A 47924-nucleotide genomic window follows, 5' to 3' on the forward strand; every position below is an offset into this window, starting at 1 on the left:
TGACTGTTACTAATCGGTCGAGGGCTTGACCAAAGCAACTCGGAAAGCAATCTGTATGAAGTTTTGAAGGTATGTTATAAAATAGCATAGCCTATTAATAATCCTCGATAGCTCAATGGTAGAGCGCACGGCTGTTAACCGTGATGTTGTAGGTTCGAGCCCTACTCGGGGAGTTTTTTTATCAACATTGATAAATAATATATGGCTCCGTGGTCAAGCGGTTAAGACATCGCCCTTTCACGGCGGTAACACGGGTTCGATTCCCGTCGGAGTCACTTGGGTGAAAACTCATGGATTGTAAACTGCAAGATTGGCTGAAAGGCTGGGTTCATAGTCTGCAGAAGGCATACGCCGATGTGGCTCAATTGGCAGAGCAGCTGATTTGTAATCAGCAGGTTATCGGTTCGAGTCCGATCATCGGCTTTATATGGACCTTTAGCTCAGTTGGTTAGAGCAACCGGCTCATAACCGGTCGGTCCTGGGTTCGAGTCCCCGAAGGTCCACTTTTATTTTAAATTTATTTGGCCCAATGGCTCAGTTGGTTAGAGCGCCGCCCTGTCACGGCGGAGGTCGCGGGTTCGAGTCCCGCTTGGGTCGTTTTGGGATCTTAGCTCAGCTGGGAGAGCATCTGCCTTACAAGCAGAGGGTCACAGGTTCGAGCCCTGTAGGTCCCATATGCCCGCGTGGCGGAACTGGCAGACGCGCAGGACTTAAAATCCTGTTGTGGTGACACAGTACCGGTTCGATTCCGGTCGCGGGCATTCATACCGATGGTATGTAATAATTTAATATGTGCGTGTAGCTCAGCTGGATAGAGCACTTGGCTACGGACCAAGGTGTCGGGAGTTCGAATCTTCTCACGCACGTGGAAAAAGGACTTTGAATCTTTGTTTAGCAGAGATTTGGGGTCTTTTTATTATATAAAAAAGGGTGGCACAGGTATGATACAGGATATTGCACCAATGAAATTTCACAATGAATATCAACAGAGAGAATGCCGGGATAAGGATATCGTATTTTTATTTTCGGGAAATAAACTCCTGGTAAAAAAAGATTCCAAAATCAGTTTCTTCTATATGAAAGAGTTTACAAAAGAACTTACAAAAGAGACAGAACAAGAGGCTGACGGATTCGGTAACAAAAGATTGCAATATCTGTTTTCTATTGATGATGTACAGTATTATCTGCTGAAAGTATGGTCAAAGGAAGAAGCAGAAAAAGAGGTAGAAAAGCAGCTTGATGAGCAGGTCGATAGGCAGAGCAAAAAGCAGAACGATAATATTGGAAATATGGAATGGGTAACGATTCGCAGTCTGCGGGAAACAGTTTCAAAGAAAGATTGTTTTGCTGCGGCAACGGCATATCATTTGTATGTGTGGTATCGGGATAACCGTTATTGTGGCAGATGCGGAAAGGAATTGCAGCCGGATACGAAGGAGCGGATGATGCGTTGTGCATGCTGTGGAAATATGGTTTATCCGAAAATTGCTCCGGCAGTAATTGTGGGAGTAATATACGATAATAAAATATTGATGACAAAATATTCAGACAGGGAATATAAGAAATACGCATTGATTGCAGGTTTTACAGAAATTGGCGAAACTGCGGAAGAGACAGTTCGCAGGGAAGTCATGGAAGAAGTAGGATTGAAAGTAAAGGATATTGTATACTATAAGAGTCAGCCATGGGGCTTTGATTCCAATCTTCTGATGGGATTTTATGCCAGAGTGGAAGGAACAGATGCCATTACTTTAGATAAGAACGAACTTTCTCTGGCGGAATGGGTACCAAGAGAACAGGTTGCAGGCATGGATGATAAAATCAGCCTTACCAGGGAAATGATGGAGAATTTCTATAAAAATGGCGAAAAATGTTTGCAATAACTACATTTTCTTGACAGTTTTGCATAAAAAATATATGATATAGAAGTGAAAAATCTTTTCAGAGAGGACTGATTTATTAATGAAGAATGAGAGTAAAAAGGCGAATGCAAAGCTTACATCAGTTCTTGCAGCAGTGCTTATTATAGTAGTAGCTATTGTAGCGGTAATTGCTGTAAAGACAAAGGATAGTGGAAGTCTTGGAACTTATTCATGTGAAATTATGTCAGGCGATAATTCATCGACTGTTTTTGAAATTACATTTAATGAAAAGAATAATACTTATAAAGAGAATATCAGTGTGGGAGACAAGGCAGTAGAGCTGGCATCAGGAACATTTGTCATGGACGGAAATAAGCTTACACTGACCTCCGATGGTGGCGATGTACAGAATCTTGTAAAACAGGGAAAATACCTGATTGCAAAAGATTATTTATATGAAGGTGAAATACCGGATGGAGATACCTTTGATGCTACCTGTACATTTAAGAATAGTAATAATGTGGTATATTCCATTACCTTTAAAGCGGATGGAACTTATGTACAGGATGATAATGGTGATGTATCGGAAGGAACTTATACGCGTGACGGAGACTGGATTAAACGTGAGAGCAGTTCTGGCACAAGCGTAGGAATTGATTATTTGATTTATAGCGGAAGAATAACTAATTCCTACTATATAAAAAAATAAAACAAAAAAGTAATGGAATAGATGAATTGCAATAGAAGCAATACAATAAAAGTAGTGTGATGGCTGTAACAGGAAGCAAAACATAAGAAGTGCAGAGAGTAGAGAAAGAAGAGTCGAGGGAAATAAATGTCAAGAGAGGAATTCCTAACAGAATTAAGAAAGGCTTTGCAGGGAAGGGTAAGCCAGCAGACGGTGAATGATAATCTCCGCTATTATGAAGAATATATTCTTACAGAATCTCATAAAGGAAAGACGGAGGCTGAAGTAATTGCAGAATTAGGAAATCCAAGACTTCTTGCAAAAAGCATAATCGATGCAGAAAATGCAACGGCAGAGAAAACTACAGCAGAACCACAAAAGGGAATGGATGGGCAGGAAACAGCTTCCGGAGAGTATTCTTTTAAGAAGATTAAAATTCGAATCTGGCTTATATTAGCGACAGTATTTCTGTTTGTAATTTTGCTTATAATTCTGCTTGCACAGGTAGTTGCATTTTTACTTCCGGTTCTGCTTCCGGTAGCAATCATTTTCTTTTTATTTATAGCAATGAGTATGAACAAAAGATTTTAATAAGCAAGTATAATAAAGTAATTTTAATATAGAAATAACAGAGGAAGTTGTGTTATGGCAATGATTAAGGTCCCGGCAGGGAAATGCTTTATCAAGCATGGAACAGCGGTAAATGCACTGTATATGGTAATTCATGGAACAGTGAGACAGGTGTCTAAGCTGGAAGAAGTGCAAATTGGAAGCGGTAATATAATAGGTCTGATGGATTGTGCAGAAGAAGAATATATAGCAGATTATGTGGCAGCGGATGATGTAACACTTTATCCGTTTCATTATCATGCTCCGGAGGACTTTGGTAAGATATTTATCAGTCAGCCGAAATATGCAGCAGCATTTTTATCTGTGGCAATTCGTGAGGCAGACCATATGCTTGGACGAAACCAGAGATTTCAAAACAGTACAGAAAAATATTATAGCTTTGCACTGGCAATGTATCAGAAATATCAGGAGTTATGTAGAAAATATTGCATTCAGGAGAAAAGTTTCCGGAGAATAGAGAGCCTGCAGCCTTATGTAAGAACCAATATGGCACCGAAATGGGAAGCGGATTATTTCCATGAACTGGCAGAACTTGGGAATAGTGGAACTATGGATTTCTTTCAGCAGAAAGAGGATTTGCTGACGGGACAGATTATGCAGGCAGCAAGAGCTATGTGCAAAGCGGTAAGAGAGATTGACCATGCAAAAGAATATTTACAGGAGCATGTAAATCTGTATCTGGATACCAATCGAATGGATTTATTACAGCTTTATTTTGACATGGCAGCCCGTGCAGCAGCAAGTGGAGCTGACATCGAGGAAATACGACAGGCAATAGAGCCATTGTTACAGTTTATCAAGGACAACCGTCTGGGAGATGCAGGAGAACGGGACAAACGAATTACGGAATATCAGACTTATGATTTTAGCAATATAAAGATAAAGGCAGATGCAATATATAACTTTGCAGGAGAACTGATTGGTGAAGTACCAAAGCCGCAGGCAGAGGATAAGCTGGTTCAGGGAACGGAAGATTTACTGGAACAGGAATATACGGAAACCGATGGAGAAGAGGAAGAAGAAACAGAGGACTGTCTGGTACATATCTTAGAATATGCAGGAGTGGCAGCAGAGGATGTACATAAAATTCGAAGCAAAATGCATGAATATGATGCAATTCCGGATAATTTTGATAATGATGAGAAAACGAGAAAACTTCGGAAAGAGTTGACAGCATTATTCTATGCTACTTATAAAAATGTATTTAAGCATGCCATGAAAGATGCGGATGACCTAGACCCGGTTATTCAGATGTTTTTGAATTTTGGATTTATGGATGTGGGAATGGTAGGAGAAGATACCGCTAATGAACTTTATGATTTGACAGATAAACTGTTCAAGTGTAAAAGCGACCATGTCTATACCATGTTTGAGTGGTTAAAGAGCATCTATGAAGGAAAGAATGAACCAAGCCGGAATGAATTTGACCTGGATTATAATGGATATCTGGCAGAGCAGAAGCGGATGGGTAAGCTGGATGCAGCAGGAATGGAGCGGTTGAAAACAGACTGCTGGGAAAAGACCAAATATGAGATGGATAATATGTTTGTGTCAACGAACCGGGCAACTTATGGAAAAGTAAGTACCTTCTGTCCGATTCTGAGCAAGCATGACATGGTGCAGGAAGCAGAGAAGATGCTGGTGACTGCAGAGCGGATTGAGGAGGCAATCAAAAAAGTCCGTGAAGTTGATTATTCGTTGTTCTACCGTGAAGTGATTTTTTCAGATCCGATGCATGGTGTAAATGCTGAACCGGTGCAAAAAGAAGTATTTCCAGATGTTATTCTGATGCCGAATGTGGGAATGAAAGCAATGATGTGGCAGGAAACTGCCGGAGTAAAACGTGATACATCCGCCCGATTTGTTTTCCCGGTTATGACTATCTACAGCCTGCAGGATATGATGATAGAGACCTGCGGAAGATTCCGTTGGGAAATGTGCCGTAAGATACAGGGAATGCGTTGGAATGATATTACAGAGAAATCCCTAACTTCAGAATATTGTGATTATATCCAGTACTATCGGAAAAACCGTGATTTATCCACAGAGGCAAAGGAGAAGATTAAGAATACACTCTGGAAGTCAAAGAATAACTATCGTGAAGTATTTATTTCTGATTATATCGGATGGATTAAATACGAGGCAGGCGGCAGTTTCCGCCTGAACCGTGTAGCAAGGGATATTCTGTTCCGTTATTGTCCGTTTGCCAAGAAATACAGGGATGCATTAGAGGCAAACCCGATGTATCAGGATATGATCAGCCGGTTTAAAATATTCCAGGAACGTAAACTGCGTCATATCGATGGATTCCGTACCAGATATGAGAAGAACGGCGGCGAGATGAATATGGAACTGCAGGAAAATATGAATTTCTATAATATGTAAAGAACAATAACTACGAGAAATACGCTTTGCGGGCTATCGCGGTGCTCGCAAAATCTGAGTAGAAAAGAAGTTTGCTCAAGCGAGCTTGGCTCCTTCTTTTCTCCCAGATTTTTCTCGCTACTCGCGTAAATAAGAAAGCCACATGAATCTTAGGATTCCTGTGGCTTTCTTGAGGGGAGTATAAATAATTAATAAGGGGTATAACTGTATAAAAAAACAATTCTTATACGAAAAAAATTATAATATAAAAGTTTTTAAAATGCAATGCAAATGAGAATAATAATAAGAAATTAAGAAATAATATCACTGTATCAGAGAATCAAAAGAAAAAGTATCTGATAAAAAAAGGAGGCGATATTATGGCAAAAAATGCAGATAATGCAAAAAACAAAACAAGCAATGTAAACCGCACAATGAATGCTGATAATGACTTTGAAAATGCGGATAACAAAACCGGCAACAAAGCAGGCAATAGGACCAGCAACAGAAGTGATAACAAGGCGGATAACAAGACATCCAACAAATGCAATTACTAGGTCAATCTTATTGAAAAACTGCATATATTAAAATAAGAAACAGATTACAAGGAACACTTTGTAATCTGTTTTTTCATAGCAGAAAAAGTCAGGATATTTTGGGGGAGATGGCATATGAGATTTGCAGCTATCAGTGTAGCGGAATTATGGAAACTAAAAGATGATCCACAGATATATATTGTTGATTTGAGAAGCAGGGAGGATTTTCAGGTATTTCATTTGAGAAATGCCCACTGTTATCCTTATGATGAGATAGAACACTGGGAGCATAAGCTGCCGAAAAATCGTAAGATACTGCTGTGTTGTGAGTATGGAAATACAAGTATGTATGCAGCAAAAAGACTGACGCGGCAGGGATATCAGATATATACTCTGATTGGAGGCCTAAATGCACTAAATGGATAGAAAAGAACATTGACAGTGTCATTTAGAACAGATAAGATAGTAGTGATAATGGAGAAAGAACATATGAAAACATACGAATTAACAGTGCCATGTCATTTTGGCTTAGAATCAGTTTTGAAAAAAGAAATATATGATCTGGGATATGAAATCTCAGAGGTGGAAGATGGAAGAGTGACTTTCATTGGTGATGCAGAGGCAATCTGCCGTGCAAATATTTTTCTGCGTACAACGGAGCGTGTGCTGCTTCGGGTAGGAAAATTTAAAGCGGAGACATTTGATGAATTATTTGAAGGAATCAAAGCGCTTCCATGGGAAGAGTATATTCCTGAAAATGGTAAATTCTGGGTCACCAAGGCTTCTTCCATAAAGAGTAAATTATTCAGTCCGTCAGACATCCAGTCTATTGTTAAGAAGGCAATGGTAGAACGGCTGAAACAGAAATATCATACCAATTGGTTTGAAGAAAGTGGTGCATCCTATCCGGTACGAATTTTCCTGTTGAAGGACGAAGTAATGGTAGCATTAGATACCTCCGGAGAATCTTTACATAAGAGAGGCTACCGGACTCTGACCAGTAAGGCACCAATCACAGAGACCCTTGCAGCAGCATTGATAATGCTGACACCATGGAATAAGGACAGAATTTTAGTAGATCCATTCTGCGGAAGTGGAACATTTCCGATTGAAGCAGCAATGATTGCAGCCAATATAGCACCGGGCATGAACCGTAGTTTCTTAGCAGAGCAGTGGACAAACCTGATACCGCGTCAGCTCTGGTATGATACGGTAAATGAAGCCCAGGAAATGGTGGATACCGATATTAAGGTGGATATCCAGGGATATGATATTGATGAAGAAATTGTGCGTGCCGCAAGAGATAATGCAAAGCGTGCCGGTGTGGATGGCATGATTCATTTCCAGCAGAGACCGGTAAGCCAGTTGAACCATCCGAAAAAATACGGATTTATCATATCCAATCCGCCATATGGTGAGCGGCTGGAAGAAAAGGCGGCATTGCCGGAATTATACCGGACAATTGGTGAGGCTTACAGAAGGCTGGATTCATGGTCTATGTACCTGATTACCAGCTATGAGAATGCACCAAAGGATATCGGAAGAAAACCGGATAAGAACCGCAAGATTTATAATGGAATGTTAAAGACATATTTCTATCAGTTCATGGGACCGAAGCCACCAAAACGGAAAGGGACAAAAGAGTGAGGGAAAAAGTACGTTATTCTAAGAGATATGTAGTATTCACGTTACTTTTAGTTCTTGCATTGATACTGAAATTTGCCAATTTTAAGGGTGTAACCGAAGAAATCGGACAGTTCCGTGGTGCAGATTTGCAGAGCAGCGACTGGAACCCTCTGATTGCAAAAAGCATCAATGAGAAGAATCTTACGGTAGCAATTGATAATAAAGTATATACCAACAAGCACAATGGAATCTATATGGATGAAAATCTGAATCTGATGGTACCATTGGACTTGATTCGGGACAGTTATAACTGCAGCGTGCATCTTTACGATGACACGGCTCTTTTGATAGAAAAATATTCAGACAGCTTGTGGATGAGCTTAGATGACCAGGAAGTACAGATAAATGATGAGAAGGAGAAATTTTCTTCTACATTGACACGGATTGATGACCGTTATTATGTGCCGGCAGAAGTCATTGCTTCGAAGCTTGGTTATTCTTATGCCTGGGATGTTAATAAAAATGAAGCAGTGGTGGTGAATACTTCTTCTGAGACAAGCATTCTGCCATCTCATTATGACTTGCGGGAGAGAGGAAGAGCACCGCAGGTGAAGAACCAGGGAAATAAGGGAACCTGCTGGGCTGCATCTTCTCTGGCAGCACTGGAATCCATGCTGCTTCCGGAAGAAAATGATATATTTTCCACCGATAACATGAGCCTTGGAAACAGTTTTGGATTAGGACAGAATGATGGTGGAGAGTATACTATGAGTCTGGCATATCTGACTGCATGGCAGGGACCTGTATTGGAAAAGGACGACCCATATGACGGTGAGCTGACAAAGAATTTAGCTCCGGTCAAACATGTGCAGGAAGCGCAGATTATTGAAAGCAAGGATTTGGAGAAGATTAAAGAGGCAGTTTTTAAATATGGTGCAGTCGAGACTTCTATTTACAGTACACTGCAGAATGTCAATAGCCGTTCCGAATATTTTAATCAGGAGACCAATTCTTATTGCTATGTTGGTTCAGAAAAGCCGAATCATGATGTGGCGATTATTGGCTGGGATGACAGTTATGCAAAAGAAAATTTCCCGGGAGATTTAGAGGGAGACGGTGCATTTATCTGCCAGAACAGCTGGGGAAAAGATTTTGGAGATAATGGGGTATTCTATGTCTCTTATTATGATACCAATGTAGGAATTCACAATCTGGTTTATACCGGAGTAGAAGATACCGATAATTATGATACGATTTATCAGTCCGATTTATGTGGCTGGGTCGGTCAGCTGGGATACAACCGTGATACCATTTACGGAGCAAATGTATATATAGCGGAAAACAATGAGAATTTAGAGGCAGCAGGCTTCTATGCAACCGGAAAAAATACGGAATATGAAGTATATGTAGTAAAGGACTATGATGGAAGGGAAAGTCTGTCCAAACGGCAGAAAGTAGCTTCCGGAAAGTTTGATAATGCAGGTTTCTATACCGTTACTTTTGATAAGAAAATTGCAGTGAACAAGGGAGAAAAATTTGCCATTGTACTGATGATAAAGACTCCGGATTCTGTGCATCCAATGGCAATTGAATATAAGGCAGATGAATCAACCAGAAACGTAGATCTTTCCGATGGAGAGGGATATATCAGTACCAACGGCAAGAACTGGGAAAATGTAGAAGAAACCCAGTCTGCAAATCTTTGTATAAAAGCATATGCAAAAGAAAGGTAAGTCAGAGCGGGATGGAAGAGAAAGTTATTAAAGCAGCTACCGTGATTATTACTGCCATAAGCATTATTGTGGCAGGAACGCTGCTGTTTTTTCCACAACTTCATATCCGGGCAGAGGAAAACAGGGAACTTCGGGCACAGGAAGCCATCGAGCGCAAGGAAAATATGGATGCGCTGGAAATGCTGCAGTATAATACGGCAAATGTAGACAGCCAGGAAGGCATCAGCTTTGACCAGCAGCTTCGTATTGCGTTACCGGAAAATGTGACACCGGAAGATGTCAGCATAGAAAATGACTATCTGACCCAGACCATTACCATTAAAATTCCTGGAGCAGATGAGAATTATCTTTATAACTATCCCATGATAGGAAAGAGCTATCATATAGATAATCTGACTTATGAAAGTGAGTCGGAATATGGTGTAATTGAGATCTCTTTAGATAGTGTGGTGGAATTACAAAAGACATCTGACGAGCATTATATTTATATGGATTTTTTGACACCACATGAAGTCTATGATAAAGTTGTGGTAATAGATGCAGGACATGGTGGAAATGCACCGGGAGCTACAAAGCAGGGCATTAATGAGAAAGATATTGACCTTGCTATAGTGCTTAAAGTAAAGGAATTATTTGATGAAGCAGGAGATGAGAGCGTCGGAGTCTACTATACGAGAACGGATGACAGCAATCCAAGTCTTGAACAGCGTGTAGATATGGCAAACAAAGCCGGGGCAGACCTCTTTATCAGCGTACATAATAATTCTACCAAGAGCGGAAGAATGTCCAGTATCAACGGAACAGCAGTCATGTATGATGAAGAGAAGGCATCTGAGGAAAATGGAAGTATGCAGTTAGCCCAGATTTGCTTAGAAGAAATGACAGCGGCGTTAGGAAGTACCAGTAAGGGAATTGTAAAAGGACACGAGATTTATATTATACGAACAGCAGAGATGCCGGTAGCATTGATAGAAGTAGGCTTTATGACAAATCAGGATGAACTGAACCGGTTGAATGATGAAGCATATCAGAAAGAGGCAGCACAGGCAATTTATAATGCAATTTACCGGGCATTCCAGGAGGGATATTAAGATGAATAAAATAATATTTGCAACAGGAAACAAGGACAAGATGAAAGAAATCCGCATGATTTTATCGGATCTTGATGTAGAGATTCTTTCTATGAAAGAAGCCGGAATCAGCGTGGATATTGAAGAAAATGGAACTACTTTTGAAGAAAATGCACTGATTAAGGCAAATGCTGTGGCAGCATATACAGATGCTATTGTTTTAGCTGATGATTCTGGTCTGGAAATTGATTATCTGAATAAGGAACCGGGTGTATATTCCGCCCGTTATATGGGAGAAGATACCTCTTATACCATAAAAAACCAGAATCTTTTGGACCGTCTGAATGGAGTACCAAAGGAACAGCGGACCGCACGCTTTGTATGTGCAATTGCGGCTGTATTACCGGATAAAGAAACACTGGTAACCCGTGAGACAATTGAGGGATATATTGGATTTGAGCCTCAGGGTGAAAATGGATTTGGCTATGATCCAATCTTTTATGTGGATGAATATAACTGCTCCACAGCAAGCTTGCCACCGGATAAGAAGAATGAAATGAGCCATCGTGGAAAAGCATTACGCGCAATGAAAGAAGCACTCATGGGAAAAGGTTTATCATAAAGGAAGATAAAAGATGAGAGTATTGATAGTAAGTGATACCCATAAGAAACATGAAAATCTGATAACGATTATGGAAAAAGAAAGACCTTTTGACCGTATGATTCATCTGGGAGATGCAGAAGGTTATGAGGACTATATTGCGGAACTGGCAGGATGTCCACTGGACATTGTGGCAGGAAATAATGACTTTTTCTCTGAACTTCCGAAAGAAAAGGAAATTGAAATCGGAGGATTAAAAGCATTGATTACCCATGGACACTACTATTATGTTTCTGCCGGTCTGGAGGATATCAAGAAAGAGGCAAGGGGAAGAGGCATGGATATTGTGATGTTCGGACACACCCACAGACCGCTTATAGAAAAGGATCATGGTGTAGTGGCATTGAATCCGGGCAGCACATCATATCCTCGTCAGGATGGTCATCTGCCGTCTTATATTGTGATGGAAATAGACGCAAATGGTACTCCGGACTATCAGCTCAAATATCTTTCTGAAGAAGAAAAAACCAAAAAACCTTTATAAATTGGGGCAAGATTCGGAGTTGTAAAAATTTTTTGAAAAAATTTGAAAATAAATGTTGACAATTGGTATATGCTATAATATAATATGTCTTGCGTCACGGAAAAAGAAATTTAAATAGCGTTGACGGGGTGTGGCTCAGCTTGGCTAGAGCGCCTGGTTTGGGACCAGGAGGTCGCAGGTTCGAATCCTGTCACCCCGACTTCATGCGGGTGTAGTTCAATGGTAGAACACCAGCCTTCCAAGCTGGATACGTGGGTTCGATTCCCATCACCCGCTTTCTAATTGGAAAATTAGATATGTGTTCGTAGCTCAGCTGGATAGAGCAACGGCCTTCTAAGCCGTGGGTCGGGGGTTCGAATCCCTTCGAGCACATTTTCCCGAGAGGGAAGAGAGACCGCCTGATGGCCGGAATCTTATGGTGGGTATAGCGCAGTTGGTTAGCGCGCCAGATTGTGGCTCTGGAGGCCCAGGGTTCGAATCCCTGTATCCACCTTGATGCGATGGTTAGAGCATCTTTTGTAAAATTGATGGGCTATCGCCAAGCGGTAAGGCACAGCACTTTGACTGCTGCATACGTTGGTTCGAATCCAACTAGCCCAGTTAAGCTGCGATGTATCTTGAAGAATTCCAAAAGGATTTGGAAAGAGCACTTATCGAACTAAATATGTATGGGATATTAGCTCAGTTGGTAGAGCACTTGACTTTTAATCAAGTTGTCCGGGGTTCGAATCCCCGATGTCTCATTAGTTGAAAATAGCGGAAATGCTGATAAATACAGTGTTTCCGCCATTTTTTTAAGCAATTGGAAGTAGTGCTAAGTAAGCCTTAATATTCATCTTCACCACATCTTCAAGGGCATTTTTGAATATCTTCGTCTTCAGTTCATCTTCAAAAGGAGAAAAAGAAGCGTTTGCATAATTAGGTAGAATGCTTTATGATTGAGATAATGAGGTGTTAGGAAGGCTTTCAAAAATCTTTGGAGAAACATATAAAGATTGAAAGGAAGATGAAATAATGTATTATGGAAAAGAAACAGATGAATTAAAAAAAGCAAGAGAAGAGTATGAAGGTATTTTTGGTTATGACCCAAATGGAGAAATAGAATTAGAGTTTAATGAACAAGACGAATATTTAGCAGTTTTATTACAGTGCATAGAAGAAAAGAAAGATATGTTTGATGTACTTGGAGGAGAAGAAGCATGACAAGAAGAGAACGTGAAGTAACAGATATAAATGAAATCCTTAAGATTATGGATGCCTGCAAGATTGTGCATGTGGGACTTGTGGATGGTGACCAGCCTTATGTGTTACCGATGAATTACGGCTATACCTATGAAGATGGGAAAATGGTGATTTACCTTCATGGAGCAAAGAAGGGATATAAGTATGATTTAATAGAGAAAAATCCAAAGGTATGCTTTGAAATGGAGTGTGATGTGGTGCCATTTGAAGGAAAGGTGGCATGCCAGTATGGTAATTCCTATTCCTGTGTTATGGGAAAAGGGAAAGCTGTTATTGTAGAGGATGTAAATGAGAAAATGCAGGCACTTTCTATTTTGATGAAATGCCAGACCGGAGGAGATTTTACTTTTAATGAAGAACTGGTATCCATTGTCAATGTGATTCGGATTGATGTAAGCGAATTCAGCGCAAAAAGAAGGCCGGTTCCGGAAGGGTTGAAAAAGTAACAGAATAACAGGAGATTGACAAAGAAATATTGATAAAGTAGAAAGCAGGATTATGAAAGTGTAATTCCTGCTTTTTTCTATCCTCAATCATTTATCACAAAACTGTGACAATCTATTCGTTGCATGACGTAGGAAGCATTTGTATAATGAGACATAGGAATGAACCGGGGAAAAGTAGGAAAGAAAAAAACGAATGACAACAGATAAGAAAAAGGATGTTTAGGGAAGATGGATAGAATATTAGTAGTGGAAGATGACCGGGAACTGAACCAGGGAATTTGCTTTGCACTGCAGCAGGCAGGGTATGAGACAGAAAGTGCCTATTCCACTCAGGAGGCAAAGCTTGCGGGTTTGCAGCAGGAATATTCGCTTATGATACTGGATGTAAATCTTCCGGATGGAGAGGGCTTTGGCTTTTGTAAATGGATTATGGAGCACAGGAAAGTGAAGGTCATGTTTCTTACGGCAAGAGATTTGGAAGAAGATGTGTTATCCGGGTATGAGTTGGGAGCAGAGGATTATGTGACAAAGCCATTTTCCATACATATTCTGCTAAAGAAGATAGCGGTCATTTTAAAACGGGAGACGGAAAATCCAAGAAATATTTATGAAGATGGATATCTGCGGATAGACTTTGACCGGGTCAAGGTAGAAATAGAGGGGAAAGAGTGCATGGTAACACCTACGGAATTTCGGATGTTACGCTTATTTATTGAACATGCAGGACAGCTGCTTTCTTATAATGTGCTGTTAGAGCAATTGTGGGACTGTGATGAAGCATATGTGGACCGACACACACTGGCAGTCAATGTGAACCGGCTCCGTGGAAAGATAGAGGATGCGGAACACAAATATATTTCAAATGTATATGGGATGGGATATCAATGGTTGCGATAGGAATAATAGCAGGCTGTGGCATTGTGATAAGTTATCTTCTAGTCAGACTGTATCGGCAGAAGAAGGAAATCTATGATTTTACGGAAGAACTACAGCGGTGTCTGACGCTGATGAAAGCAGGTGAAGACATTGGAAATGAAGCGGAGTTTAAGGACAGCCTTTGGGATAAGATTTATCAGGATTTGCAGGAGCTTATGGATGTTTGGAACAGGAAGAACCGACAGAGCCATAAGGAAAAAGAACAGATAAAAGAGCTGATTTCTGACATTTCCCATCAGGGCAGAACGCCAATGGCGAATATTAAAATATATCTGGAAATTTTAGAAGAGGAACAGGAAGATAAGGTGCGGCGGCAGGAGTGTATTGGAAAGCTGATAAAACAGACAGAACGGCTGGATTTCCTGATGCAGAGTCTGGTGAAGCTTTCACGCCTGGAAACCGGAATCATAGAAATATGTGAAAAGGACACAAAGATTTTTGAAGTGTTAGGACTAGCGGTTGCGGCAGTGGTACCGGGAGCGGAAGCAAAAGAGATTTCTGTCCATGTGGACTGCCCGGAGACATTGAAACTGTTTTGCGATGCCAAGTGGACACAGGAAGCAATTTTTAATCTTTTAGAGAATGCAGTGAAATATACTCCAAAAGGGGGAAGCATCTATATTTCAGTAATGGAACAGGAGGTTTTTGGAAAAATCAGCATCCGGGATACCGGAAGGGGAATCCCTGCGGAACATCAGGCACAGATTTTTCAAAGGTTTTACCGGGAACCGGAAGTCCATGATGAGGATGGAATCGGGATTGGTCTGTATCTGGCACGAAAGATTGTGACGATGCAGGACGGCTATATGGAAGTGCATTCAGAAAGTGGAAAGGGGGCAGAATTTTGCATTTATCTGCCAATGAAATAAAAGAAGTAGTACGGACAGAGGAGTTAAAGAAATATTATCCGTTGGGAACCCATACGGTAAAAGCCTTAGATGGAGTGAACCTTACCGTAAAAGAGGGAGAATTTGTGGCAATCACCGGAAAGTCCGGAAGCGGGAAAAGTACGCTGCTGCATATGTTAGGAGCATTGGATGTGCCAACATCCGGAGAAGTCTATATTGATGGGAAAAGCCTTGCGTCAATGACGAGGGAAGAGCAGGCAGTCTTTCGAAGAAGGAAGGTTGGTGTAGTATTTCAAAGCTATAACCTGATTCCTGATTTGAGTGTGTATGAGAATATTGTGCTGCCCATCGAGCTGGATGGAGGTTATGTGGACAAGGCATATATAGAAGAATTGTTAAGGCAACTGAAAATAGAAGATAAGCGGGATGCACTGCCGGGTACGTTATCCGGCGGTCAGCAGCAGAGAACAGCAATTGCCCGGGCATTATCTTATAAGCCGGCTATTCTCTTAGCGGATGAACCCACAGGAAATCTTGACACACAGACCAGCCATGATGTTATGGGATTGTTAAAAACAGTGGCACGAAAATATCAGCAGACTACAATTCTGATTACCCATGACATGGACGTGGCGCAGTTGTCAGACCGGATTGTATACATGGAAGATGGGAAAATCAGGAAGGAACGAAAGCTCTATGCTTAAAAATAATAATCAGGCTGTCATCCGTAAGATGGCAGTCCGTTCCATAAGGAGCAACAGAAAGAAAAACAGCCTGTATCTTGTGGCAATTGTATTGGCGGTGCTGATGCTGTTTACGGTTATGCAGACAGGGGCTTCCTACATGCATATGCAGTATGTCTGGCGGCTGCATTCTGTGGGGGAACTCTATGATGGAATTCTGATGGGCGGAGTCACAAAGGAGCAGGAAGAAACAGTAAAAGCAGATCCTGGTATTGAGGTAGTTGGAATTACAGAATTTATGCTGGGAAACATCGGTGAAAAGAATATTTCTATCATATATGAGGATAAAAATTACCGGGAGAAAATGCATCAGCCCGGCATTCTGCATCAGGAGGGAAGGTATCCTGAGACAGCCGATGAGGTGATGGTTACAAAGACGCTGTTGGAAAAGCGGAAGTTGGAAAATCTTACAATTGGAGATACGCTGCTTTTAAGCTATCAGAAGAAAGATGGAACCCAGGTAGAAAAGCCCATGAAAATTACGGGCATCATAGATGACTATGAAGAAACTGCCAACTGTTTCGTGACGGAAGAGGTGTTTGAACAGGCAGGCTACAGTCAGGCAGACTATGGCTGCGGCATTCTCTATTATCAATATCGTTTCTGGTTTGCATCAGACCGGATAGAGAACCGGCTGAAAGAAGAATTAAATCTGGAACGGAAGCAGAGCATCCAGACAACATGGGACTGTGATAAGGTAAAGGAAATTTTTCTTGGGATGTTGGGAATCATTATGTTGACCTGTCTCAGTGCCTATTTACTGATTTACAATATCATGTATTCATCGATAGAAGACAATATCCGCTATTATGGACTGCTGCGGGCTGTGGGAATGACAGAAAGCCAGATGCACCGGCTGTTGTGGCAGAAGCAGATTATCCTAAGTGGAATAGGCATTCTACTGGGAACAGGCTTGGGATTTCTGACGTCCTATCTTGTGATTCCGGGAACAATCCGGGTACTGGGAATTCGCACAGAAAAGATGGCGGTAACGATAAAACCGGAGTTTCTGGTGCTGACGATTGCTATTATGGCAGTGACGGTCTATCTTGCCAGCCGTAAGCCGGTAAGAGTAGCAGAGCGTATTTCTGTCATGGAGGCACTGGGTTATCAGACTTCAAAGACAGTTTATACCGGAAAGAAAAAGCGAACCGGGAAAAATATTATTTACCGGCTGGCATGGCAGCAGCTTTGCCGGATGAAGAAGAAAACAATCCTTGTCATCCTTTCACTATCTACCAGCCTGACTGTATTTTTATGTGTGGTAACGCTGGCGGGAAGCCAGAGCAAACGGACAGCGGAACTGCAGTATATGAATGCAGATATGGAACTGACCAATAAGAGTATGGTGGCAGATGTATCAGACTGGAAACAGCCTTTTGATGATGCATTTTGTGAGAAACTTTTAAAAATAGATGGAGTGAAGGAAATTCATAAATTAAATTACAGTACAATCGTTGTACCCTGGGAGCCGGATTTTTCGGATCAGTGGATGCGTGATTTCTATGACCAGTGGATGTATATAAAATATGACGATGTAAGAGAAGAATATCAGCAGAATCCGGAACATTTCATGGCGCTGGTGGTTGGAATCGATGAAAAAACATTTCATTATATCAATCAGCAGAATGAAACGGCAATCGATGAGAAATCATTTTTGGCAGGGGAAAGCTGCCTTTTATGCCAGCAATATATGGGATATACCAATGCGGATGTCAAAAATAAGAAAATAAGCTTTTATTTTCCGGGGCAGGAAACAAAGAAATACAGCACATCTGTTGCAGGGCTGCAGAAGGATGACAGCCCATATCGTGGACCCAGCGAGGTAAGTTTATCTGTTGCGGGAATACAGGAGGATGACAGTCCGTATCTCGGTCCGACTGCCATGGGACCGACGATTATGATTTTAGTCAGTGACTCTTTTTTAGAGGATAAGGCAGAGAGCCTGTGGACATACAAGGTATCGGTGATTTATGACGAGGAATACGATAAGGAAACAGAAAAGAAAGTCAAAGAGCTGATACAGGAATCTAAGGATGCAAAAGATATTACCTGGAGCAGCAAGTTAAAGGGCATCAAAGAGCAGAAGCCGGCAGAACAGAAGATGTGGCAGCTAGGAATGGGAATCGCTATAGTTTTGGGATTTATCGGTGTGATGAATTATATCAATACAGAGCTTGGCAGTATATCCGGCAGAAGGCGGGAAATTGCAATATTAGAAAGCATTGGCATGACCGGAAAACAACAGCGCAGGCTGCTTTTGACAGAAGGGATGTATTATGCGGGAATTTCGCTTTTCCTGACGGCAACGGTGGGACTTGGCATTGATGTGCTGTTGTTTCAGCGGATGAATTATCATAAGGTAGCATTTTCCATCCCTGTCATTCCGGTGGTTGTCATGATAGTGACACTGTTTGCACTGTGCATTTTCGTACCGTTGGCAGCAGGTAGATTTATGGAAGGAGATGGCACTCTGGTAGAGCGGATTCGTCATGTGGGAGAATAAAAAATAACTTTCACTGCAACCGTTTCTTCTGTTATTACAATATATAGGTGTAAGGGAAACATCCCAAAACAAATGACGGCGCGGTCTGGGAGAATGGAAGCATGAACAAACAATTACTGGAACATTACATTGAGGCATACGGAACGGACATCTATTCCTTTTGTATCCGGCTGACACAGAACCGGGAACAGGCAGAAGAACTCTATCAGGATACCTTTCTTGCAATGTGTGAGAAGGAGGACTGGAAGGAAGAGGGAAATGTCAAAAGCTATCTGCTTGGAATTACCATAAAGCTCTGGCAGAACCGGAAGCGGAAATTTGCCTGGCGAAAGAGGATTGCAGCGGAGATTCCCTTATCGAAGGAGCAGGGACTGGAAGCATTTTCGGCAGATGAAAACTTAGAGCAGCATATGGTAAGCAAAGAAGAGCAGGAAGCCGTGTGGAAGGCTGTATACAAATTGCCGGAGCAGCTTCGCATCGTGATTCTTCTATATTATATGGAAGATTTCAAAGTGGCTGAGATTGCAGAAAAGCTGTCCCTCTCTATCAGTAATGTGAAAAGTAAACTGATGCGTGCACGTAGATATCTGAAGCAGGAATTGGAGGATTTTATCATATGAAACCAACCTTAGATGATTTATTACACAACTCCCTTATAGCAACTGATATTCCCTCGGAAGAACTCAACGAGAGGATTTTAAACCAGTCAACCCAAAAGGAGGTTGTACCTATGCGGAAGAAGGAAACGAAGAAACCATGGAAAATGGCACAGACAGCAGCGGCTGTGGCACTTCTTGTTTTAGTCACCGGCTGTGGTGTATATGCGGCAGAGCGGATCCTTGCACAAAAACAGATTGCTATTATTGATAATGAAACGGAATTTATGGAAAATGCCACAGAGACAACGATTCATTATGAAGAATTTTCAGGAGAAAATCTTGATTTTGCAGACAGCAAGGTGACAGACCGGACAGAGGAACTTATTCAAACTTCTGATTTCGTTGGAACCGTTACCGAAGGAACCAAGGATGATCTATGGAGCTTGAAGGCAGAAGAAAAGATTGATGGCAAAATAGAGGTGGGTTATGTCTATCCGAAATTAAGCGATGCTTTTAAAGACCAGAATATTGGCATTGACGTTTCTTATATAGAAGCAAATTATCCAACACTCTGGAGTGAAAAAGCCTGTCAGCTTTGCTATGATTCCAGGGATGCAGACACTTTTTCCCGGGGAGCATTCTTTGCCAGTTACCGGAAGGGAGACAGTCAGGCGGTGTCTATCCAGTATGAAGTATCGGATATAACAAATGCGGATGATTATATTTTTAAAGAAGCTTATGACAGCACCGGTACTTATACCACAGCAGATGGTGTGACACTGACCATTACCAGTCAAACAGCAGACAGCGGCTATACGATTACTTATGCCCGCATGATTACGGAATATAGTGATTTCGTTCTGACATTGCGTGGAGATTTTTCAGAAGAAGAAAGCCATGTGATTTATGACAGTTTAAATCTATCTTCAATCTGTGAGACTGGGAAGTAGAATAAAAACGGTTCAGGAATTATCCTGAACCGTTTTTGTGGTTGGACTGCGGGCAACAGGACTTGAACCTGCACGGTCTCCCACTAGAACCTAAATCTAGCGCGTCTGCCAATTCCGCCATGCCCGCAAGACAAGAACTATAATAATATAGAAATACAGTTCATGTCAAGTGTAGATTAACCCTGAAGCCCCCGTGCCTGACGGTCCATATCCTCCACTACAATGTCATAGATTTCACCAAGACCTGCGCAGTATTCTAAGACCTTCCAAGGCTCGTTGGTGTGATAATGAATCTTAATCAGTTCTTCATCACCAACTGCCAGAAGGCAGTCTCCTTTGAAATTTTCAGTAAAGTAATCATTAATTGCATCCTCGTTTAGATTTTCCCCTTCAATTAAAAGCTGAGTGTCATATCTGAATTCTAACATCATCGAATCCTCTCTTTCTGTCTATTTCCTTTTTATCAAGAATAAATTTTAAACACAGTATAGCATAACGCAGTGAGAGAAGAAAGTATTTCATAAAGCAGCAGGACTTTGTTGAGACAGATTAACCAAAAAGAAATATGTGTACAAAAGTTGATAAAAAATTTAGATTCCTTTAAGAAGAATCTAAGTAAAGATTAAAGTTCTTTAAGATTTCCCACCTGTGATATTCTTGTGATTTTATTGTGCTATAGTTGTCCCTAGAAAAAAGAAAAGAGGGATGATATGGATATTTTAAAGAACATCAGAGAAACTGCCCTGACACATCCGAAGCGATATGCAGTGCAAAGCAGAGAACAAAAATTGACTTATGAGGAGTTAGAAGAATATTCCAACCGGCTTGCAGTATGGATTGCAAAAAACAGCCAGGACCGTAAGCGGCCGGTTATTGTATATGGACATAAGAACCCGTATATGGTGGTATGCTTCCTTGCCTGTGCCAAGGCCGGTAGAAGCTATGTGCCGCAGGACATCTGCATTCCAGTAAGCCGGGTGGATGAGACCGTATTAAGCGTAGAACCGGAACTGACCTTTGTGGTAGAAGGTGATTATCAGACAGAAATTGGAACAGAAATCGGAAAAGATGAGATAGAAGAAATCGTAAAACAGGAGACAAACGAGACCGATGTGCTACAGCCTCTGACCAAAGATGAAGTATGGTATATCATATTTACTTCCGGAAGCACCGGAAAGCCAAAGGGTGTAGAGATTACAAGAGACTGCCTCAGCCACTATCTTGACTGGTCGGTTCAGTTAGGCAGTACCATGAAAGAAAAGAGCGGTGCGCATTTTATGAATCAGGCACCATTTTCCTTTGATTTATCGGTAATGGATTTATACACTTCCTTGGTCTGTGGCGGAACGCTTTATACCATGGATAAGAAGATGCAGAGTGACTACAGTGAAATGTTGGGCTTCTTAGAACAGTCGGAAATCGAAATCTGGGTATCCACACCGTCTTTTGCAGATATGTGTCTGGCAGACCGAAATTTCTGTGGGGAAAAGATTAAAGCCTTAAAACTTTTTTTATTCTGCGGGGAAGTGCTTACTACAGCTACAGTAGAGAAGTTAAAGGAACGTTTCCCGGAGGCAGTTATCATCAATACTTATGGTCCGACAGAATCTACGGTGGCAGTCACGGATGTGACTATAACAGAGAAGTTATTGCAGGAGACCATTGCCCGGGGCAAATCCCTTCCGGTAGGCCATGAAAAGCCAGGAACTTATATCGAAATCTGGGATAAAGCCGGAAAAGTGTTGCCGGAAGGAGAACAGGGCGAGATTGTTATTATCGGAGATACGGTAAGCTGTGGTTATTATATGAGAGCAGATTTGACAAAGAAGGCATTTTTCCATTGTATCCGTGATGGAAAAGCTTACCGGGGTTATAAGACCGGAGATGCCGGATATTTAAAAGGCGGGCAGCTTTATTATAATGGAAGAATCGATTTGCAGGTGAAGCTGCATGGATACCGCATTGAAATTGAAGATATTGAGAATAACATGGTAAGACTTCCTCAGATTGACCATGCAGTCGTAGTGCCGAATCTGGAAGAAGGAAAGGTAAAGAGCCTGACGGCATTTGTGACAGGAGCACAGATGGCAGGAAAGAAAGCATCTGAGATTTCAAGACAGGTAAAAAACGGTTTGAAGGAATTCCTTCCGGTTTATATGATCCCAAAGAAAATAAAATATATCGAAACCATGCCAATGAATAACCATGGCAAGGCAGACCGAAAATATCTTGGAGGTCTGGCAGAATGAGTTTTTACAGCGGAGCACCATTCTTTGGCACATTGATTCTGTTATTGCTTTTCGCATTGATTCTTGGCTGTATGGAAAGGAGCCTGCACTGGTATAACCTTATCGTATCCGGTGTAATGGTTGTCTGCGTGTTAGGCGGAAATCTGACGGCGCTTGCGTATTTCGCAGGATACTTTCTGATTGAATGGATGCTGGTCAGAGGATATGAATACATAAGAAAGAAATATGGAAGAAAGGCAGCATTTTATCGCAGTTTTGTGCTGCTTTCCATCCTGCCACTTGCATTATGTAAACTATGTGACCTTCCATGGTTAAAGGAGATGAATCTTTTTCAGTTTACCGGAATTTCTTACCTTACGTTCCGGGTGGTGCAGATTATCATTGAACTTTATGATGGCACCATAGAAGAGGTGAAAATCCTTGATTTTTCAGCATTTTTAATCTTCTTTCCAACCTTTAGCTGCGGACCCATTGACCGGAGCAGAAGATTCTTGGAGGATTATCATAATGTGCCGGGAAGAAGAGAATATCTTGAGCGGTTTGGAATTGGTTTACAGAAGCTTGTTTTAGGAGCAGCATATAAATTCGTATTTGCGGATTTCTTCTATCAGATTATGAATCAGTTCATGAACCGGACAGCAGGGAATATGGTTTGTTATGCATACAGCTATGGTTTTTATATGTTTTTTGATTTTGCGGGATACAGTCTGATGGCAGTGGGAACCGGCTATATGCTTGGCATCTGCGTACCGGATAACTTTAAGAAACCGTTTATCAGCCGGGATATGAAAGAATTTTGGGCAAGGTGGCATATTTCCCTGTCCGAGTGGTTTCGGGATTTTGTATTTTCCAGATTTATGATGTTATCCATGCACAAAAAATGGTTTAAAAGCAGATTAAACGGTGCGGCAGCAGGCTTTCTTATCAATATGCTGGTGATGGGTGTGTGGCATGGTCTGACGGTGCATTATATTTTGTACGGACTCTATCATGGCATATTGCTGGCAGTTACGGAAATCTATCAGAAGAAGTCGAAGTTCTATAAGAAATATAAGAAGAAAACCTGGTATGCACTGGCATCATGGGGAATCACATTAAATCTGGTGATGTTTGGTTTCCTGATTTTCTCAGGACATTTTATTACAATTTAGGTTATCCCAACTTATATATAGAAGAAAAATTTTAGATGCAGAATCGTTTGCAAAGAAAAATAGAAAGAGAAAAAGGAGATTATAAGATGAAAGAAAAGATTTTGGATATTATTGAAAAAGTATGTGAGGATGACAGCATCCGGGAAGACCTTACGATGAATCTTTTTGAAGAGGATTTACTGGATTCCTTAAGCTTTGTAGAACTTCTGGTGGAACTTGAGGATAACCTTGGTGTTGTAATTTCACCATCGGAAGTAACAAGAGAGGATATGGATACACCGGAGAAAATTATCGCGCTGGTAGAAGCGAAAGCACAGGAGAAGTAAGCATGAAAACGATAAAAGCATTTGCAGTTTCGCTGCTGTTATGCGCACTTACGATAGTGGGACTGCATTTATACAGCGGCAGAGGTTTTTCGGCAGAGGGAAAAGCAGGCACCTGGGTCAGTGATGCAAAATCCCAAAGCGGCAGTACATTAAAGAAGATGGCAGCCGATGAAAATGCAGTGCTGATATTCGGCTCTTCGGAGCTGCGGCATGGACAGGGCAGTGGATTCCATGGAGATACGATTTTTGATGGCGCGGATATGGATCCCATTTATGTAGGAAAAGCAGGGTATCAGAGCCTGACCCATGCCATTACGCTGGGCGCGGTGGGCAGTCAGGCAGCCAATAAGAAGGCAGTATTAATCGTTTCGCCCCAGTGGTTTAAAGAAAATGGAGTAAAATCCACGGCGTTTGAAGCTGCTTTTTCAGAAGAAGAATATATTGCATTGCTGGAAAATCCGGATATCAGTCAGGAAACCAAAGATTATATCAATGGCAGACTGCAAAATATCATGGCAGATAATGAAAACATGTCAGAAAGAGTAAAAAAAGCCCGGGAATGGTATCAGCCGAAGGATGATAATACAGCAGAACAACCAGGCTGGCTGGAGCAGAAAAAAGCAGATTTTCATAAGATACTGTTGGAAGAAAAGAATAATTATAAAGTGATGGCAGAGGCACTGATGGATGGAATCAGCAATCATAGGAACAGGGAAAGTGGTGCAAAGCTGTCACAGGCTACCTGGGAGCAGCTTCGAAAGGAAGCTGAAACAGAAGGACATAAGCTTTCGGATGGCAACGACTATGGCATGTTTGACAGCGTATATAAAGGAACGTACCAGACGCTGATTGCCAATGGGAAACATAAGAATCCGAAGTACACCTTAGATTCCATGGAATTTTCGGATTTGGAATGTTTTCTGTCAATTTGCAGGGAGGAGGGAATCGAGCCTTTGGTAGTAATCCTTCCCTTTAACGGATACTGGTATGATTATACGGAGCTGACGGCAGAAGAGCGGAGCACATTTTATGAAAAGATAAGATGCATAGCAGAAGATTATGGTGTGCAGTGTGCCGATTTAAGTGGAAATGAATATACGGAGTATTACTTTGAGGATAATTCCCATCCAGCATTGAAAGGACTGGTAGATTTAAATGAAGCGATTTATGAATTTTATCGGAAAGATAAGACAGAATGAGAAGGCAGTATTTCTTGGTAAAGTGATTTTCTTTTACCTGCTGCTGATGATTCTATGGATGCATTTTATGCTGGCAAAGGATTCTGCAGCACCGGCGTTTATTTATGAGCAGTTTTAAACTATACCGGTTTGGAATGCGATATATAACCTGCGGTTATATAATAAAATAAATCAACCTAGTAAAATCAATGCGTCTTTAGCACTTTAACGCAGCAAAGCATATGAAAAACCTAGAAAAATCAAGGAGTAGCAGGGAAAATGAGTATTGCTTTTCAAATTTTCATGTAGTAAGATAAGGCACATGAAACCTAGGAGTTAAAGGAGGAAGTATTATGAAGAAAAAAATAGTCAGTGTAATACTGGTCGCAGCGATGGCAGTTGGATGCCTTGCAGGTTGTGGCTCAAAAGAAGCAAAAAATGAAGATGCATTCTATATCGGAGGAATTGGACCGGTTACCGGTGATGCAGCAATTTACGGAACAGCCGTTCAGAACGGTGCACAGATTGCTGTCGATGAGATTAATGAAGCCGGTGGAATTAACGGTCATCAGATTGAATATAATTTCCAGGATGATCAGGGAGACCCTGAAAAGGCAGCAAACGCATACAACACCTTAAAAGACTGGGGTATGCAGGTATTAATGGGAACTGTTACAACAGGTCCTTGTGTATCTGTGGCAGATTTAACTGCAGCAGATAATATGTTCCAGATTACACCATCTGCATCATCTACAGATGTAATCAAGAACGACAATGTATTCCAGGTATGCTTTACAGACCCTGCACAGGGAACAAAATCCGCACAGTATATCGGTGAGAATAACCTTGCCAAGAAAGTGGCAATTATTTACAACAGTTCAGATATCTATTCATCAGGTATCGAAGCAAAATTTGTAGAAGAAGCAGCAAACCAGAACTTTGAGGTAGTTGCAGAAGAAGCATTTACTGCAGATTCCAAGACAGATTTTTCTACACAGTTACAGAAAGCAAAAGATGCAGAAGCAGATCTGGTATTCCTTCCAATCTACTATACAGAAGCATCTATTATCTTAACCCAGGCAGATTCTATGGGATATGCACCGACATTCTTCGGATGTGACGGTATGGACGGAATCTTAGGTGTTAAGAACTTCGATACTTCTTTAGCAGAAGGACTTATGTTATTAACACCGTTTGCAGCAGATTCGAAAGATGAAAAAACTGCAAACTTCGTTTCTAAATATGAAGAGAAATATAAAGATACACCAAACCAGTTTGCAGCTGATGCTTATGATGCAATTTATGCAATCAAAGCAGCATTGGAAGAAGCAAATGCAACACCGGATATGAGTGCTTCTGATATTTGTGATTTATTGAAAGACGCAATTACAAAAGTCAACATTGATGGTGCAACAGGTAGCGGAATGACATGGTCAGCAACTGGTGAAGTAAACAAAGATCCTAAAGCGGTTGTAATTCAGAATGGTGAATACGTAGGAATGTAATGTATTTTATCAGATAAGCCAAAGAGGGGTTGCCAATGGCAGCCCCTTTTATGTATTATAGAGGTATATATTCTAAGAGAAAGCAAGAGGTGTTGTTATGAGATTCATAACGTATTTAATCAACGGTATCAGCCTTGGCAGCATCTATGCAATCATTGCACTGGGTTACACCATGGTGTATGGAATTGCTAAGATGCTGAATTTTGCCCATGGTGATGTTATCATGATTGGCTGCTATGTCGTATTTATGACAATGAGCGGCATGAACATGAACCCGCTTTTGAGCGTAATCCTTGCAGTTGTAGTCTGCACTGTGCTTGGCGTGATAATTGAAAAAGTGGCATATAAGCCTTTGCGTAAGGCATCTCCACTGGCAGTATTGATTACCGCAATTGGTGTCAGCTATTTGCTGCAGAATATTGCATTACTGATATTTGGCGCAGATACCAAATCCTTTAGTTCTGTGGTTCCACTGCAGAATATCAAGATTGGCGGAATTACCATAACCGGTGTTACGGTAGTGGCAGTCCTGGCATGTATTGTTATCATGATTGGCCTGATGATTTTTATTAAAAAGACAAAAGCAGGACAGGCAATGCTGGCAGTATCCGAGGATAAGGATGCAGCACAGCTTATGGGGGTAAATGTAAACGGGACAATTTCACTTACTTTCGCAATTGGTTCCGGACTTGCAGCAATTGCAGGTGTGTTATTGTGTTCAGCATATCCGACACTGACTCCATATACCGGATCTATGCCTGGTATCAAAGCATTTACTGCAGCTGTATTTGGTGGAATCGGTTCCATTCCGGGAGCATTTATCGGAGGAATTCTTCTTGGTATTATCGAAATCTTAGGAAAAGCTTATATTTCTTCACAGCTTTCCGATGCTATCGTTTTTGCCGTATTGATTATCGTGTTATTGGTTAAGCCTACCGGTATTCTTGGTAAGCCAATCCATGAGAAAGTGTAGGTGGCAGAAATGAGTAAAATGAATTTAAAAACAATGAAGAAGACAACAAAGAGTAATTTGATTACATATGCTATGGTAATCATCATTTTTGCCGTAGTACAGATTCTGGTAGCAACCGGAAGCATGTCCAGTCTGATGCAGGGACTTTTGGTACCACTTTGTACTTATTCTATCGTTGCAATCGGATTGAACCTCTGTGTAGGCTATCTGGGTGAATTAAGTCTTGGTCATGCAGGCTTTATGTGTGTCGGCGCTTTTTCCAGTGCTTTCTTTACCCGATGCATGGAAAATTCATCTATGAATCCAACCCTGCGTTTTATCATCGCTTTATTAATCGGAACTGCTGTTGCAGCATTCTTTGGATTCTTAATCGGAATTCCGGTACTTCGTTTAAGAGGCGATTACCTTGCAATCGTAACCCTGGCATTTGGAGAGATTATCAAGAATGTCATCAATGTTCTTTATGTAGGCAAAGATGAAAACGGTCTGCATTTTGCAATCAATGACAGCAAGTCTCTTAATATGTCGGGAACCGGAGAAATGATTATCGATGGTGCAAAGGGAATCACCGGAACACCAAGACAGTCTACTTTCTTAATCGGTGTTATTTTGATTCTGGTTGCATTGTTTGTAGTATTTAATCTGGTTAATTCCAGAAGCGGCCGTGCCATCATGGCAATCCGTGATAACCGTATTGCAGCAGAATCTGTTGGCATTAATATTACAAAGTTTAAACTGATGGCATTTACCATTTCTGCAGCAATTGCAGGAGCAGGCGGAGTGCTTTATGCACATAACCTTTCCAGTCTGATTGCCCAGCCGGCAAACTTTGGATACAATATGTCCATCATGATTCTGGTATTTGTCGTACTCGGTGGAATAGGAAGCTTCCGTGGTTCCATTATTGCAGCCGTAGTACTGACCATGCTTCCGGAAGTATTGCGTGGACTGCGTGATTACCGTATGCTGATTTATGCGGTAGTTCTGATTGCAATGATGCTCTTTAACTGGGCACCGGCAGCAATTACCTGGAGACAGACACATTCTTTGAAGAATTTATTTGCAAAGAAAACGAAGGAGGTACAATAAGATGGCAATGTTAGAAGTAAAGAATCTTGGAATTTCCTTCGGTGGACTCCGGGCGGTAGATGGATTTGAAATGCAGATTGAAAAAGGTCAGTTATACGGACTGATTGGACCGAACGGTGCAGGTAAAACAACCGTATTTAATATGCTTACCGGTGTATACAAACCGGATGATGGAAGCATTGTACTGGATGGAAAAGATATTACCGGAAAGAAAACCATAGATATTAATAAAGCCGGAATTGCAAGAACCTTTCAGAATATCCGCCTTTTTAAAGACCAGTCCGTGCTGGATAATGTAAAAGTCGGACTGCATAATCATCATACCTATTCTACTTTAACCGGAATCCTAAGACTTCCGAAGTATTTTAAAGTAGAAGCAGAGATGAATGAAAAGGCAATGGAGCTGTTAAAGGTATTTGGTCTTGAGGATGAAGCAGATTATCTGGCATCCAATCTTCCATATGGTAAACAGCGTAAACTGGAAATCGCAAGAGCATTGGCAACCGAACCAAAGCTTCTGCTTTTAGATGAGCCGGCAGCCGGCATGAACCCAAATGAAACCAAAGAATTAATGGATACCATCCGCTTTGTAAGGGATGAATTTGATATGACCATTCTTCTGATTGAACATGATATGAAACTGGTATCCGGTATCTGTGAGAAACTGACTGTATTGAACTTCGGGCAGGTACTGGCAAGCGGGAATACCAGTGACGTATTGAATAATCCACAGGTTATCAAGGCGTATCTGGGTGAATAGGAGGGATGATAAAATGGCAATGCTTGAAATAAAAGATTTGGAAGTATATTATGGCGTGATTCAGGCAATTAAAGGGATTTCCTTTGATGTCAATGAAGGAGAAGTCATTGCATTAATCGGAGCCAATGGTGCAGGTAAGACAACTACACTGCAGACAATCACCGGAATGCTCAGTGCCAAAAAGGGAAGTATTCTTTTTGAAGGAACAGATATCACCAAGGTTCCGGGACACAAGATTGTATCCATGGGAATGGCACATGTTCCGGAAGGAAGACGTGTATTTGCAGAGCTTTCTGTATATGAGAACTTAAAGCTGGGTGCATATACCAGAAAAGATAAGCAGGAAATTGCAGAGTCTTTAGAGCGTGTATACAAGAGTTTTCCAAGATTAAAGGAACGTAAGAATCAGCTGGCGGGAACCTTAAGTGGTGGTGAACAGCAGATGCTTGCCATGGGCCGGGCATTGATGAGTAGGCCGAGGATCATCCTTATGGATGAGCCGTCCATGGGATTGTCTCCAATCTTTGTAGAAGAGATTTTTAACATTATCAAAGAAATATCTGCATCCGGTACAACGGTTCTTCTGGTAGAACAGAATGCAAAGAAAGCATTATCGATTGCAGACCGTGCATATGTACTGGAAACAGGTAAAATTGTATTGAGCGGTGATGCCAAAGAGCTTATGAATAATGAGTCTATTAAAAAGGCATATTTAGGAGAGTAGGTGTTAAATATGAAACATACGGTAATAACCATTGCAAGAAGTTATGGAAGCGGCGGAAGAACGCTGGGTAAGAAGCTGGCAGAAGAACTTGGAATTCATTGCTATGACCGTGAGTTAATAAGAATGGCTTCCGATGAAAGCGGAATCAATGAGGCATTGTTTGGAGAGGCAGATGAGAAACTGCGTAAGATGCCACTCTTTCGTATTGCGAAGAAAGCATATCATGGGGAAGTGCTTCCACCGGATAGTGATGAGTTTGTATCCAACGACAATCTCTTTAACTATCAGGCGAAAATTATCCGTGAGGTAGCCAAAGAAGAGTCCTGCATTATTATCGGACGTTGTGCGGATTATGTTTTAAAAGATTGTGATTATGTAAAGAGTCTGTTTTTCTACGCACCGCGTAAGGACTGCATTGAACGTGTCATGCAGCAGAATGGCGGGACTAAGAAGGATATTGAAAAGAAGATAGACACGATTGATAAATATCGTGCAGACTATTACAAATACTATACCGGCAGGGAGTGGAATGATGCCAGAAATTACGATTTCTGTCTGGACACTACATCCTTAAGCTATGAGAAGCTGGTACAGGTTGTAAAAGCATATTTAGAAATCAGTGAGGCAGAGCAGCCTTAGGAACAATATTGCAGCAGAATATGAGAAAGAAGAGGTATCTGATGATTCGGGCATCGGATACCTCTTCTTTCGATGCTTATGCGGGCAGCGGGAAAACGCTGGACTTACAAAGCATGTTTTCTGTAGTTTTACAGTTTCTTTAAAATTTTATCGATGTCATTTCTGTGGCCTAATACCATCAGATGGTCCGTGTCTTTAAAAATATAATTGGCATCCGGCAGCAGGCTCATGACACCATCTGTTTTAATACCGATGATATTGGCATGATAGCAGGCACGGAAATTTAGATCCTTAATACTCTTTCCAATCCATTCCGGTAATGGCGGAATCTCATAAATGGAGAAGCCACCGCCTAATTCAAAGTAGTCAAAGACCTGGTCGGCAGAGAAACGGACTGCAATTTTTTCTGCGATATCCCGGTCAGGGTAGATAACTTCGTCAGCACCGTTCCGCAGCAGAAATTTGGCATGAATATCACGGTTTGCTTTGCTGACGACATATCTGGCACCCATTTCCTTAAGCAGGCTTGTAATCTCTAAGCTGCTCTGGAAATTACTTCCGATACAGACAAAGCAGACGTCAAAATTGCCAACACCTAAAGTGGCAAGTACTTTTTCATTGGTGCAGTCGCCAATTTTTGCACTGGTGACAAAAGAGAGAACATCTTCCATTACGGCTTCATTCTCGTCCACAACCATAATCTCATTATCCAGTTTTGATAAGTCTTTGCAAAGGTGAGTGCCAAATCGGCCCAGTCCAATAATTAAAAATGATTTCATAGAATCCTCCTAGTATAATCAAGATATTTGATATTAACCGACATTGATTTTTTCTACCGGCTGCATCACATGCGCAATCCTTTTCTTATCCGTAAATGATAAGGCAAAGGAAAGGCTTCCCAGTCGTCCTAAATACATTAACAGAATTAGAATGATATGACAGCTGGTACTAAGGCTGCTTGTAATACCGGTTGACATTCCGACAGTGTCAAGAGCTGAAAATGCTTCAAAAGCCACATCAATGATTGGATAACCGGAAATAGCAGTAATTGCCAGTGTGGCGCTGAGTGCCAGCGTCAACTGGAACATAAGGACGACGACTGATTTGGTGATAACAGATTCTTCCAGTCTGCGTCCGAAAATATTTGTTCCGGTAGTACGGGTTAAGGTGGAACGTACGGATAACAATAGAACAAATATGGTTGTAACCTTTACACCGCCGGCGGTAGAACCCGGGGCACCACCGATAAACATAAATACAATAGAAAGAAATTTACTGCTTTCGCTTAACGCACCATTATCAACAGCGTTAAAACCGGCAGTTCGTGGGGTGACAGTACAGAAGAAAGAATTCAAAAGCTGTTCTCCGAAATTCATACCGGCAAATAAGCGGTTATGCTCAAAAAGATAAAAGAGCAACGTGCCGCCAAAGAGGCAGACTGCAGTAGCACTTAAAACCATTTTGGTCTGCAGGGCATAGTGGCGGCAATGCAGCCCGTGTTCCCTAAGGTCATTCCATACAAAGAAACCGATACCACCAATCAGGATCAGGGCACTGATGGTAAGAATTACTACAGGATCATTGTAGAATCTGGTAATGGATGAAAATGGACTGTAACGCCCCATTAAATCGAATCCTGCATTACAAAAAGCTGAAATAGAATGGAAGATACCATAATAGATGGCATGTAAAACATCCATGTCTTTCAGAAAACGCAGTGTCAGAATGAATGCACCCGACATTTCAAAAAGAAACGTGCCTCCGATGACACGGCGGACAAGCCGCACGACACCGCCGATTTCAAGGGTGTTTAAACTTTCTTTAATAAGACCACGCTGTTTCAGCCCGATTTTCTTACGTAATATCAAAGAAACAGTAATACCAATGGTGATAAAACCAAGACCACCAATCTGAATCAGAACTAATAAAACAAGCTGTCCGAAAATGCTCCAGTGGGTAAAGGTGTCAACCAGAACCAGACCGGTTACACAGGTAGCACTGGTTGAGGTGAAAAGGGCAGTTATAAATGGAGTCCATTCACCATTCCGGCTGGAAACCGGAAGCATCAGAAGTATGGTTCCGATAAAGATGAGCAATAGAAAACCAAGCGCTATCATCTGTGTACCGGACATACGTTTTTCAAATTTCCCAAACATAATAAAATTCCTATTCCTGATTTAAATAATTTTCGATAAATCTTATTTATCTATTATAGTAATTCTACTCCGCTTTGTCCAGAAAAGACAGTCTGACAGCAAGAAAAAATTATAGAATCAGTTGTTGTCTTAGCTGGTTTGTTTGAGTATAATAAAATAATAGGGTAAACTTGAAAAGAAAAAACTTGAAAAGGATAGAAAAAGGAAGGTTTTTATATGGGACTTTTTATTGTATTTATCATTATTATCATATATGTTGCTTTGTCCCAGAGTGTAAAGCAAAGCAATAATCAAAACAGGCGTGGAAATAATCCGGCTATGGGGCGGCCGCCACAGCAGATATATCGTCCACAGATGAACCAGCCGCAGCGTACATATCAGCAGACCATGAACCAGCCACAACGGGCATATCAGCAGGCACCAGCCCAGCCGCAGCGGGCATACCAACAGGCACCAGTCCAGCCGCATCCCATGTATCAGCAGGCACCTGATCCGCAGATGAACAGACAGCAGGCACAGCAGCAGTTAAAGAACCGGCTGGCGGAAAAATATCAGTCTGCAGCGGCAGAGGAAATGTCTGCCATGGAAGTAATAGAACCGATGGAATTTACTTATGATATTCCACAAAGTGATAATATGAAGAAAGTGCAGGAGCTGATGGTAACTGGCTTCAGCGGCAATCTGAATTTTGAAAGAGATTTTGTGGCAGAAGGAATTGAAATGTTAAACCGTTTTGAATTACAGTAAAGAACATAGATAAGTGGAGGATGACAGCAATGGAAGGCAGAAGACCGGCAACCGGGGAGATTTACAGACATTTTAAAGGAAAATTATATCAGATTGTAGCCATAGCAACACACAGCGAAACAAGAGAAGAACTGGTGATTTATCAGGCACTTTACGGAGCTTATAAAGTATATGCAAGACCGCTTGCCATGTTTGTAAGCGAAGTAGACCATGAGAAATATCCGGCAGCAGAGCAGAAATACAGATTTGAAAAAGTAAAACTGCAGGAAGAAGCACCGGAACAGCAGAAAACAGAGGCAGCCGTAACAGAAGCTGCACCGGATGCAGTAGAATCCGAAGAGCAGGCGAATCCGTTCCTGCTACGTTTCTTAGATGCAGATACCTATGAGGAGAAATATAAGATTTTAAATGAGATGGAAAATGATATTACAGACCGTCTGATTAATGATTTTTCCGTAGTATTGGATGTGGTGATTCCGGAAGGGGATTTAACCGGCCGTTATATACAGTTAAAGCAGTGTGTGGCAACCATGTGCCGTTATGAGACTACCCGCCTTAGGTAGGCAGTCCCACACGACTCAAAGTGCTATTGTGATAATCAGAGGAGAAGGTGACATCTTTCCCAAACCACTTCGGCGGAAGGAAGGATTCAGCTTCTTCTTTTGTTTCAAATTCCACTTCGGCTAATTTTAACGGAGCAAGGTCTCCTTCGAAAATATCAAGCTCAATGGTCAGCCTGTCAGTCAATGGAATCAGATAGCGCTTCTTGGAAATGATAATACCATCTGCTTTTTGAATCAGATGCCGGTAAGCCTCTTCATTCAGAGGAAGATTATATTCTTCCCGCACCATAAGACCGGAGCCTTTGTAAGTAAGAATATATTTGTCATTGGAGCGGCGCACCCGCACTACAGGGTCCGTATTGAGATACCCCTGCTCAATGACTTTGCAGGAATAGTCTTTTAAATCAAAAGGAATCTCATCAATTAAATATTTACGTTCAATTTCCATAATAGCCTCCATATAGTCAGGAAAATAATAATACATTTATTGTAAAATATTTTAAAATCCACTGCAACCATGGAATTGAAAAAGCGCAGTAACCATGCTAACATAAGAGACAGCATAGAAAAATTTCGTGTTAGAAAATGTAATATCAGAAAATGTAATATCAGAAGAGAATAGAAAACAGGAGAAAGATAATATGAAGAAAATCGGAATTTTTATGGCGGATGGCTGTGAAGAGATTGAAGGACTTACCGTAGTGGATGTGGTACGCAGAGCAGGAATTGCGATTGATATGATTTCCATTACCGGAAAGAAAGAAGTGGCAGGAGCCCACGGAATTACGTTTGCAGCAGATGTACTGGCAGAGGAAGCTGATTTTGACAGCTATGATGGAATTGTACTGCCGGGCGGAATGCCTGGAACCTTAAATCTCGGAAAGCATGAAATTGTAAAGAAAGTGATTACATCTTATGCAGCAGGCGGCAAACTTACTGCAGCAATCTGTGCTGCTCCAAGCGTATTGGGTGAGAATGGAATATTAGAGGGTAAACATGCAGTCAGCTATCCAGGTTTTGAAGAAAAGCTTCTTGGAGCCAGGGTCGGAGCAGAAAAAGTTGCAGTAGATGGCAACATCGTTACCAGCCGGGGCATGGGAACAGCCATTGAATTTGCCATGGCTATTGTAAAGTGGCTGGATCCACAGGCAGATATTGATGCGATGGAAGCAAATATCATGTATTTTAAATAAAAATAACCAGAACTTACCAACATAATTTATTCTCTGGAAGCCATACTAAAAACAGGATAAGCAACTAACAAAAGCTTATCTGAAAATAGATAACAAAGAGAAGAAACTATGGAGGTAGAAACAAATGAGCGGAACAAACAGTTCTAATTCAAGTAACCAGATGGCAGTGCCACAGGCAAAAGAGGCAATGCACCGTTTTAAACAGGAGGTTGCATCTGAAATCGGAGTACCTTTAAAAGAGGGATACAACGGTGACCTGACATCCAGACAGGCTGGCTCTATCGGTGGAGAAATGGTTAAGAAAATGATCATGAGACAGGAAGAGCAGATGTCTAAATAAGAAGAAAGACAAAAAGCCTTCGGGAAAAGCGCGAAAGTGCATTTCCCGGGGGCTTTTTACATGACTGTCACCAATTGAAATCCGGTTGAAATCTTGTACCGAAAAAAAAGCTAGTAATTTTACAAACGGTGTGTTATAATCTCTAAATGACTGTTAGTAGCTCTAAGTATGCCTATTTTTAGGGGAGCAGTCGTAAGATAAGAAAATATTTGTACATGTATATTTTATATATAGTTATAAGGAGGAAGAAACGAGAATGAGTGTACAGGTTGAAAATTTAGAGAAAAATATGGTAAAGCTTACAATTGAAGTGGCAGAAGATAAAGTGGCAGAGGCTTTGAAAGCTGCATACAATAAGCAGAAAAACAAAATCAGCATCCCTGGATTCCGTAAAGGAAAAGTTCCAATGGCTATGGTAGAGAAAATGTATGGTCCGGAAATCTTTTATGAAGATGCTGCAAATATCATGATGCAGGAAGCTTATCCGGCAGCAATCGATGAGAGCGGTGTAGATATCGTTTCCCAGCCAACTGTTGATGTAGTTCAGTTAGAAAAAGGAAAACCATTCATCTTTACAGCAGAAGTTGCAAAGAGACCAGAAGTTAAACTTGGCAAATATAATGGTGTAACTGTAACAAAGATTGACACATCCGTATCTGATGAAGAAGTTGCAGAAGCATTAGAGAGAGAAAGAAATAACAATGCAAGAACTGTAACTGTAACAGACAGACCTGTTGCAGAAGGTGATACAGCAGTTATCGACTACGAAGGATTCGTAGACGGTGTCGCATTTGAAGGTGGAAAAGGAGAGAATCATCCATTAGAGATCGGTTCCCATTCCTTCATCGATACATTCGAAGATCAGTTAGTAGGAAAGAACACTGGCGATGAGGTAGAAGTAAACGTTACATTCCCGAAGGAATATCATGCAGAAGACTTAGCTGGAAAACCAGCAGTATTCAAAGTTAAGATTAACGAGATTAAGACAAAAGAACTTCCAGAGTTAAACGATGAGTTCGCATCTGATGTTTCTGAATTCGAAACTTTAGAAGAATACAAAGAGAGCGTGAAGAAGAACTTAGAAGAGACCAAAGAGAACAATGCAAAACGTACCAAAGAGGATGAAGCAATCAAGAAGATTATCGAGAAATCTGAGATGGAAATCCCGGATGCAATGATTGAATCCCAGGTACAGAATATGATTCAGGAATTCGCTCAGAGACTTGCCCAGCAGGGATTAAGCTTTGACCAGTATATGCAGTTCTCTGGAATGACTATGGACAAGATGAAAGAGCAGGTTCGTCCGGAAGCATTAACAAGAATCCAGAGCAGCTTAGTATTAGAACAGATTGCAAAAGAAGAAAACTTCGAGATTACAGAAGATGATGTAAATGCTGAAATCGAGAAGATGGCAAAAGCATACGGAATGGAAGCTGATAAGCTCAAAGAGTATGTTGGCGATGACGAGAAAGAATCCATGAAACGTGATATTGCAATTGAAAAAGCAGTTCAGTTCATCATGGACAATGTAAAAGAAAGAGCAAAAGCTAAGACTAAAAAAGAAAAAGAAGCAGAAGCAGCAGCTAACGCAGAAGCATAAGAGAAGCACGTAAAGAGACAGACTGACTTGGAATCAGGTCGGTCTGTTTTACGCAAACCACTTGAACCAGAGATAAAGTTGCAGCAGAATGTATGGTAGAAATGGAGGTTATCATATGAGTTTAGTACCTTATGTCATTGAACAGACCAGCAGAGGAGAGCGTAGTTACGACATATACTCCAGATTATTAAAGGATAGAATTATTTTCCTTGGTGAAGAGGTAAATGAGACCACAGCCAGTCTGGTAGTGGCACAGCTTTTATTCTTAGAGTCCGAAGATCCGGGAAAAGACATTCAGTTATACATCAATTCTCCGGGTGGAATTGTAACAGGCGGATTGGCAATTTATGATACCATGCAGTATATCAAATGTGATGTATCTACAATTTGTATCGGACTTGCAGCCAGCATGGGTGCATTCCTGTTGTCCGGTGGAACAAAAGGAAAGAGATTTGCATTACCAAATGCAGAGATTATGATACATCAGCCTTCCGGTGGAGCAAAAGGACAGGCAACTGAGATTCAGATTGCAGCAGAGAATATCTTAAAGACCAAGAAACGTTTGAACGAGATTTTAGCTGCAAATACCGGAAAGCCATATGATGTAATTGCCGCAGATACAGAGCGTGACTATTATATGTCCGCAGAAGAGGCAAAGGAGTATGGCCTGATTGACGGTGTAATTACAGCAAGATAAGAGAAATAAGAAAGAGGCTGTCTCTGGGCGGATTATCCGAAGCACATATGCGGAATTCGACTACGGGCAGCCTTTACCTTTTTTACGAAGGATTTAGAAAAGATAGATGGAAATAATCGAGGTGGAAAGATGGCAGGAAGAAATAGCGAGGACAAAATCAGATGTTCCTTTTGCGGAAAATCACAGGATCAGGTACGCAAGCTGATTGCAGGACCAAACGGTGCATATATCTGTGATGAATGCGTGGACATCTGTGCAGAAATCATAGAGGAGGAATTCGAAGATGAGGAGATTTCCGGAAAAGGAAAGGAAGATTTAGAAGAAATCAACCTGATTAAACCGGAAGAGATGAAGAAATTTTTAGATGAATATGTAATCGGTCAGGACGAAGCCAAAAAAGTTCTTTCTGTAGCTGTATATAATCACTATAAAAGAATTACTTCTGATGTAGATATGAATGATGTGGAATTGCAGAAGAGTAACATTCTGATGTTAGGACCGACCGGTTCCGGTAAGACCCTTCTGGCACAGACACTGGCAAGAGTCTTAAATGTACCGTTTGCCATTGCAGATGCCACCACATTAACAGAAGCAGGATATGTCGGTGAAGACGTAGAGAATATCCTTCTGAAACTGATTCAGGCAGCAGATTACAATATCGAGCGCGCCCAGTGCGGAATCATTTACATCGATGAGATTGATAAGATTACGAAGAAATCCGAAAATGTATCCATTACCAGAGATGTGTCCGGTGAAGGTGTACAGCAGGCATTATTAAAAATCTTAGAGGGAACTGTGGCTTCCGTTCCACCACAGGGTGGAAGAAAGCATCCACAGCAGGAATTAATCCAGATTGATACTACGAATATTTTATTTATCTGTGGTGGAGCATTTGATGGATTAGAGAAGATTATCGAGCAGCGTATGGATCAGAAATCCATCGGCTTTAACGCAGATATTGCAGACCGTACCGAGCGTAATCTGAGCGAAGTCTTAAAGCAGGTACTGCCGGGAGATTTTATTAAATTCGGTCTGATTCCGGAGTTTATCGGACGTGTTCCGGTAAATGTGTCCTTAGAGCAGCTGGATAAGGAAGCGTTAATCCGTATCTTAAAGGAGCCGAAGAATTCCCTGATTAAGCAGTATAAGAAGCTGTTTGAAATTGACGGCGTAGAGCTGGAATTTGAAGATGATGCAGTAGAAGCAATTGCAGAGAAATCCTTAGCCCGTAAGACCGGTGCCCGTGGACTTCGTGCAATTATGGAAGATACCATGATGGATTTAATGTATCAGATTCCTTCTGATGAGAGTATTGTAAAATGCACCATTACAAAAGAAACGGTAGAAGACAAGAAAGCGAAGATAGAATATCATAACGCATAAATAAGAGGAGAAAAAGATGAGCAGGACAGTAATTCATTTACCGGCAGTTGCACTTCGTGGAATGACCATTCTGCCGGGAATGGTGGCTCATTTTGATATTAGCAGGGACCGTTCCATTCATGCCATAGAAGAGGCGATGGTTGGAGACCAGAAAATATTCCTGATTACACAGCAGGATGCTTCCGTAGAGGAGCCGGCCAGGGATGATTTATATCAGATTGGTGTTATTGCTGAAGTAAAGCAGGTAATAAAGATGCCAAATGAAATCGTGCGTGTTTTGGTAGAAGGATTGGAAAGAGGCGAGTTAGCCTCTTTTCTGTCACAGGAGAAGTATCTGATGGCAGAGGTCATCCTTTTTGATGAAAAAACGGCAGAAGAGGAAGAACTGATGCCGGAAGCGAAGGAAGCAATGCTTCGCTGTATCAGGGAAACCGTACTGAAATATCAAAAAGCCAATGGACATATGAGCAAAGAATTCTTACGTCAGGTAGAAGAACAGCAGGACGTTGGAACTTTGATGCAGCAGGTTGCATACAATCTGCCGCTTTATTATATCCAGAAACAGAAAATCTTAGAGGCAGTAGATCTCACTTCCCAGTATGAGACTTTAATGGCAATTCTGCTGAATGAAGTAGAAGTTATTTCCCTGAAAAATGAATTTCAGGCGAAGGTGAAAGAACGCGTGGATAAGAATCAGAAGGAATATCTTTTGCGGGAACAGATGAAACTGATTCGGGAAGAACTAGGTGAGGATAATACACAGTCAGATGCGGAACACTTTTTAGAGGAAGTAAAGAAGCTGAAGGCAGATAAGACGGTCAAAGAGAGAATTAAAAAAGAGATTGAGCGTTTTAAGAATATTGCATCCAGTTCTTCGGAAAGTGCAGTCAGCAGAGGCTATATTGAGACATTGCTGGAACTGCCATGGAATAAGGCTTCTAAGGATAATAAAGATTTAGCTAATGCAGAGAAAATTTTAGACGAAGACCACTACGGACTGGAAAAAGTAAAAGAGCGTATGCTGGAATTCTTAGCAGTCCGGAATCTGACTCATAAAGGAGAAAGTCCAATTATCTGTCTGGTGGGACCTCCTGGAACCGGCAAGACAAGCATTGCCCGTTCTGTGGCAAAAGCATTGAATAAAAAGTATGTCAGAATCTGTCTCGGCGGTGTCCGTGATGAGGCAGAGATTCGTGGACACAGAAAGACCTATGTGGGGGCAATGCCGGGCAGAATTATTAATGGTTTAAAGAGTGCCGGAGTAAAGAACCCGCTGATGCTTTTAGATGAGATTGATAAAGTAAGCAGTGATTATAAGGGAGATACATCTTCTGCACTGCTGGAAGTATTGGATAATGAGCAGAACAGCCATTTCAGGGACCACTATGTGGAGCTTCCGGTAGATTTGTCTGAGGTATTGTTTATTGCGACAGCCAATTCCGTACAGACAATACCAAGACCTCTGTTAGACCGTATGGAGCTGATTGAGGTAAGCAGTTATACGGAAAATGAAAAGGCTCACATTGCAAAAGAGCATCTTATAGCAAAGCAGATTGAGAAAAATGGCTTAAAGGAATCAGAGCTTACATTCCAGAATGGTGCAATTGAGCAGCTGATTCGCAGCTATACAAGAGAAGCCGGTGTGCGTAACTTAGAACGCAAAATCGGTGAAATCTGCAGAAAAGCAGCAAGAGAGATTTACGAGGGCAAGAAAAAGAAAGTTACTATAAGCACAAAGAACTTAGAACATTATCTTGGCAAAGAGAAATATACCTTTGATAAGAAGAATGAGAAGGACGAGGTTGGTATTGTCCGGGGATTGGCATGGACCAGTGTCGGTGGCGATACATTAGAAATCGAAGTAAATGTAATGCCGGGAAAAGGTGAATTTAAACTGACAGGACAGCTTGGCGATGTCATGAAAGAGTCTGCACAGGCTGGAATCAGTTATATCCGTTCTGTCAATGAGCAGTATCAGATACCGGACGATTTCTTTACCAGACATGATATACATATCCACATTCCGGAAGGAGCCGTACCAAAGGATGGACCGTCCGCCGGTGTTACCATGGCAACCGCAATGCTTTCTGCCATTACCGGGAAAAAGGTGCGTGCTGATGTTGCCATGACAGGAGAGATTACCCTCCGCGGCAGAGTGCTTCCGATTGGTGGATTAAAAGAGAAAACATTAGCAGCGAAAAATGCCGGTATCCGGACAGTCTGTGTGCCGGGAAAAAATGAAAAAGATATCGAGGAACTCTCAGCAGAGATTAAAAAGGATTTAGAAATTGTCTATGCAGATACCATCGAAGATATCTTAAAGGTTGCTTTTGTAAAAGAGTAGTAAAGGAGCAGAAAATGGTTATAAAAGAAGTAAACTTGGAAACGGTGTGTGGTGTTACCAGTAAGCTTCCGGAGAATACATTGCCGGAGGTGGCATTTGCAGGAAAATCCAATGTTGGAAAGTCATCATTAATTAATGCACTGATGAACCGGAAATCCCTTGCAAGAACCTCTGCACAGCCGGGAAAGACACAGACCATTAATTTCTATAATATCAATGATGCCATGTATCTGGTGGATTTGCCGGGATATGGTTATGCGAAAGTAGCAGAGAGTGAGAAAGCAAAATGGGGTAAAATGATTGAAAATTATCTGCATACCTCAAAGCAGCTGCGCCGGGTATTCTTATTAATTGATATCAGGCATGACCCGTCTGCCAATGATAAACTGATGTATGACTGGATTATCCATCAGGGCTTTGATCCGGTTATTGTGGCAACCAAGCTGGACAAGCTGAAGAGAAGCCAGGTGCCAAAATGTATCAAGGCAGTAAAAGAAGGTCTGAAAGTAAAACCGGGAACGGTAATTGTTCCGTTTTCTGCAGTAACCAAGCAGGGCAGGGAAGAAATCTGGCAGATTATGGATGAGGCTGTTGGCTATGAAGAATAAATATGTATTTGTAACGGTTCTTCTGCTGGTACTTTTATTGACTGGTGCAGGACTGACACAATTATATGTAAAAGAAGAGACAAAACAGCAGGATAGTGAACTTACGGTAGTAACATCCTTTTATCCGATGTATATTGCAGCAATGAATGTCATCGGAGACACTCCGGGTGTGGATTTGCAGAATCTCAGTGAGCCGCAGACCGGCTGCCTTCACGATTACCAGTTGACTCCGGCAGACATGAAGCTCCTTTCCGGTGCAGATGTGTTTATTGTAAATGGCGGCGGAATCGAATCTTTTTTATCGGATGTGGCAGCAGATTATAAGAATCTTTCCATTGTAAATGCCTGCGAGGGACTTAATCTTTTGTCCGAAGAGGATGAAGGAGAGGAACATGCTCACGGAGATGCCCATGAAGATGCTGCAGAGGAGCATATCCACGGAGATACCGAGGATACTCATGAAGATGGGCACAATCACGGGGATGTGAATGCCCATGCATGGATGAGCATTGCGTTATATAAGCAGCAGGTGAAAAATATTTTAGAAGGTCTTTGCAGGATAGATCCGAAGCATCAGGATGCCTATGAAAGCAATGCAAAGGAGTACCTGGCAAAGCTTGAGGATTTAGAGAGCGAGCAGCAGTCCTTAAAGGAAGAATTAGCAGGAAAGCATATTGTTATTTTCCATGAAGCCTATGCCTATGTGGCAGAGGACTATGATATGGAGATTTCCTATACCATGGATTTGGATGAGGAGCGTCAGGTCAGTGCCGGTGAAGTGGCAGATGTGATGGGAGCCATTGAAAAGAATGATATATCAGTGGTGCTGGCAGAAGAACTCTATGGCAAAGATATGGGAGATACGGTAGAACGGGAGACCGATGCGAAAGTATGTTATCTTGATACCTTAACCCGTGGGGAGTATGAAAAGGACAGCTATCTTGATGCAATGAGACATAATATGGAACTGCTGAAGGAGGCTTTTGCAGAATGAGAAAAATAGTAAAACCATGTGGACTGCATTGTATCCGGATCAACCATCTGGGTGTTACTATTGGAGAACAGCAGATATTGTCAGATGTGAATCTGCATATTCATTGTGGAACACTGACGGTACTGATTGGTCGGAACGGAGCAGGAAAATCAACTCTGATCCGGGCTATTTTAAATGACATTCCACACACGGGAAGCATTGAATTTAAGGACAGGGAAAATGGTCATATCCAGAAGCTTAAGATTGGTTATGTACCACAGAATCTAAATATCGAGAAATCCACTCCGGTCAGTGTCTATGATATGATTGCAAGCTATCAGTCCAACCGGCCGGTATTTTTATATAAGAGCAAAAAACTATATCAGGAAATTAAAGAAAGCTTAAAAATGTTTGAAGCCGAGCATTTGATTGACAAGCAGGTATGTAATCTTTCCGGTGGGGAATTACAGCGTGTACTTCTTTCCATGGCAGTGATGGATGAACCGAATCTGCTGCTTTTGGATGAGCCGGTGTCTGGTATTGATCAGAATGGGATGGAGTTATTTTACCGGAATATCGAATATCTGAAGGAAAATTTTGACCTGGCAGTTTTACTGATTTCCCATGACCTTGATTATGTAAGAAAATATGCAGACCATGTGGTTCTCATAGATGGCAAAGTGCTGACCCAGGGAACACCGAAGGAAGTCTATGACAGTGATGCTTTTAAACAGGTATTTACAGATATGGAGGTGCGGGGATGATAGAATTTTTTACCGCGTGGTGGTCTTATGGATTTATGCGGAATGCATTTATCGCAATCCTGATTATCACACCATTGTTTGGAATCCTTGGAACCATGATTGTAAATAACAAAATGGCATTTTTCTCAGATGCATTAGGTCATTCTGCATTGACGGGAATTGCTCTTGGCGTTGTGATGGGAGTTGCAGATACGACCTTATCCATGATTATTTTTGCAGTAATTTTTGCATTATTACTAAACTATATCAGCAGTAAAGCATCGGCATCCAGAGATACGATTATCTCCGTTTTTTCTTCAGCGTGTATTGCTGTGGGACTGGCCATCTTATCGAAAGGTGGCAATTTCAGCAAATATTCCAGTCTTTTGGTAGGTGATGTTTTAAGCATCTCTAAAAAGGAAATTATTTATCTGATTCTGATTTTTGCGGCAACACTGATTTTCTGGGGCGTGGCATTTAATAAGTTAAATGCGGTAAGCCTGCACCGGGCGCTGGCAAAGAGCCGGGGAATCCGGGTGAAGCTGATAGAAAATATTTTTGCAATTTTTATTGCATTAATTGTAATGCTTTCCATTAAATGGATTGGAATTTTGATCATCAATGCACTGCTGATTCTTCCGGCAGCAGCAAGCCGGAATATTTCGGTCAACATGCGGGAGTATCATTTATTTTCCGTTATCTTTTCTCTGTTTTCGGGATTGCTCGGATTGATGATTTCCTATTTTACCAATGTTGCAACAGGTCCGATGATTGTGATTGTAGCAGCCATCATTTATTTTGCAACTTATGTATACGGAAGGAGAAATGCATGATGAGAACCACGAAAAAAGGAAGAAAAGGCGCACTTTTACTTACCTTTCTTCTGGCAGGAAGTTTACTGTTTTCTGGTTGTAAGAAAGAAGAGACGGTAGAGTATCCTGCCGTTATTGGATGTTGTGATGGAATATCAGGATGGCAGCATTTCGCTGGCGTATCCGGCTGATTCCACAGAAAGTTATTGGAATTATCTGGTGGCAGCACTGATAAAATACAGTTATCTTCGGGAAGCCGATGGCAGTGTAACCTTATGGTGAGGATACGACGGTGCAGGCACAGCTTGACGACTGGATTGCACAAGAGGATGGAAGTTATCTTGTAACGGCCTCCCTCTTAACCTATAGTGATGCAGAGGGAAGCAGTAACAGAACCTTCCAGTTTATATTAAACGATAATGGATATAAGGATGAACTTCCGGATCCATTATTCTACTATACCATCTCAAACGTCAGTCCGATGGATGATTCTTTTTCGGATCTGACTCAGGAGACGGAAGAAAACTCCCCCGGACAAGAGCCTTCGACCCAAAACGTTTCCGAATAGAATCAATGGCTGCATCCAGTTGCTTTTGCTTATTGGCAGAAGGCATCTGGGTGCAGCTTTTTTTATTGCCATCTGGGAGCGGACTGCCGGAAGCTGTACTTTCTGTGGAAATCATGGCAGATGCCGATGAATCGGCTGCATAATCAAAAATAGAAAGCTGCACCGGTGCATCTTCAGGAAGCAGACGGCTGGTACGGATGCCAAGGAGCCGGACAGGTTCACTATTCCAGAGCTGCTGGAAAAGGGAAACGGCAGTTTTATATAGGGCATCTGTAGTATTTGTGGCTGAGAGGAGACTGCACTGGTGGGAAGTATTGGTAAAATCATGATAGCGGATTTCTACCGTAATACTCTGGGCTAACATTTTTTCTTTCCGAAGGCGAATGGATACAGATTCGGAAAGAGAGAGCAGAACCTTTTTTGCATCTGCTAAGGTGCGGGCGTCCTCCTTTAAAGTGGTGGAATTGCCAATCCCCTTGGCTTCCCGCTTGATAGAATGCACATGGTCATCTCCGATTCCATTGGCATATTCCCACATCAGTGTGCCGTGGCTTTTGAATTCCTGCCGGAGGTAATCCGGGTCAGTGGCTGCAAGTTCTCCGATGGTACGGATGCCAAGTGCTTTCAACCGGGCAGCACTGGAATGCCCTACCATGTAGAGATCATCCACCGGAAGCGGCCACATTTTTTTTGCAATTTCATCCGGAAAAAGAGTGTGAATCCGATCCGGCTTGGTAAAATCACTTGCCATCTTCGCCAGAAGCTTATTTGGAGCAATTCCAATATTAACGGTAAAACCAAATCGTGATTTAATATTTGCAGAAATGATTTTGGCTGCTGCAAGAGGAGATTCATACCGGTGGGCAATGGGCGTAAAGTCAAGAAAACATTCATCTATGGAAAGCTGCTCGATATCATCGGTGTAGGTATGCAGCAGTTCCATAAGTGCATGGCTTTTTTTCTGGTACATGGCATGATCCGGCGGAACCAGCATAAGGGTAGGACATTTGCGTAAAGCATTGGCAACCGGTTCGCCGGTGACAATCTTATAGGCTTTGGCAGGCACAGACTTGGCAAGAACCACACCGTGTCTTGTAGCAGAGTCACCGCCAATAATTGCCGGTATAGTGCGGATATCTAAAGTTTCACCATGCTCTAGGCGGTCGACAGCACTCCAGCTTAAAAAAGCAGAATTGACATCAATATGAAAGATAATCCGGTGCATAATGCTCCTCCTTTACCGTATTATGGAATTGCCGGCTGTTTACGGGCTTAATACCTTGGATACCTATATTATAAAAGCTTTCCGGTTGAAAAGAAAGGGCTTTTAGTGTATAGTAAGGTTACAAATAAGGGAAAACGCAGCGAGAATAATGGCAGGTGATTGTTTATGAGATTTAAAAGAATCGATGTGGATACGGTGCGCTGTATTATTTCAGAAGAAGAATTAATGGAAAATGGGCTGGAAGTAGATGATTTTCTGCAGAATGACGGAAGAACAGAATCGTTTCTGCGTAAGATTATTTCCATGGCAGAAGAAGAGGTCGGATATAAAGTACAGGGTGGAAATATTACCATTCAGGTTGCAGTACTGCCGGAGCATACGCTGGCACTTACTTTTTCGGAGAAGCCGGAGCTTGGCATCAGCAATATGTTGGAAAATCTGAAGTCTGCAGTAGAAAGTCTGGTTAAGAATGCTCCTGATATTGAAAAGCTGAAACAGACGTCAAAAGAGCTGGCAAATCAGAATCATACGGATGAAGGCATTGCAGAAATACAGCCGGAGCAGTCAGATTCCAAGGCAGAAGAAAGCACAGATAAGAAACAGTCTGCCGGTGGCTTTACACTAAAAGACCGGAATTTTTATCAGCTTTGCTTTGCAAGCATGGAACGTGCAATTTTTTATGCCAAGGGCGTCCGTCTGGAACTGCCGATGAAGAGTAGTCTTTATTATCTGACCAGAGAGGATGCTTATTATCTTTTGCTTGAGAAGGGAGAACTTAGTGATAAACAGCTTTGTCGTCTTTTAAGTGCTTCTTTGGAATTTGCAGATGATATTTATGCGCATGGACCGACCCGGGCATATATTATGGAGCATGGAAAATGCATTTTGCCGGAGCAGGCGTTAGAACATTTACAGGAAATTTAGACAGACAGAGGAATTGGAATGGAAGAATATAAAGATAAAGCATCGTTTGAAGAATTTTTTAAGCAGAACTATGTACCACTGGATTATAAATCCATTCGGAATGAGATGCGGGAGGCAGCCGGAGATGGCTGGAGCCTTTTTACCGATGAATACAAATTCCGTGGAAAGATAGATAAGAAAGATTTTATTGTGCATATGACAGGCGATGCCTACTGCACTTTTGAAGAGATTGTGGAAAATGCAATTGATGAGTTGAATAGCGGAATCCTTGACATTGTGATGGAAATCGGCAATGAGATGGAATTTGACAACGATACAGCAGAAATTTATTTTGATACCATTGAAAAGCAGTTGAAGGAAATGTTAGATGCCCTTTATGATGATGTGCTTAAAGATTTATAAAAGCAGGTAAAATAAACAGTAAAGATAGAAAAGACCCTGGAAGAACGATTGTATGATATGTACCCTCTTTACTGGACAACCAGTAAGGAGGGTGTTTTTATGCGTTATAGTTATGAGTTTAAACTGAT

The 47924-nt window shown here is 41.5% G+C and carries 50 protein-coding genes and 15 tRNA genes; 59 read left to right on the plus strand and 6 right to left on the minus strand.

The features are described from left to right. The first annotated feature begins 101 nt into the window (after positions 1-101). From LKD41_RS13200 to LKD41_RS13360, 33 genes are all read left to right on the plus strand, one after another. A tRNA-Asn gene (locus LKD41_RS13200) sits at positions 102-173 on the plus strand. Positions 174-203: 30 nt separating this feature from the next. Continuing rightward, positions 204-275: transfer RNA gene (locus LKD41_RS13205), tRNA-Glu, on the plus strand. Positions 276-350: 75 nt separating this feature from the next. Beyond that, a tRNA-Thr gene (locus tag LKD41_RS13210) sits at positions 351-423 on the plus strand. 6 nt (positions 424-429) lie between these two features. After that, a tRNA-Ile gene (locus tag LKD41_RS13215) sits at positions 430-503 on the plus strand. Positions 504-523: 20 nt separating this feature from the next. Then, positions 524-597, plus strand: a tRNA-Asp gene (locus LKD41_RS13220). A gap of 4 nt (positions 598-601) precedes the next feature. Further along, positions 602-674: transfer RNA gene (locus LKD41_RS13225), tRNA-Val, on the plus strand. A gap of 3 nt (positions 675-677) precedes the next feature. Further along, positions 678-761 (plus strand) — tRNA-Leu (locus LKD41_RS13230). A gap of 31 nt (positions 762-792) precedes the next feature. Next, positions 793-866: transfer RNA gene (locus LKD41_RS13235), tRNA-Arg, on the plus strand. A 75-nt stretch (positions 867-941) separates the two neighbouring features. Then, the gene (nudC, locus tag LKD41_RS13240) at positions 942-1883 is read left to right on the plus strand and encodes an NAD(+) diphosphatase (RefSeq protein ID WP_227701435.1); all 942 of its coding nucleotides are present in this window, start codon (positions 942-944) and stop codon (positions 1881-1883) included. Positions 1884-1962: 79 nt separating this feature from the next. Beyond that, entirely contained in the window at positions 1963-2571 is a 609-nt protein-coding gene (locus tag LKD41_RS13245) for a hypothetical protein (RefSeq protein ID WP_022243482.1), read from the plus strand. Between the two features lie 126 nt (positions 2572-2697). Then, entirely contained in the window at positions 2698-3141 is a 444-nt protein-coding gene (locus tag LKD41_RS13250; protein ID WP_227701436.1) for a DUF1700 domain-containing protein, read from the plus strand. Positions 3142-3195: 54 nt separating this feature from the next. Further along, positions 3196-5565: a cyclic nucleotide-binding domain-containing protein gene (locus LKD41_RS13255; protein ID WP_227701437.1), complete on the plus strand. Its 2370-nt coding sequence runs from the start codon at positions 3196-3198 to the stop codon at positions 5563-5565. A 359-nt stretch (positions 5566-5924) separates the two neighbouring features. After that, on the plus strand, positions 5925-6101 hold the full coding sequence (locus LKD41_RS13260; protein WP_022243479.1) for a hypothetical protein: 177 nt from the start codon (positions 5925-5927) through the stop codon (positions 6099-6101). Between the two features lie 114 nt (positions 6102-6215). Next, positions 6216-6506 (plus strand): rhodanese-like domain-containing protein, encoded by a 291-nt coding sequence (locus LKD41_RS13265; protein ID WP_022243478.1) that lies wholly within the window; start codon positions 6216-6218, stop codon positions 6504-6506. Positions 6507-6569: 63 nt separating this feature from the next. Then, positions 6570-7727 (plus strand): THUMP domain-containing class I SAM-dependent RNA methyltransferase, encoded by a 1158-nt coding sequence (locus LKD41_RS13270; protein ID WP_022243477.1) that lies wholly within the window; start codon positions 6570-6572, stop codon positions 7725-7727. Continuing rightward, positions 7724-9439, plus strand: a complete 1716-nt coding sequence (locus tag LKD41_RS13275; RefSeq protein ID WP_227701438.1) for a lectin like domain-containing protein — start codon at positions 7724-7726, stop codon at positions 9437-9439. The genes LKD41_RS13270 and LKD41_RS13275 overlap by 4 nt, the downstream gene beginning before the upstream one ends. Before the next feature lie 11 nt (positions 9440-9450). After that, complete coding sequence (locus LKD41_RS13280; RefSeq protein ID WP_022243475.1) at positions 9451-10530, plus strand: N-acetylmuramoyl-L-alanine amidase family protein; 1080 nt, start codon at positions 9451-9453, stop codon at positions 10528-10530. A gap of 1 nt (position 10531) precedes the next feature. Then, positions 10532-11131, plus strand: coding sequence for an XTP/dITP diphosphatase (locus LKD41_RS13285; protein ID WP_117698513.1), 600 nt, complete (start codon positions 10532-10534; stop codon positions 11129-11131). Positions 11132-11144: 13 nt separating this feature from the next. Continuing rightward, the gene (locus LKD41_RS13290; RefSeq protein ID WP_022243473.1) at positions 11145-11654 is read left to right on the plus strand and encodes a metallophosphoesterase family protein; all 510 of its coding nucleotides are present in this window, start codon (positions 11145-11147) and stop codon (positions 11652-11654) included. A 124-nt stretch (positions 11655-11778) separates the two neighbouring features. After that, positions 11779-11853: transfer RNA gene (locus LKD41_RS13295), tRNA-Pro, on the plus strand. A 6-nt stretch (positions 11854-11859) separates the two neighbouring features. Next, a tRNA-Gly gene (locus LKD41_RS13300) sits at positions 11860-11930 on the plus strand. Positions 11931-11952: 22 nt separating this feature from the next. Further along, positions 11953-12026: transfer RNA gene (locus LKD41_RS13305), tRNA-Arg, on the plus strand. A gap of 46 nt (positions 12027-12072) precedes the next feature. After that, positions 12073-12146 (plus strand) — tRNA-His (locus LKD41_RS13310). A 36-nt stretch (positions 12147-12182) separates the two neighbouring features. Next, a tRNA-Gln gene (locus tag LKD41_RS13315) sits at positions 12183-12254 on the plus strand. Positions 12255-12324: 70 nt separating this feature from the next. Beyond that, positions 12325-12397 (plus strand) — tRNA-Lys (locus LKD41_RS13320). A gap of 271 nt (positions 12398-12668) precedes the next feature. Next, a complete protein-coding gene (locus LKD41_RS13325) occupies positions 12669-12857 on the plus strand; it encodes a hypothetical protein (RefSeq protein ID WP_227701439.1) in 189 nt (62 codons plus the stop codon). Further along, a complete protein-coding gene (locus LKD41_RS13330) occupies positions 12854-13342 on the plus strand; it encodes a pyridoxamine 5'-phosphate oxidase family protein (protein WP_022243471.1) in 489 nt (162 codons plus the stop codon). Before LKD41_RS13325 ends, LKD41_RS13330 begins: the two co-directional genes overlap by 4 nt. A gap of 228 nt (positions 13343-13570) precedes the next feature. After that, positions 13571-14239: a response regulator transcription factor gene (locus tag LKD41_RS13335; protein ID WP_022243470.1), complete on the plus strand. Its 669-nt coding sequence runs from the start codon at positions 13571-13573 to the stop codon at positions 14237-14239. Continuing rightward, entirely contained in the window at positions 14227-15147 is a 921-nt protein-coding gene (locus LKD41_RS13340) for a sensor histidine kinase (RefSeq protein WP_022243469.1), read from the plus strand. The genes LKD41_RS13335 and LKD41_RS13340 overlap by 13 nt, the downstream gene beginning before the upstream one ends. Next, positions 15123-15830, plus strand: coding sequence for an ABC transporter ATP-binding protein (locus LKD41_RS13345; protein ID WP_022243468.1), 708 nt, complete (start codon positions 15123-15125; stop codon positions 15828-15830). Before LKD41_RS13340 ends, LKD41_RS13345 begins: the two co-directional genes overlap by 25 nt. Continuing rightward, on the plus strand, positions 15823-18375 hold the full coding sequence (locus LKD41_RS13350; protein ID WP_227701440.1) for an ABC transporter permease: 2553 nt from the start codon (positions 15823-15825) through the stop codon (positions 18373-18375). Before LKD41_RS13345 ends, LKD41_RS13350 begins: the two co-directional genes overlap by 8 nt. 101 nt (positions 18376-18476) lie before the next feature. Further along, a complete protein-coding gene (locus LKD41_RS13355) occupies positions 18477-18995 on the plus strand; it encodes an RNA polymerase sigma factor (RefSeq protein WP_022243466.1) in 519 nt (172 codons plus the stop codon). Positions 18996-19105: 110 nt separating this feature from the next. Next, complete coding sequence (locus LKD41_RS13360) at positions 19106-19924, plus strand: hypothetical protein (protein WP_227701441.1); 819 nt, start codon at positions 19106-19108, stop codon at positions 19922-19924. A 47-nt stretch (positions 19925-19971) separates the two neighbouring features. Here the strand turns inward: LKD41_RS13360 and LKD41_RS13365 are convergent. Both LKD41_RS13365 and LKD41_RS13370 read right to left on the minus strand, forming a co-directional pair. Next, a tRNA-Leu gene (locus tag LKD41_RS13365) sits at positions 19972-20051 on the minus strand. A 49-nt stretch (positions 20052-20100) separates the two neighbouring features. After that, a complete protein-coding gene (locus LKD41_RS13370; RefSeq protein WP_117698552.1) occupies positions 20101-20352 on the minus strand; it encodes a kinase to dihydroxyacetone kinase in 252 nt (83 codons plus the stop codon). Positions 20353-20634: 282 nt separating this feature from the next. Here LKD41_RS13370 and dltA point away from each other — a divergent pair, with 282 nt between their 5' ends. The 11 genes from dltA (at position 20635) to LKD41_RS13425 (ending at position 30518) form a co-directional block, all read left to right on the plus strand. Further along, complete coding sequence (gene dltA / locus LKD41_RS13375; RefSeq protein WP_227701442.1) at positions 20635-22173, plus strand: D-alanine--poly(phosphoribitol) ligase subunit DltA; 1539 nt, start codon at positions 20635-20637, stop codon at positions 22171-22173. Then, positions 22170-23324 carry a D-alanyl-lipoteichoic acid biosynthesis protein DltB gene (dltB, locus tag LKD41_RS13380; RefSeq protein ID WP_022243462.1) on the plus strand — a complete coding sequence of 385 codons (1155 nt, stop codon included), beginning with the start codon at positions 22170-22172 and terminating at the stop codon, positions 23322-23324. Before dltA ends, dltB begins: the two co-directional genes overlap by 4 nt. Before the next feature lie 86 nt (positions 23325-23410). Next, complete coding sequence (gene dltC, locus LKD41_RS13385) at positions 23411-23650, plus strand: D-alanine--poly(phosphoribitol) ligase subunit DltC (RefSeq protein WP_117947585.1); 240 nt, start codon at positions 23411-23413, stop codon at positions 23648-23650. A gap of 2 nt (positions 23651-23652) precedes the next feature. After that, positions 23653-24849, plus strand: a complete 1197-nt coding sequence (gene dltD, locus LKD41_RS13390) for a D-alanyl-lipoteichoic acid biosynthesis protein DltD (RefSeq protein WP_227701443.1) — start codon at positions 23653-23655, stop codon at positions 24847-24849. Beyond that, the gene (locus LKD41_RS13395; protein ID WP_117698525.1) at positions 24818-24967 is read left to right on the plus strand and encodes a teichoic acid D-Ala incorporation-associated protein DltX; all 150 of its coding nucleotides are present in this window, start codon (positions 24818-24820) and stop codon (positions 24965-24967) included. Before dltD ends, LKD41_RS13395 begins: the two co-directional genes overlap by 32 nt. A 214-nt stretch (positions 24968-25181) precedes the next feature. Then, entirely contained in the window at positions 25182-26333 is a 1152-nt protein-coding gene (locus tag LKD41_RS13400; RefSeq protein WP_117698526.1) for an ABC transporter substrate-binding protein, read from the plus strand. 97 nt (positions 26334-26430) lie between these two features. Then, positions 26431-27306, plus strand: a complete 876-nt coding sequence (locus LKD41_RS13405; RefSeq protein WP_022243458.1) for a branched-chain amino acid ABC transporter permease — start codon at positions 26431-26433, stop codon at positions 27304-27306. Positions 27307-27315: 9 nt separating this feature from the next. After that, positions 27316-28395, plus strand: a complete 1080-nt coding sequence (locus LKD41_RS13410; protein ID WP_227701444.1) for a branched-chain amino acid ABC transporter permease — start codon at positions 27316-27318, stop codon at positions 28393-28395. 1 nt (position 28396) lies between these two features. Beyond that, a complete protein-coding gene (locus LKD41_RS13415) occupies positions 28397-29155 on the plus strand; it encodes an ABC transporter ATP-binding protein (protein WP_022243456.1) in 759 nt (252 codons plus the stop codon). Positions 29156-29168: 13 nt separating this feature from the next. Further along, positions 29169-29879, plus strand: coding sequence for an ABC transporter ATP-binding protein (locus LKD41_RS13420; protein ID WP_022243455.1), 711 nt, complete (start codon positions 29169-29171; stop codon positions 29877-29879). Between the two features lie 9 nt (positions 29880-29888). Further along, positions 29889-30518, plus strand: coding sequence for a cytidylate kinase-like family protein (locus tag LKD41_RS13425; protein ID WP_022243454.1), 630 nt, complete (start codon positions 29889-29891; stop codon positions 30516-30518). Between the two features lie 128 nt (positions 30519-30646). Here LKD41_RS13425 and LKD41_RS13430 read toward each other — a convergent pair whose 3' ends face one another. Further along, positions 30647-31297: a potassium channel family protein gene (locus LKD41_RS13430; protein ID WP_022243452.1), complete on the minus strand. Its 651-nt coding sequence runs from the start codon at positions 31295-31297 to the stop codon at positions 30647-30649. Between the two features lie 33 nt (positions 31298-31330). Further along, entirely contained in the window at positions 31331-32674 is a 1344-nt protein-coding gene (locus LKD41_RS13435) for a TrkH family potassium uptake protein (RefSeq protein ID WP_227701445.1), read from the minus strand. A gap of 216 nt (positions 32675-32890) precedes the next feature. Here LKD41_RS13435 and LKD41_RS13440 point away from each other — a divergent pair, with 216 nt between their 5' ends. Both LKD41_RS13440 and LKD41_RS13445 read left to right on the plus strand, forming a co-directional pair. Further along, a complete protein-coding gene (locus LKD41_RS13440; protein WP_227701448.1) occupies positions 32891-33421 on the plus strand; it encodes a hypothetical protein in 531 nt (176 codons plus the stop codon). 29 nt (positions 33422-33450) lie between these two features. Beyond that, on the plus strand, positions 33451-33984 hold the full coding sequence (locus LKD41_RS13445) for a DUF1653 domain-containing protein (RefSeq protein ID WP_227701446.1): 534 nt from the start codon (positions 33451-33453) through the stop codon (positions 33982-33984). Here LKD41_RS13445 and LKD41_RS13450 read toward each other — a convergent pair. Beyond that, positions 33977-34432 (minus strand): CYTH domain-containing protein, encoded by a 456-nt coding sequence (locus tag LKD41_RS13450; protein WP_118639777.1) that lies wholly within the window; start codon positions 34430-34432, stop codon positions 33977-33979. The genes LKD41_RS13445 and LKD41_RS13450 overlap by 8 nt on opposite strands. A 193-nt stretch (positions 34433-34625) precedes the next feature. Here LKD41_RS13450 and LKD41_RS13455 point away from each other — a divergent pair, with 193 nt between their 5' ends. The 11 genes from LKD41_RS13455 (at position 34626) to LKD41_RS15700 (ending at position 44959) form a co-directional block, all read left to right on the plus strand. Beyond that, positions 34626-35177, plus strand: a complete 552-nt coding sequence (locus LKD41_RS13455) for a DJ-1 family glyoxalase III (RefSeq protein WP_117841692.1) — start codon at positions 34626-34628, stop codon at positions 35175-35177. 124 nt (positions 35178-35301) lie between these two features. Continuing rightward, positions 35302-35517, plus strand: a complete 216-nt coding sequence (locus LKD41_RS13460; RefSeq protein ID WP_022243446.1) for an alpha/beta-type small acid-soluble spore protein — start codon at positions 35302-35304, stop codon at positions 35515-35517. Positions 35518-35773: 256 nt separating this feature from the next. Continuing rightward, positions 35774-37117 (plus strand): trigger factor, encoded by a 1344-nt coding sequence (tig, locus tag LKD41_RS13465; RefSeq protein WP_117841693.1) that lies wholly within the window; start codon positions 35774-35776, stop codon positions 37115-37117. A gap of 115 nt (positions 37118-37232) precedes the next feature. Next, entirely contained in the window at positions 37233-37814 is a 582-nt protein-coding gene (gene clpP / locus LKD41_RS13470; protein ID WP_022243444.1) for an ATP-dependent Clp endopeptidase proteolytic subunit ClpP, read from the plus strand. A gap of 129 nt (positions 37815-37943) precedes the next feature. Then, entirely contained in the window at positions 37944-39197 is a 1254-nt protein-coding gene (gene clpX, locus LKD41_RS13475) for an ATP-dependent Clp protease ATP-binding subunit ClpX (protein ID WP_118639768.1), read from the plus strand. A gap of 16 nt (positions 39198-39213) precedes the next feature. Next, the gene (gene lon, locus LKD41_RS13480; RefSeq protein WP_227701447.1) at positions 39214-41541 is read left to right on the plus strand and encodes an endopeptidase La; all 2328 of its coding nucleotides are present in this window, start codon (positions 39214-39216) and stop codon (positions 41539-41541) included. 14 nt (positions 41542-41555) lie between these two features. Continuing rightward, positions 41556-42149, plus strand: a complete 594-nt coding sequence (gene yihA, locus LKD41_RS13485) for a ribosome biogenesis GTP-binding protein YihA/YsxC (RefSeq protein ID WP_022243441.1) — start codon at positions 41556-41558, stop codon at positions 42147-42149. Next, positions 42139-43143, plus strand: coding sequence for a metal ABC transporter substrate-binding protein (locus LKD41_RS13490; RefSeq protein WP_022243440.1), 1005 nt, complete (start codon positions 42139-42141; stop codon positions 43141-43143). The genes yihA and LKD41_RS13490 overlap by 11 nt, the downstream gene beginning before the upstream one ends. Continuing rightward, positions 43140-43886, plus strand: coding sequence for a metal ABC transporter ATP-binding protein (locus LKD41_RS13495; protein WP_022243439.1), 747 nt, complete (start codon positions 43140-43142; stop codon positions 43884-43886). The genes LKD41_RS13490 and LKD41_RS13495 overlap by 4 nt, the downstream gene beginning before the upstream one ends. Then, positions 43883-44698 carry a metal ABC transporter permease gene (locus LKD41_RS13500; protein WP_022243438.1) on the plus strand — a complete coding sequence of 272 codons (816 nt, stop codon included), beginning with the start codon at positions 43883-43885 and terminating at the stop codon, positions 44696-44698. Before LKD41_RS13495 ends, LKD41_RS13500 begins: the two co-directional genes overlap by 4 nt. Before the next feature lie 126 nt (positions 44699-44824). After that, a complete protein-coding gene (locus LKD41_RS15700; protein ID WP_255669511.1) occupies positions 44825-44959 on the plus strand; it encodes a hypothetical protein in 135 nt (44 codons plus the stop codon). A gap of 191 nt (positions 44960-45150) precedes the next feature. On the opposite strand, the gene LKD41_RS13505 is transcribed toward LKD41_RS15700, so the two are convergent. Beyond that, positions 45151-46470, minus strand: a complete 1320-nt coding sequence (locus LKD41_RS13505) for a DNA polymerase Y family protein (RefSeq protein ID WP_022243435.1) — start codon at positions 46468-46470, stop codon at positions 45151-45153. 165 nt (positions 46471-46635) lie between these two features. Here LKD41_RS13505 and LKD41_RS13510 point away from each other — a divergent pair, with 165 nt between their 5' ends. Next, on the plus strand, positions 46636-47394 hold the full coding sequence (locus LKD41_RS13510) for an adaptor protein MecA (RefSeq protein ID WP_022243434.1): 759 nt from the start codon (positions 46636-46638) through the stop codon (positions 47392-47394). Positions 47395-47412: 18 nt separating this feature from the next. Further along, on the plus strand, positions 47413-47796 hold the full coding sequence (locus LKD41_RS13515; protein WP_022243433.1) for a hypothetical protein: 384 nt from the start codon (positions 47413-47415) through the stop codon (positions 47794-47796). Positions 47797-47924: the final 128 nt, after the last annotated feature.

It is taken from the genome of Roseburia sp. CLA-AA-H209, from assembly GCF_020687575.1.
GTDB classification, from domain to species: domain Bacteria; phylum Bacillota; class Clostridia; order Lachnospirales; family Lachnospiraceae; genus Roseburia_C; species Roseburia_C amylophila.

What these genes read in the sequence shown, in the direction of transcription:
- LKD41_RS13360 (WP_227701441.1), top strand. Translation starts at nt 19,106, where the DNA reads ATGCGGAAGAAGGAAACGAAGAAACCATGGAAAATGGCACAGACAGCA.
- LKD41_RS13445 (WP_227701446.1), top strand. Translation starts at nt 33,451, where the DNA reads ATGGAAGGCAGAAGACCGGCAACCGGGGAGATTTACAGACATTTTAAA.
- LKD41_RS13420 (WP_022243455.1), top strand. Translation starts at nt 29,169, where the DNA reads ATGGCAATGCTTGAAATAAAAGATTTGGAAGTATATTATGGCGTGATT.
- LKD41_RS13490 (WP_022243440.1), top strand. Translation starts at nt 42,139, where the DNA reads ATGAAGAATAAATATGTATTTGTAACGGTTCTTCTGCTGGTACTTTTA.
- LKD41_RS13450 (WP_118639777.1), bottom strand. Translation starts at nt 34,432, where the DNA reads ATGGAAATTGAACGTAAATATTTAATTGATGAGATTCCTTTTGATTTA.
- dltC (WP_117947585.1), top strand. Translation starts at nt 23,411, where the DNA reads ATGAAAGAAAAGATTTTGGATATTATTGAAAAAGTATGTGAGGATGAC.
- LKD41_RS13430 (WP_022243452.1), bottom strand. Translation starts at nt 31,297, where the DNA reads ATGAAATCATTTTTAATTATTGGACTGGGCCGATTTGGCACTCACCTT.
- tig (WP_117841693.1), top strand. Translation starts at nt 35,774, where the DNA reads ATGAGTGTACAGGTTGAAAATTTAGAGAAAAATATGGTAAAGCTTACA.
- LKD41_RS13395 (WP_117698525.1), top strand. Translation starts at nt 24,818, where the DNA reads ATGAATTTTATCGGAAAGATAAGACAGAATGAGAAGGCAGTATTTCTT.
- lon (WP_227701447.1), top strand. Translation starts at nt 39,214, where the DNA reads ATGAGCAGGACAGTAATTCATTTACCGGCAGTTGCACTTCGTGGAATG.
- LKD41_RS13340 (WP_022243469.1), top strand. Translation starts at nt 14,227, where the DNA reads ATGGTTGCGATAGGAATAATAGCAGGCTGTGGCATTGTGATAAGTTAT.
- dltD (WP_227701443.1), top strand. Translation starts at nt 23,653, where the DNA reads ATGAAAACGATAAAAGCATTTGCAGTTTCGCTGCTGTTATGCGCACTT.
- LKD41_RS13250 (WP_227701436.1), top strand. Translation starts at nt 2,698, where the DNA reads ATGTCAAGAGAGGAATTCCTAACAGAATTAAGAAAGGCTTTGCAGGGA.
- LKD41_RS13500 (WP_022243438.1), top strand. Translation starts at nt 43,883, where the DNA reads ATGATAGAATTTTTTACCGCGTGGTGGTCTTATGGATTTATGCGGAAT.
- LKD41_RS13435 (WP_227701445.1), bottom strand. Translation starts at nt 32,674, where the DNA reads ATGTTTGGGAAATTTGAAAAACGTATGTCCGGTACACAGATGATAGCG.
- nudC (WP_227701435.1), top strand. Translation starts at nt 942, where the DNA reads ATGATACAGGATATTGCACCAATGAAATTTCACAATGAATATCAACAG.
- LKD41_RS13255 (WP_227701437.1), top strand. Translation starts at nt 3,196, where the DNA reads ATGGCAATGATTAAGGTCCCGGCAGGGAAATGCTTTATCAAGCATGGA.
- LKD41_RS13265 (WP_022243478.1), top strand. Translation starts at nt 6,216, where the DNA reads ATGAGATTTGCAGCTATCAGTGTAGCGGAATTATGGAAACTAAAAGAT.
- LKD41_RS13370 (WP_117698552.1), bottom strand. Translation starts at nt 20,352, where the DNA reads ATGTTAGAATTCAGATATGACACTCAGCTTTTAATTGAAGGGGAAAAT.
- LKD41_RS13335 (WP_022243470.1), top strand. Translation starts at nt 13,571, where the DNA reads ATGGATAGAATATTAGTAGTGGAAGATGACCGGGAACTGAACCAGGGA.
- LKD41_RS13460 (WP_022243446.1), top strand. Translation starts at nt 35,302, where the DNA reads ATGAGCGGAACAAACAGTTCTAATTCAAGTAACCAGATGGCAGTGCCA.
- LKD41_RS13405 (WP_022243458.1), top strand. Translation starts at nt 26,431, where the DNA reads ATGAGATTCATAACGTATTTAATCAACGGTATCAGCCTTGGCAGCATC.
- yihA (WP_022243441.1), top strand. Translation starts at nt 41,556, where the DNA reads ATGGTTATAAAAGAAGTAAACTTGGAAACGGTGTGTGGTGTTACCAGT.
- LKD41_RS13425 (WP_022243454.1), top strand. Translation starts at nt 29,889, where the DNA reads ATGAAACATACGGTAATAACCATTGCAAGAAGTTATGGAAGCGGCGGA.
- LKD41_RS13455 (WP_117841692.1), top strand. Translation starts at nt 34,626, where the DNA reads ATGAAGAAAATCGGAATTTTTATGGCGGATGGCTGTGAAGAGATTGAA.
- dltB (WP_022243462.1), top strand. Translation starts at nt 22,170, where the DNA reads ATGAGTTTTTACAGCGGAGCACCATTCTTTGGCACATTGATTCTGTTA.
- LKD41_RS13355 (WP_022243466.1), top strand. Translation starts at nt 18,477, where the DNA reads ATGAACAAACAATTACTGGAACATTACATTGAGGCATACGGAACGGAC.
- LKD41_RS13495 (WP_022243439.1), top strand. Translation starts at nt 43,140, where the DNA reads ATGAGAAAAATAGTAAAACCATGTGGACTGCATTGTATCCGGATCAAC.
- LKD41_RS13330 (WP_022243471.1), top strand. Translation starts at nt 12,854, where the DNA reads ATGACAAGAAGAGAACGTGAAGTAACAGATATAAATGAAATCCTTAAG.
- clpP (WP_022243444.1), top strand. Translation starts at nt 37,233, where the DNA reads ATGAGTTTAGTACCTTATGTCATTGAACAGACCAGCAGAGGAGAGCGT.
- LKD41_RS15700 (WP_255669511.1), top strand. Translation starts at nt 44,825, where the DNA reads ATGGAATATCAGGATGGCAGCATTTCGCTGGCGTATCCGGCTGATTCC.
- LKD41_RS13510 (WP_022243434.1), top strand. Translation starts at nt 46,636, where the DNA reads ATGAGATTTAAAAGAATCGATGTGGATACGGTGCGCTGTATTATTTCA.
- LKD41_RS13270 (WP_022243477.1), top strand. Translation starts at nt 6,570, where the DNA reads ATGAAAACATACGAATTAACAGTGCCATGTCATTTTGGCTTAGAATCA.
- dltA (WP_227701442.1), top strand. Translation starts at nt 20,635, where the DNA reads ATGGATATTTTAAAGAACATCAGAGAAACTGCCCTGACACATCCGAAG.
- LKD41_RS13290 (WP_022243473.1), top strand. Translation starts at nt 11,145, where the DNA reads ATGAGAGTATTGATAGTAAGTGATACCCATAAGAAACATGAAAATCTG.
- LKD41_RS13325 (WP_227701439.1), top strand. Translation starts at nt 12,669, where the DNA reads ATGTATTATGGAAAAGAAACAGATGAATTAAAAAAAGCAAGAGAAGAG.
- clpX (WP_118639768.1), top strand. Translation starts at nt 37,944, where the DNA reads ATGGCAGGAAGAAATAGCGAGGACAAAATCAGATGTTCCTTTTGCGGA.
- LKD41_RS13350 (WP_227701440.1), top strand. Translation starts at nt 15,823, where the DNA reads ATGCTTAAAAATAATAATCAGGCTGTCATCCGTAAGATGGCAGTCCGT.
- LKD41_RS13245 (WP_022243482.1), top strand. Translation starts at nt 1,963, where the DNA reads ATGAAGAATGAGAGTAAAAAGGCGAATGCAAAGCTTACATCAGTTCTT.
- LKD41_RS13400 (WP_117698526.1), top strand. Translation starts at nt 25,182, where the DNA reads ATGAAGAAAAAAATAGTCAGTGTAATACTGGTCGCAGCGATGGCAGTT.
- LKD41_RS13260 (WP_022243479.1), top strand. Translation starts at nt 5,925, where the DNA reads ATGGCAAAAAATGCAGATAATGCAAAAAACAAAACAAGCAATGTAAAC.
- LKD41_RS13505 (WP_022243435.1), bottom strand. Translation starts at nt 46,470, where the DNA reads ATGCACCGGATTATCTTTCATATTGATGTCAATTCTGCTTTTTTAAGC.
- LKD41_RS13410 (WP_227701444.1), top strand. Translation starts at nt 27,316, where the DNA reads ATGAGTAAAATGAATTTAAAAACAATGAAGAAGACAACAAAGAGTAAT.
- LKD41_RS13415 (WP_022243456.1), top strand. Translation starts at nt 28,397, where the DNA reads ATGGCAATGTTAGAAGTAAAGAATCTTGGAATTTCCTTCGGTGGACTC.
- LKD41_RS13280 (WP_022243475.1), top strand. Translation starts at nt 9,451, where the DNA reads ATGGAAGAGAAAGTTATTAAAGCAGCTACCGTGATTATTACTGCCATA.
- LKD41_RS13440 (WP_227701448.1), top strand. Translation starts at nt 32,891, where the DNA reads ATGGGACTTTTTATTGTATTTATCATTATTATCATATATGTTGCTTTG.
- LKD41_RS13285 (WP_117698513.1), top strand. Translation starts at nt 10,532, where the DNA reads ATGAATAAAATAATATTTGCAACAGGAAACAAGGACAAGATGAAAGAA.
- LKD41_RS13515 (WP_022243433.1), top strand. Translation starts at nt 47,413, where the DNA reads ATGGAAGAATATAAAGATAAAGCATCGTTTGAAGAATTTTTTAAGCAG.